Raw genomic sequence first — 55338 nt, 5'->3', positions numbered from 1 at the left:
ACCAAACCGACGAGCAAGGTCATCATCCGCCACACCGACGAACGGCTCACGGCCACAAAACTCACCGAGGACCTGTGGCGCCGGCTCAACCCGCACGCGCCGAGCCAGGCCCAGGCACTGCCGGGCATCGCGAAGATCTCCCCCGACCGGATCCTCAAGCCGCTCGACCGCGACAGCGTGCGGCAGATCAAGGCACAGAAGGCCTGGCAACGCGGCCACACCGCGAAAGGCGTGAAGGTCGCCGTCCTCGACACCGGCGTGGACCAGAACCACCCCGATCTCAAAGGCCGCATCAAGGCCACCAAGGACTTCACCGAGCAGGACGACGTCACCGACGAGCACGGCCACGGCACGCACGTCGCGGGCATCAGCGCGGGCTCGGGGCCGGAGCCGGGCACGGCACCGGACGCGGACCTGTTGATCGGCAAGGTCTGCGGGCCGCACTTCTGCGAGGAGTCCGCGGTCATCGCGGGCCTGCAGTGGGCCGCGGAGCAGGGCGCGCGAGTGGTGAACCTCAGCCTGGGCGGTGACGCGACGGACGGCACCGACGAGCTGAGCCAGCTGCTGAACGCGTTGAGCGCCAAGCACAACATGCTCTTCGTTGCCGCGGCGGGCAACGAAGGGCGGGAACACTCGGTCGCCTCACCGGCGGCCGCGGACGCGGCACTGGCGGTCGCGAGCGTCACCGAGGACAACCAGCTCAGCTACTTCTCCAGCCGCGGCCCGCGCCCCGACGGAACCGTGAAGCCCGAGATCAGCGCGCCCGGACACGCCATCGCGGCGGCACGAGCGCAGGGCACGAGCATGGGCTACCCGATCAGCGACCGGCACACCCTGGCCAGCGGCACGTCGATGGCCACCCCGCACGTCACGGGAGCGGCCGCGATCCTGGCCGGCCAGCACCCCGACTGGTCCCCCGCACGCCTCAAAGCCGCCCTCACGAACACCGCTGACCCGATCGGCGCCACCGTGTTCGAACAGGGCACCGGCGTCGTGAACCTCGACAGGGCGACGAAAACCCGGCTCACCGCCGAACCGGCGACGCTGAAGGACACCGGTACCGTCACCTATCGCAACGACGGCCACCAGCCGGTCAAGCTCACCCTGCACCTGCCCGCCGGCGTGGAAGCCGACCGCACCACCGTCGAGGTTCCGGCCAGTGGCACCGCGACTGCCACGTTCAAAGCCACGAAACCCGGCGTCATCATCGCGCGCGACAACAACAACGTCATCCGCACGGCGATCTCGAACCAGCAGAAAGCCGAGGCCACCGCTCAGATCAAGGTCCAGTCGCGGGACCGCGCCAACGCGCCGAACGGCACCGGCGGCTACGGCTTCCTGGTCGCAATGGCCAACCACACCAACAAGAAGCTCTACGCGGGCGGCATCGGCAACGGCCGTGCGCTCCAGGGTGAGATCCCGCAGGGCCGCTACACCGTCTTCGCCTGGGTCCCGAGCCCGGTCGACGGCCGACCGCCGTGGGAACCGTCGCAAACCCTCGTCAGCAAGGACGTCACGATCGGGCCGGACGGCGCCGAAGTCACCCTGGACGCCAGGCAGGGCCAGCGGGTCGAAGCCACCGTCAACGGCAAGAAGGGCACCGGTTACATCGGCACCAGCCTCGGCACACCGAACGGCTCCGCGTTCGCGAGCCAGGGCCACGAGGTCTACGTGGTGCCGGGCAGCGCGGACAGCATGATCTACACGGCCGTCCAGTTCGTCAGGAACGTCCCCGGCAGCACGACCTGCGGCGGCGAAGCCACCACGTGCGCGATCGCCGTCAGCGAGGAGAACGCGGTCACCGCCACGCTTCCCGGCGTCAGTGACGCGGACCTGGCCAGGTCCACGGCCACGATCGCGGGTCCGGAAGCCATCGGCGAGTGGATCACGTTCGCCGAACACCCGCTGTCCACGCCACCGCCCGGCGACAGCGCGGAGAACGTGCGGTTCCCCGGCAAGCACACGACGTACCACCACTCGACCGGCGACATCGAGTGGTGGGCGGGCCAGCTGCACGACCAGGCCGTCCGGCAGGCACAGACCTGGCGCGGCTACACGAACGGCCGCAGCTACGAGGAGAAGTGGGGTCACGGCGCACTCGGCCCGTCCGTCACGTCGACCCGGCATCACCGCAGCGGCAACGTGATCACCACGAACCTCGCGCTGCTGTCCGACTCGACGCCCGGCCACTACGGCATCGCGGGCGACGCCGGCCTGGCAGGCACCACCGAGCTGCGCCGCGACGGCAAGCTCGTCGACGGCACCCCGCACCCGGACGGCGGCGTCTTCCAGGTGCCACCTGGCAAGGCCAGGTACCGGCTCGAAGCCACCACGGCCGAGGTGCACACCGCCTGGGAGTTCGAGTCGGAGGAGGGCACCGGCCCGCTCCCCCTCACCTCGGTCCGGTTCGACGACCGCAACGGCGGCAACATTCCGTTCCGCCTGGACAAGACGACCACGGCCGGCCGCACCAGGAACCTCACCGTGGACGTGTCCTACGACGACGGGAAGACGTGGCAGCCCGGCTCGTACGTCCTGTTCGGCGACCGCGGAGTTCTGCTCAAAGTGAAACCCGGCCCGGTTTCCCTCAGAACACGTGTGACGGACGTCTACGGCAACTCGGGCGCACAAACCATCATCCGCGCGTTGACATAGATTGGAAATGACAACTCAGGAGGATGAGCGATGGCGACCACCGCGACCCGGCCCCGCATCACGGTACGGCGCGTGGTCTTCACGCTCGTCCTCCTGACGGTCACCACGCTGCTCTTCTGGGTGCCCTTCGAGGGACTGTTCGCGGCGAGCGCCGAATGGCCGGACCCGGTTCGCCCGATCGCCGGCATCGTGTTCGCCGGAGCCGCGATCGCGATGATCGTGCTGTTCACCCAGCGCAACAGCGACCGGGCCGCGCGCATCTCCCAGTTCCTGCTCGGCTTCGTCTGGATCGCGTTCGTCTGGACGCTGATCACCGACGTGCTGCGGCTCGCCCTCGCGATCGGCGGCGTCGAGAACCCGTTCCGCTCCCGCCTGATCGCGGTGCTGCTGGCCGGAATCATCGTCACCGTGACGATCTACGGCGTCTACGAAGCCATGCGCGTGCCGCGGGTCAAGCGCCAGGACGTCACCATCCCGCGCCTCGACCCGGCGTTCGACGGCCTCACCGTCGCGGTCATCACCGACACCCACTACGGCGCCATCAACCGCGCGAAGTGGTCGCGCGGCATGGTCGAGGCGGTCAACGGGCTGGGCGCCGACGTCGCCGTGCACGTCGGTGACATCGCGGACGGCACCGCCGACCAGCGCCTGGAGCAGGCGACCCCGCTCGGCGACGTCGACACCGAGCACCGCTTCTACATCACCGGCAACCACGAGTACTACTCGAACGCGCAGGGCTGGATCGACCTGATGACCCGCCTCGGCTGGAAGGCCCTGCACAACGAGCACGTGGTGCTGGAACGCGGCGACGCCCGGCTGGTGTTCGCGGGCATCGACGACATCACCGCCGACCACTCCGGCGAGCCCGGCCACGCCGCCGACCTCGCCCTCGCCCTGCGCGGCACCAGCGGCAGCGACCCGGTCGTGCTGCTCGCGCACCAGCCGTCCGAGATCCGCAAGGCCGTCGAGGCGGGCGTGGACCTGCAGCTGTCCGGGCACACGCACGGCGGCCAGATCTGGCCTTTCCACTACCTGGTGCGCCTGCAGCAGCCGGTGGTCGCCGGCCTGAGCAGGCACAGCGACCGCACGCAGCTCTACACCAGCCGTGGCGCCGGCTTCTGGGGCCCGCCGATGCGCGTGTTCGCACCGAGTGAGATCACCTTGCTCACGCTCAAAGCGAGCTGAGGTGCCCCCCGGAAAGATGTCCGCTGTCGTTGAACCTGACCAACTGCGGTGACTTGCCCGTCGCGTAGCGGATGACGGTCAGCGCCGCGTTGTCGTGGTTCAGCGACAGCCACCGCTCCGGCGGGGCGTCCAGCGCGTCCCGCACCAGCCAGCCGATCAGGAACGAGTGCGTCACGACCAGCACCGGGCCGTCGCCGGGCCGGGCGAACCGCGTCTCGGCCTCGTGCGCCAGTGCCGGGCCGCGGGTGCGCTCGGACTCGGGGAACCGGGTGAAGAACTCGTCGTGGTCGGGGACGAAGTGCGGCACGTAGTCGTCGGCGGCGGCCTCGACGCGGCAGGGCACCCGCAGGACCTCGGCGATGATCGACGCGGTCTCCGCCGCGCGCGGTAGTGGACCGTGGTGCACCGCCGCGAAACCGAGGCCCCGCAACCGTTCCGCGAGCAGCTCCGACTGCCTGCGGCCGCGTGCGGTCAGCCTCGTCCCGTCCTTCGTCGCCTCGCCGTGCCGGACCAGGTGAAGATCTCGAGTCACGCCGTGCAGTCTGCCTTGATGGCACTCGCGGCGTGATGGGCGTAGGTCGGTCCGGAGTTGTTCCAGTCCTGACCTCGGGTGAGCAGCTGCACGGTGAGGTTTCCGCTGGACTTGAACTTGCCCGCGCTGACCCACTGGCCGCGCTTCTCGACCTGCTTGATCGCGAACGACGCCATCGGGGTGCCGCCGACGCCGTTGCGGTCGTAGACGTAGTACACGGTCGGGTTACCCCCGACCTCCTCCAGGTTGCCGTTCGGGACGTGCACCGAGACTTCGCACGTGCCGGACACGGAGAACGTCCACTGCGCGTAGGCGGAGGGGTCGTCGCGACGCGGGTCGCCGGACATCGGGATCGACACGAACGTCGAGCCGCACTTGCCGTCGCCGTGGTCGACCCAGCCCTTGCGGCCGTCGCGGTACGAGCCGACGCCGGTGTAACCGCCGCAACCGGGCCCCATCGTCAGCGACTTGGCACCGCTGGGCGCGCGGTTGTTGTCGACGGGCGGCGGGGCGGGCTGGGTCGTCGTCGGCGGGATCAGGCCGAGCGCCGAGGACGCGAGCGTCGGGTTCATGCTGTTCGACGGCGCCGACGACGACTCGTCCGGCAACGCTTCCGGCGGCGTGATCAGACCGGGCACGTAGCTGTGCGAGGGCTGCGCCGTGTCCGTGCCGGCGTCGCCGGACCCGCCACCGGACGTCACGGCCACCACTGCGGCGAGGACGAGAAAGGCGGCCACGGCGACGATGACGGCGATGCGTGGCTTGAGCTTGAGCTGACGGCCCGGCGGCTTCTCCTCCGGCGCCGGAAGGTCACCTGCGGCGGCCCAGCGTTCGCGGCCCCTGGCGCGGGCAGCCTCCATCAACGCCGGATCGGGCGCGAGGTGACGCTCGGTGGGTTCCTCGGGGGAGTGGGTCGGCACGGAGCGCAGTGTGCCAGGGACACAGCGCCACTCGAACGCGTGGTTCTTTCACGAACATGTCGTTTGATGTCAATTAACCGCACGCTGTGTAGACCGCTACGCCATTTTGTCCACACTCCGTCACAACCACCGGTCCAGCGCATGTCCGAAAACTGACTCGTGAGTCAAGCTAAGTACCGCCTCACACCTGCGCACACCCGTCCGGAACACGTGCAAAAACCGGATCTTGTCCCGGCTTCTGGGTCACGTTCGGGAAACACCTGCAGCACGCCTTGATCTCACGGCGTTTCCGTGCGCACTTTGCCCGCCGCGACAGGAGGTTTAGGGTGCCCGCCATGTCAGGTGGACAGGTGGTCGTGCTGCTGGCCGTCCTCGTGGCGGGCTGCGGCACGGCAATCCCCGGCAACCCGGTCGCCGCACCGTTACCCGCGGCGTCGTCGCCGCCGACCGTCTCGGTCGTGACCACGACGCCACCTCCGAGCAGCAGCGCCGCGGCTCCGACGCCCGCTCCCCCGCCTCCACCTCCGCCTCCTCCCGCGAAGTTCGGCAACCCGAACGGCTCCGCAGCCGTACCGGCAGCAGCCGCCGCCGAGGACACCTCCGAGCCCACCCGCGTGATCGGCACCGGCACGCCCGCGAGCTGCACGTCGCAGGCCGTGGTCGACGCGGTCGCAGCCGGCGGGGTCATCACGTTCAACTGCGGGCCGAACCCGCACACCGTGCCCCTGGCGGCCACCGCGAAGGTCCGCGCGAAGACCGTCCTCGACGGCGGCGGCCGGATCACCTTGAGCGGCCAGGGACAGCACCGGGTGTTCGACCAGAACGGGCCGCGGCTGGTGGTCCAGAACATCACGCTCGCCGACGGCAACTCGACCGGCGACACGGCCGACGGCGGGGGCGGCGGCGCGATCATGGTGCGCGGTGGTCAGCTCAAGGTCGTGAACTCCCGTTTCGTCAACAACAAGTGCGACGCCAACGGCCCCGACCTCGGCGGTGCCGCGATCCGCGTGACCGACTGGGCCGACAAGGTGCCGGTCTACGTCACCAGCAGCACGTTCGAGGGCGGTGTGTGTTCCAACGGCGGTGCGTTGAGCAGCATCGGCGCGTCGTGGGTGGTGCTCAACAGCCTGATGAAGGGCAACAAGGCCATCGGCCGTGGCGCCAACCCGGCGCGCGCGGGCACGCCGGGCGGCGGCAGCGGTGGCGCGATCTACAACGACGGCAACACGTTCACGCTGCGGATCGCGGGCTCGCTGATCGAGGACAACCACGCCAACGAGGGCGGTGGCGCGGTGTTCTTCGTCAGCAACGACAACTCGGGCTCGATGTCGGTGGAGGGCTCCACGTTGCGCCGCAACCCGAGTGCCGGCTTCGAGACCATCAAGGGGATCTTCTACCTGGGCGTGGGAGAGAAGCCGAAGGTCACGGCCTCGACGATCCAGTGACCCTGCCCGCGACGACCAGCAGGACCAGCCCGAGCGCGACCATCGTCAGGCTGAACCCGTAGATCCAGCGGAAGCCCAGCTGCTGGGACACGCCGGTGAGCGCCCCCGCGATCATGCCGCCGACGATCTGGGTGTTGCTGAACATCGTCGAGGCGTGGCCGGGGCGGCTGGGTTCGAGGCTCTGGAAGTACGTGAGGCCGACACCCATCACGAGCGAGATGACGGTGGCGTGCAGCAGCTGCGCGGCCATCACCTGCCAGACGGCGTCGGTCAGCAGCATCAGGCCGTGGTAGCTCAACCCGATCACGGCACCCAGGATCACGAGCTTGTGCTGGGACATCCGGTTCGCCAGCGACCCGAACCACAGGATCATCGGGATCTCCAGCGCCGCGCACAGCCCCATGGCGAGCCCGGCGTCCCCCGCCGTGCCGCGCAGCTCGGTCGTGACGAACAGCGGCAGGCCGCTCACCGCGAGCCCGACCGAACCCTGCAGGAACACGAACGCCGCGGCGACGACCGACATCCCGCCCCGCGACGGCCCGGCCTCCTCCTCGGTCTTCTCCTCCTCCGGCTGTGCCACGGGGACCGGAAGCGTGAAGGCGAGCACCGCGACGCCGAGCTGCAGCAACGCCGTGGCGGCGAAGAGCCCGATCCACCCGGTCTTGGCGACCATGAGCGCGGCCAGCGGCGGCCCGGCCACCCACGCGACGGAGAGCAGCGTGCGCAGGACGCTGACCATCATCGACGGTCCCCGCGACACCGCGCGGCCATAGGCGAAGATCTGCGGGAGCAACGACGACGTGATCGCCACGAACACCACGGCCGTGCCGAGCAGGAACCAGTAGTCGCGCAACACGGCGAACAAGCTGTACCCGATCGTGCCGGCCACGCCGCCCGCGACGAGCAGGTAGCGGCGCTGCACCCGGCCGTCCGACAGCTTGCCCATGATCGTGCTGGCGACCACGGACGCGAGCGGGCTCGCGATCAGGAACGCGCTCAGCTGCACCGGCGTCACCCTGACCTCGGAGGTCAGGAACAACGAGTGGAACGGCATTGCGAACGCCATCGAGACGCCGGACACGACGCTGATGGCGGAGAGTTGGAGGAAAGTCCGGGAGAGGAGCGGCGAGGAGGATCGCTCGCTGAGTGCCGTCACCACGCCATCGTGCGTGCCGACCGGTGAATCAAGAAACCGGATTTCCCATTATGCGGTCAACATCTCACACGATGACGACGGCGCCGTCCCGGCGGTGATCTCCCCCACCCCTGAGCAGGCCGGATCCGGTCATCTCGACCACCTGGCAGCCGCCGAAGAACATGCTCGGCGCGCGGAAGTACGTGACCGGCAGTTCGGTTTCCGGCCGAATTCCCGGTTCCACGTGGAGGTGGTCTCCGCCGAGGTGCAGCCGGGGCGCGTCGACGGCGTCCTGGGCGGGCATGCCGCGGTCGAGGACGTTCACGAGCACCTGCAGGATCGCGCCGCAGATCCGGCTGGAACCCGCGCTGCCGAGCACGAGCTCGGCCTGCCCGTCGTGGGTGACGACGGTCGGGGACATCATCGACGGCAACCGGTCGCCGGGCGCGTGGCTGAAGAACCCGTCGGGCGACAGGTCCTCCTCCCCCATCATGTTGTTCAGGTGCACGCCCGCGATCGAGATCCCGGAGTTCGCGCCGTTCGTCGTCGTGACCGAGCACGCGGTGCCGTCGGCGTCGAGCACGGAGATCTGCGTGGTGGAGCCGAGCCGGTTCAGGTGTGCCTTCGGGGCCGCCATCGCGCGAATGAGGTCTCGTTGCGACGGGTTGTCCGGCAACGCTTCCAGCATCTGCATCAGCAACGCGCCACCCGCAGCGGGTGGCGGGTTCGTGTGGACGTCACGGCCGCGGTGCCGCGCGTGCAGCGGTTCGCGGGCGATGACCTCGTACGCCGCGAGGTCGGCACGGCTGAGCTCGCCGCCGTTCGCGGTGATCGTGTCGGCGATCGCGGCCGCGATGTCGCCGGTGTAGAACGGGGCGGCGCCGTCCCGGCCGAGCCGTTCGAGTGACTCGGCGAGCTCGGGCTGGACGAGGACCTCGCCTTCCTCGAAAGCGGTCAGGCCCGCGCTGCGGGCGAGGGGCAGCAGCAGTGCGGTGACGTAGGCCTGGTACCGGTTGACGCGGTGGCCTTCGCGGGCGTGTTTCACCGCCGTGGCCACGAGTTCGTCGAGGGGCGCGCGGCCGTAGGTGGCGGCTTTCGCGGCACCGGCGGGCATTCCGTAGGCGGCGACGGACGACGGTCCGACGTGGAACTCCTGCTCGGCGTCACCGAAGTGGACGGTGATGGGGTCGAGCGGCGCCCGTTCGCCCGACGCGGCGCGGCCCGGTGCCTCGGCGGAGAAGTCCAGCAGCACAGGGGTTTCCCCCGCAGGGGCGATGAGCATGTAGCCGGCGGCACCGAGCCCGGTGAGCAGCGGCTCCGTGACGCACGACGTCAGCATCGCCGCGACGGCCGCGTCGACCGCGTTTCCCCCGGCGCGCAGCATCGCCGCGCCCGCCTGTGCGGTGAGCGGGTGGCCCGCCGCGATCGCGCCTCGCACCGTCTACCTCCACGAAGAGAAGGCAGACAACGGTAGACCTTGGTGCCGTGACCGGCAGCCTTGGCCCCGTATTTCGACGGCCAGACGGGTGCATCGTGGCGCGGCGCCCTGCTGAGCGCCGGAAGACGCGGCTGAGGTGCCGGTCACGGCATCATGGATCAGCGGACCACCTGGGCTGGTTCTACTTCTTGGTCGCGCTGTAGTTCCGGAAGTTGATGTAGGTGTCGATGATGTCGGACGAGGCGCTCTTGACCGAGCGGTAGATGCCCCACTTCGGGCGGACGTAGTCGCCCTCGTCGGGGATCCGCACGCCGGAACGCCTGCCCTGCACCGCGATCGGCGCGCTCGCGCCCGTGCCGTTGCGCAGCACGAAGCCGACGGTGCCGCTGGAGCCCGGCGTGATCGTCCACTCGACGGTGACCCACTTGTTGCGCAGCGGGGCCAGGTTGGTGGAGGCGATGTCCGGGGCGCCGGACGTGGCGAACGCGCGCGCCCGGATGGTTTCGGTGCTACCGCTGCGGCTCAACGACAGGGTCGTCCACGGCCCGCCGTTGGTCGACGGTGTCTTGGTCTGGAAGATGTGTGTGAACTTGCTCGTGCCGTGCAGCGAGGACGGCATGTACATCTCGTAGGAGATGACCCACGTCTCGCCGTTCTTCATCTTGATGGCGCTGCCGTTGGTCACCATGCCCTTGGACTCGGTGCGCTGGCGGTCACCGCCACCGGTGGTGTCGCGGTCGTTCTTCCAGATGTTGAACCGGTAGTGGTCGCCCTCGACGACGATGTACCTGCCCTTGCGTTCGGGGAACCTGTTGCCGCGGTCGACCTCGATGCCCTCGAACGCCTTGAGGCCGTCGGTCGCGGGGTTGGGGTGCCACGCGGGCGCGAGAGCCTCCGCGGGGCTGACGGTGACGAGCATCAGGGCGGCCGCTGTGAGAGCTGCCCTGCGGGTGATGCGCGATTCCATCGTTCGGTGCGTCCTTCCTGGCGGCGTACGACAGGCGGGCGGCGGAGAGCGATGTCCTTACGTCAACGAAGGTAGGAGGTCTCGACCGGCGGTGTCAACGAAAGTGCCGCAGGATGACCGAACTTGACAAGATTCATCGGAGCTTGAGCGCCAGCCGGACCGCGTCGGCGCGGGAGAGCCGGCTCCACCGGAGGTTGAGGAGCCGGGCAAAACGGGTAACTCGACAGCCATGGAGTGGATCACGCGGCTGATGGAGGCGTTGGGCTCACCCGGTGCGGGGCTCGCGGTGGCGCTGGAGAACGTGTTCCCACCGGTGCCGAGCGAGGTGATCCTGCCGCTGGCCGGGTTCACCGCCGGCCAGGGCAAGATCTCGCTGATCGCCGCGATCCTGTGGACCACCGCTGGTTCCGTCGTCGGCGCGCTGGTGCTGTACGGCCTGGGTTCGTGGCTCGGACTCAAGCGGATGCGCCGCATCGCCGACAAGCTGCCGTTCGTCACCGTGTCCGATGTGGACAAAGCGGACGAGTGGTTCGACAAGCACGGCACCAAGGCCGTGTTCGTCGGGCGGATGGTGCCGGTCGTGCGGAGCCTGATCTCCATCCCCGCCGGGGTGTCCGGGATGCCGATCGCGAAGTTCACGCTCTACACCGCGGCCGGCAGCCTCGTGTGGAACACCGCGCTGATCCTCGCCGGCTACGCGCTCGGCGAGAACTACGAGCTCGTCGACCGCTACCTGGGGTGGGTCTCGACGGCGGTGCTGGCCGCGCTGGCCATCGCCGTCGTGTGGTTCGTGGTCTCCCGCGTGAAGGCACGCCGTTCGTAGACGACCGAGGCGACCGCGATCGCCAGACCGGCCAGCGACAGAGCCACCCCGACCCACGCCGTGGACGTGTAGCCCCAGCCCGCCGCGATCGCCAGGCCACCGAGCCACGCGCCCGCGCCGTTCGCGACGTTGAGCGACGAGTGGTTCGACGAGGACGCGAGCGACGGCGCGTCCGGTGAGGCGTCCATGAGCCGGATCTGCAGTGCGGCCGCGAGGATCTGCACGACGAAGCCCAGCAGGAACAGGAACACGAACATGAGGAACGGGATCGTCGCGGTCAGCCCGAACAGGACCAGGATCAGGCAGACGGCGACCAGGCCGCCGAACACCGAGCCCATCGAGGAACGGTCCACGAACCGGCCGCCGAACGTCGCACCGAGCGTCATGCCGAGGCCGAACACCGCGAGCATCCACGGCACCGCGCTCGACGGCAGCCCGGCGACCTCGGTCGTGAGCGGGGCGACGTAGGAGTAGACGGCGAACATGCCGCCGAACCCGATCATGCCGGTGAAGATCGCGAACCACACGGTCGGACGCCCGAACGCGCGAACCTCGCCCTTCATCGACGCGCCCTCGGCCTTCGGCACCACCGGCACCCAGGCCGCGATCGCCGCCGCCGTCACCAACGCGATCACCGCGACCGCGAGGTACGCCGTGCGCCAGCCGATCTGCTGACCCGCGGCCGTCGCGAGCGGCACACCCACGAGGTTCGCCACGGTCAGACCGACCATCACGCGCGCAACCGCCGTACCGCGCCGTTCAGGAGCCACGAGCGTCGCCGCCACCACGGCCGCGATGCCGAAGAACGCACCGTGCGGCAGCCCGGCGACGAACCGGGCGACGAGCAGAAGCGTCTTGTCCTGCGCCGCGGCCGACAACCCGTTGCCCAGCGCCACCGCGAGCATCAGCCCGATCAGCATGCCCTTGCGCGGCAGCTTGGCGCCGAGCACCGCGATCAGCGGCGCACCGACGACAACGCCGGCGGCGTAGAGGCTGATGGCGTGACCGGCCTCGTAGTCGGGGATCCGGAAGGTCTCCGCGATCTGCGGCAGCAGCCCCATCGTCGCGAACTCGGTCGTGCCGATGCCGAACCCGCCGAGCGCGAGCGCGGTCATGGCGCGGGTCGTGTTCAAAGGTTCCCCCGGAGTTAGTTAGCTACCGGAACGATTTTACGGTCGTTCTGACGCGCTTCAGAAGACTCCGGGGCCGTGCCACTCCTCACACGCCTCTCCAGCGCGATCGAAACACCCGCCACCACGAGCCCACCGACCGCCAGCAGCGCGCCGATCCAGTTCGGCGCCGTGTAGCCGAGGCCGTTCCCGATCGCGAGCCCGCCGAGCCACGCACCCCCGGCGTTGCCGAGGTTGAACGCCGCGATGTTCGCCGCCGACGCCAGCGCCGGCGCACCCTCGGCCGTCTGCATGACCCGCATCTGCAACGGCGGCACCGTCGCGAACCCGGCCGCGCCGAACAGCACGATGGTGATGGCGGCGAGCGGCATCGAGTGCGCGGTGAACACGAAGGCCGTCAAGATCGCGGCCAGCACGACCAGGATGATGACGATGCTCTTCATGACCGACCGGTCGGCGGCCTTGCCGCCCAGCAGGTTGCCCGCGAACAGCCCCACGCCGAACAGCACCAGCAGCCACGTCACGGCACCCGACGAGAAGCCCGCGACCTCGGTCATCATCGGCGCGATGTAGGTGAACGACGCGAAGACGCCCGCAAACCCGAGCGCGGTCATCAGCAGTGCGAGCCACACCTGCGGGTTGCGGAACACGGCCAGTTCGCCGCGCAGGTTGCCGGCCTGCCGTTCTTGCTGTGGCACCAGGAACAGGACGCCGAGCAGGCCGATCACACCAAGCGCGGTCACCGCCCAGAACGTCGAGCGCCAGCCCAGTTCCTGACCGAGCGCCGTACCCATCGGCACTCCCAGCACGTTGGCCACGGTAAGACCGGTGAACATCAACGCGATAGCGCTCGCCTTGCGTTGCGGCGCAACGAGGTCAGCGGCGACGACCGACCCGACGCCGAAGAATGCGCCGTGTGCCAGTGCCGCGACCACCCGGCCGCTCATCAGCACGCCGTAGGTCTCGGCCACGGCGGAGAGCAGGTTGCCCGCGATGAACAGCACCATCAGCGCCAGGAGCATCTTCTTCCGCGGCAGTCGTCCACCGAGGACGGTCAGCAGCGGTGCGCCGATCACGACGCCGAGTGCGTAACCGGAGATCAGCAGACCGGCCGAGGGGATGGAAACGCCCAGGTCCGTTGCCACTTCCGGGAGGAGGCCCATGATCACGAACTCGGTCGTGCCGATGGCGAAGGCGCTGATCGCCAGGGCGAGCAGAGCGACAGGCATGTCACACAGTCCTTGAAGTCGTAGGTTGCCAGCGTGAGCAATAGTTGCATACGCGGGCAATTGCGAGCGACTCCTGTATCGGTGAAGCTCGTCACGGCAAGGGGCAGCGCGGGTGCGCGTCGGCTTCAGCCCCCCGCCAGGTCAGCGCACGGCGGTCGCCTCACTGCACACGCCACCAGGCCTCACACCTCGCACATCACACAACCCACCGCCCGTCACCCCAGCGCGCACACGTCGCGCCACCACACACGTCATGCCGCTGCGGCACGTCACGCCGGTGCGCACGTCACACCCCACGCCATGCGCGTCCCACCGGCCCCGTCACGCGAAGAAGGCCGGCCCCACAACGGGAACCGGCCTTCTCGACTAGCGGTGGATCAGATGCGCGGGACCTCGACCAGCGTCCGACCGTTCAACGGCTGCGTCGCACGAGCGTTGCCCGCGGTGAACAGACCCTTGAAGCGCGCGATGGTCTCGGCCGTCACGTGCTGCTCGGTCGTGAGGTACCACTCGACACCCTCGGTGAACGGCGCCGTGGTGAGCGAGCCGGTGTAGTGCAGCGTGTGGTGGTTGAGCGGCAGCAACCGGTTGAGGTTGATGGGCTCGATGTCCACCGGGTCGCCGCACTCGGGGGCGAGCTTGGCCAGGACGTCGTCCACGACGGAGTGCGAGCCGACCACCAGCGGAACGCCGACGACGAGCAGCTTGCCCTCCGCGCTGCGGTGCACGAGGTGCATCTCCAGCGGGGTGTTGCGGCCGCCGAACTGGTGCTCGGACGGCGTGTGGAAGTGGAACTGCACCAGGTCGTATCTGGTGCCGGCCACCGTGACGTGCCCTGATCCGGGCCGCACCTCCGCTTCCTCTGTTTCCTCGTGGTCGCGGACCGTGCAGCCGTCTGTCTTGGCCGCATCCTTGCGGATGTACTTCAGTTCCAGCGCGGAGTAGCCGTACGTGACGTCGAGCTTCGGCGCGTGCGGGTCGAACCGGATCGCGTTGGCCGTGACGTTGACGGGACTCCGCTTCGGTGTCCCCGACTCAGCCGTGCCGCCCGCGAAGAAGGACGCGGAGAGCACCAGCGGAAGAAGAGCCGGAAGGGACCGTTTCAAGTTCATTGGCACACTTTTCACCCGATCGAGTGAAAAGAGGAGAGAAGTGTGGCCACGCTCTCACTGTTCCGGAATTAGTTCCGGTCTCAATTGGCGGCGAGCCTCCGCAAAGTCCGGTATGGGCGGAATCCAACCGAGCCGACTGTGCGCCGCAAGGTGCCGGATGCGCAGGTCACGACGCTGATAAACGGGTCGGGACAGCGACGTGGCGCAACAATTTGGTGAACGAGAAGGTTCTCAATCTCGATTGTCCGTTTCGCTCCTGTTTGCCAGATTTGGAATTGGGTGACCTGAATGCCGCAAAGCGGTCACCGCAACACCGGCACGCCAGGCAGGATCGCCTGATGGACCTCAGCGAGCTGATCGCGAAGTACGACGTACCCGGCGCACAGGTCGCCGTGCTGACCGACGGGGAGATCCAGGACCACGCCGCTGGAGTGCTGAGCACGCGCACCCGCGTCGAGACCACGACCGGTTCGGTGTTCAAGATCGGCTCGATCACCAAGGTCTGGACGGCCACGCTGGTCCAGCAGCTGGTGCGCGGAGGCGTGCTGGGCCTCGACCGGCCCGTCCGCGACCACCTGCCCGGCTTCCGGCTGAGCGACCCGGCCGCGACCGGCGCCGTGACCTCCCGCCACCTGCTCACCCACACCAGCGGCATCGCGCCCAACCACTTCACCGACACCGGCGGCAACGACGACGCCATCGAGAAGTTCGTCGCCACCCTCGCCGAGGAGGAGCACCTCCTCCCGCCCGGCACCCTCCTCTCCTACTCCAACACCGGGTTCACGGTGCTCGGCAGGCTCGTGGAAGTGTTGCGCGGCAAGCCTTTCCACGACGTCCTCCGCGAGCGCCTGGTGACACCGCTGGGCCTGGACACCGTCGCCACCACCCCGTACGAGGCGATCCTGCACCGTGCCGCGGTCGGCCACACCGGGACCGTGCCCACGAAGAAGTGGGCGGTCTCCTGCTGCACCGCCCCCAGCGGCTCGCACCTCGCGATGAGCGCCCGCGACCTGCTCGCCTTCGTCCGCCACCACCTCACCGACCCGGCGCTCGCGGCCCTGCGCGAACCCCAGCTCGACGCGGTCCCGGACTTCGGTGACGGCATCGCCGGCTGGGGACTCGGCTGGATGATCTACCCCGGCGGCGTCGTCGGCCACACCGGCGTTTCCAAGGGGCAGAAGGCTTTCCTGCGAGTCGACGCGTCCGCGGGCCTCGCGGTGGCCGTGCTGACCAACAGCACCAACGGCGAGCCGCTGGCCCACGAGATCTTCAACGCGACCGGCATCGAAACGGCACCACCACCCACGCCACCCGCGAACCCCGCACCGATCGACGACTGGATGTGCGGCACCTACCGCAATCCCTTGTACGACATCACGCTGAACGGCACGACGTTGCTCTACCGTCCGCGCAACGAACTGGCTGCTTCCTTCCTCGGCGACCGCAAGGACCCCGTCGATGTCGTCCGGCTCGGTGACAGCACGATCATCACCACGAGCGGCCACGAGGTCATGTCCCTGATCGGTTCCGACGAAGGCGGTCGCGCCAAGTTCCTGCACAACGGCGCCGCGGCGTACAGGATTGCCTGATGGTCACCGTCGCCGACATCCGTGCCGTGGCGCTGTCGCTGCCGCGCACCACCGAACACCTGATCCGGGACCGCGTGAAGTTCCGCGTGGGCCAGATCGTCTACGCCGCGCTGTCCCGCGACGAAACCGTGCTGGGCTTCGGCTATCCGCGCGAGGAACGCGAGGCCCTCGTCGCCAGCGACCCGGTGAAGTTCGCGTTCCCCAGCCAGTCCGACATGCGGTTCCAGTGGGTGCACGCCTCGATGGCCGAGCTGGACGTCGAGGAGATGACCGAGCTCGTCATCGGGGCCTGGACGATGTGCGTACCCAAGAAGGTCATCCGTGCCCACCTCGGGGAGGACTATCTTTAGTCAACACTGAAGCAATCGTGCGAGCTGACCATTCAGCGCACAGGCACCCGACCCCGCGTTCGATCCACTCCCGCCCGGTCCACTCGGGATACCTGCCCACCAGGACTTCCCGCACCTCGGCCACGACGCCGGGAGAGTCCCGCCGCCGCCAGGTCTCGTCCCGCAACTCACGCAGGTAGTCCCTGACGCCGTCCAACACCTCGCGGCCACCCGTCGTGCCGTGCCCAGGCACCACGCTCCGCGGCTCGGCGGCGATGAGCCGGTCCAGCACCCCGATCCCCGACAGCGCACGCACCAGGCGGACGTCGCCTGACCCTCGGCCCGTTCGACACGACGGGCCTGAAAACCCTTGTGCTGCGCCAAGATCCGATCGGCGCGGTCCTGAGACCCGACGATCCGCTCGCCCGGCGCGACCGGCTCACCACCGGCGATCTCGCCGGCCGGGACTGGTTCCAGTTCCAGGAAGGCACCGACGAGATCTGACGGAACCACTGGAACGGCGGCGAACCGCGGCAGGGGCCGGTCGTCCGCGCGGTCCAGAAGTGCGTCCAGCCCGTGCTGTGGAACGGAACCGTCGGCCTGGCCCCGCTCGGTCACGACCTGGGCGAGCTGGCGGTCGTGCCGGTGACGGACCTGCCGCCCAGCCCCGTCGTGATCGCGTGACGGAAGGACGAGCCGCTCGTCAGGAGCTTCGTCGAGGCGGCGGCTCAGGCGTACCGGTGAACCGGTGAACCGAGAAAGACCACTTTACAACTAGCACTCTCTTGTCAAATCGGTTTTACATCTCCTACGGTTTTGTAAAGTCGGTTTGACGGGAGGAACGCGATGACAGGCACTGTCACGCCCGGCTCGACCGAGCAGTGGAAGGACCGCAAGCGGTACCTGTGGCTGATCGGCCTGGTGGTCCCGTCACTGGCCTTCGTGGCGCTGGGACTGCACTCGCTGACCGGGTGGGGTGTGTGGCTGTGGACCGGGCCGGTCGTCGTGCTGGTCATCGTTCCGGCCATCGACCTGATGGCGGGCCTGGACCGGTCGAACCCGCCGGACGAGCTGATCGAGGCGCTGGAGCAGGACAGGTACTACCGGTGGATCACGTTCCTGTTCCTGCCGATCCAGTACGCGGGCTTCGTGGTGGCGTTCTGGGTGATCGCGACCGGTGATCTGTCCGTTGTGGACAAGATCGGCCTCGCGGTGTCGATCGGGTGCATCGGCGGCATCGGCATCAACACCGCGCACGAACTGGGGCACAAGAAGGAGAGCCACGAGCGCTGGTTGTCCAAGATCGCGCTGGCGCAGAGCTTCTACGGCCACTTCTACATCGAGCACAACCGCGGCCACCACGTGCGCGTCGCGACGCCGGAGGACCCCGCCAGCGCGCGGATCGGCGAGAGCTTCTACCGGTTCTGGCCGCGCACCGTCGCCGGGTCCGTGCGCAGCGCCTGGCGCCTGGAGAAGAAGCGGTACGGCCGCCGTGATCGTCACCCGTACCGCATCGGCAACGACGTGCTCAACGCGTGGCTGATGTCGGCGGTGCTGTGGGGTGCGATGCTCTGGTGGCTCGGGCTCGGGATCCTGCCGTACCTGGTGTTGCAGGCCGTGGTCGGCTTCTCGTTGCTGGAGGTCGTGAACTACATGGAGCACTACGGCATGCTGCGGCAGAAGGTCGGGATTCCCGGCCGTGTCAGGTACGAGCGGGTGAACCCCAGCCACAGCTGGAACTCCAACAACATCGCCACGAACGTCCTGCTGTACCACCTGCAGCGGCACAGCGACCACCACGCGAACCCGGTGCGGCGCTACCAGACCCTGCGGGACTTCGAGGAGTCGCCGGTGCTGCCCACCGGCTACGCGGGCATGATCGTCCTCGCGCTGGTGCCCCCGTTGTGGCGCCGTGTCATGGATCCGCGGGTGCTCGCCCATTTCGGCGGCGACGTCAGCCGCGCGAACATCCACCCGCCCGCGCGGGAGAAGGTGCTGGCCCGCTACCCGCTGCCGCAGGCACCGGCGGCGGCACCCGCGCCGGACACGGTCGCGGTGCTCGACCGGGATGCCGAGGGTGGCCGTTGCCCGGGGTGCGGTTACGTTTACGACTCCGCAGTCGGTGCGCCTCGCGAGGGGTTCCCGGCGGGAACGCCGTGGTCGGCGGTGCCGGACTCCTGGTGCTGCCCGGACTGCGGGGTGCGGGAAAAGATCGACTTCGTCTCCATCGGAGCCCCATGACACCACTGCGTGACGCGATCCTGTCGGTCACCGCGAAGCTCATCACCGACCAGGGCTGGCAGGCGGTCACCATGTCCCGCCTGGCCGGCGAGCTGGGCGTGAGCAGGCAGACCGTCTACAACGAGGTGGGCGCCAAACCCCAGCTGGCGGAAGCGGTCGTGCTCGCGGAGCTCGACCGCTTCCTCGCGGTGGTGACCGCCGCGTTCGACGAGCATCCCGGCGACGTCCTCACCGCGATCAACGCCGCCGTGCGGGGCGTGCTGGAATTCGCGCAGGACAACGCCTTGCTGCACGCCGTGGTCTCGGCGACGCACGGCGCGAACACGGAACTGCTGCCGCTGCTCACCACCCACACCGACGGGCTGCTGGACGCGGCGAAGGCCGTGGTGTCGCGCTCCCTGCAGAACTACGAGCTGCCGCTGGAGCAACCCCAGCTCGACATCGCGGTCGACCTGGTCGTCCGGCACGTGCTGAGCCACGTGATGCAGCCTTCCGGCTCGCCCGCCGACACGGCCGCCGCCGTCACGTGGGCGGCCGCGAAGATGCTCGCCTGACCACGCTCAGCAAGGTTGCGCGCGAGTTCCTCTCGAAAACGCGCTAGGCGAGTGCGGCCTCGAGAAGGTCGCCAAGCTGGTCGAGCTGCTCCGCCGACAACCCCGAGAACGAGGACGCGAAGACCGCGTCGACCGCGTCCTGGCCGGCGGCCCGCAGTCGCTCCCCGTCCTCGGTGAGCCGGTGGCGCACCGCCCTTCCCGGCCCGGGAAGGCGCTCGATGAACCCGCGCTCGGCCATGCGCACCGCCAGCGAGCCGAAGGACTGGTCGGTCTGGAAGGTCAGGACCGCGAGGTCGTGCAGGGACGCGTCCGGCTGCCGGTGCAGGTGACGCAGGGTGTCCCACTGCACGAGGGACAACCCGAGCGGGGCGAGCGCCTGGCTCAGCGCGCGGTGGTGGCGGTGCTGCAGGCGTTTCACGGCGAGTGCGACGTCAGCGGGGCGGTGCTTCACGACGGAGATCCTAACCATGTTGCTTATATAAGGAAGCTTATCTAAGGTTCCTTATATGGACACCATGGAACCTCGGACCTACCTGCTGCTGCACGGCGGAGGCGGCGTGCACACGATGACCGCGTTCGGAAACCTGCTGGCCGAACGCACCGGCGCACGCGTGCTGGCGCCCACCCACCCCGGTTTCGGCGGCACTCCCCAGCCCGCGGAACTGACCGGCGTCACCGGCCTCGCCCGGCACTACGTCACGATGCTGGACGAGCTCGGCCTCACCGGCGTGACCGTGCTCGGCAACTCGTTCGGCGGCTGGCTGGCCGCGGAGATCGCCCTGTGCGCGAGCCCCCGCGTCAGCGCTGCCGTGATCGTCAACGGGATCGGCGTCGAGGTCGACGGCCACCCCGTGACCGACATCCGCGGCTTCACCCTCGCCGAGATCCAGGCGCACTCGTGGCACGACCCCGCCAAGGCACCCACGCCGTCCGGCACGGGACCGAGTCCTGACGTGCGGGCGCTCATCGGCTACACCGGCCCGTCGATGTCCGACCCGACCCTGCTCGACCGGCTCGGCGACGTGCGGATTCCCGTGCACGTGCTGTGGGGCGAGAGCGACCGCATCGTCGACGCCGCGTACGGCAAGGCCTACGCCGCCGCGATTCCGGGGTCGACGTTCACCCCGCTGCCCCGCACCGGCCACCTGCCGCAGCTCGAAACGCCGGAAGAACTGCTGGAGGCGCTCCTCGGCTAGAAGTGGTCCTTCTCCGTCAGCTCGTGCTCGATGACGTCGGCACGGGCCACCAGCAGCGCGAGCGGGCGCTCGAACTCCTCCCGCACGCTCAGGTCCTCCAGCGGCACCACGTGCTTGAGCAGCGCGAGGCCGTCCACCACGGCCCCTCCGCCCACCTCCGGCGATCCGGCCAGTTCGAGGAAGCGGCGCAGGTCGACGTCGTCTGCGCGGCCGACGGGCGAGGAGATCTCCACCCACGCCGTGCCGTCCATGTCCGGCAGGTGGTGCACGGCGACCTGCTGCGTCCGCTCCCCCGTCGTGCCGAGCCGGAAGCGCAGCCAATCGTCGGTCTCCTCCAGCACCTCGTGCCGGAGCCGGACATAGTTGATCACTTCGATCCACGACGCCACGCCAGGACCCGCCCCTCACGCCACTTTCGCCGCTCTGCCGGTGACCACCGTAGAGCCAGGAGCCGCGTCAGTGGCGGAGACGCCCCGCCGCGAGCCTGCCGGAGATCAGCACCGGCGGGATGCCGACGCCCGGCGTGGTGCCGCTGCCGGCCAGCACCACGTTGCCGTCGCGGAACGGCAGGTTGCGCGGGCGGAACGGGCCGGTCTGGGTGAACGTGTGGGCCGCGGAGAACGGGGTGCCCGCGGCCTGGCCATCTCCGGCCCAGTCGTCCGGCGTCACCACGGCGAGTGGTTCGGCGTCGACGACGAGCTTGCGCGCCGCCATCTCGGCGACGAGTTCCCCGGCGTAGCGGTGGGCCGTCACGTCCCAGCGGATCGGGGCGCGGTCGAGGTTCGGGCACGGTGCCAGCAGGTACTGCAAATGCCTGCCAGGGGGCGCGAGGGCCGGGTCGGTCAGGGTCGGCGTGGTCAGCAGCAGCGACGGATCGCTCATCAGCTCGCCCCGCCGGATGATCTGGTCGAACGTGCTGTCCCAGGCACCGCCGAACGAGATCGTGTGGTGGGCGAGGCCGTCGGCCACACGGGCGGCGGACAGATGCACCACGACCGCCGACGGCGACCACCGCAGCGACCTGATCCTGCGCGGCTCGCCCCGCAGCAACCGAGTGCTCTGAGCGGGACCACAAGCGAGCACGACCGCGTCGCACGGGAACCGGGTTTCGGCGGTCAGCACGGCGGACACGCGGTGCCCCGGACGTTCGAGCCGCGCCACCTCCACGCCGTACTCGAACCGCACACCCGCGCTCGCCGCCGCGTCGGCGAGCGCCTGCGGTACGGCACGCATTCCGCCGCGCGGGAACCAGACGCCGGCCACGGTGTCCATGTAGGCGATGACGGCGTAGGCGGCGAGTGCGTCTCGCGGTGCGACGCCGGCGTAGAGCGACTGGAAGGTGAAGACGCGCCGCAGCCGTTCGTCGTGCAGGAACCTGCCCACGGCCTTGGCGAGCGAGCCGAACCCGCCCAGCCGGGTCAGCGTGACGAGCTCCGGCCCGAGCAGGTCGAGCGGCGAGTCGAAGCTCGTGCCGATGAACTTCTCGCGTTCGGCCTCGTAGAGCCGGTGCAGCCACGCCCGCAGCTCGCGGTAGCCCCGCGCCTCCCGGCCACCGGCGAAGTCGCGGACCTCCTGCTCCATGCGGGCCGCGTCGGTGTGCACGTCGAGCGCGCTGCCGTCGGCGAACACCGCCCGGTAGGCCGGGTGCAGCGGCAGCAGCTCCAGGTGGTCCTCGCGCCGCGCGCCCACCGCGGCGAACGCCTCGTCCAGCAGCTCCGGCATGGTGAGCACGGTCGGGCCGGTGTCGATCAGATGGCCGGCGACGTCGAGCCTGCCCGCCAGGCCGCCGGGGTGCGGGTGCCGTTCGACCACGGTCACCTCGTGCCCCGCCCCGCGCAGGTGCAACGCGGCCGACAGTCCCGCGAGACCGGCGCCCACGACGACCACGCGGTCCGTGCGGCCTTTCACGACGTGCACCACGGAGATCTCCCGTCGGATCGCTTGGGTCAGGCCGTTCGCGTGACGGCGCGGTTCGCCAGCCGGACCAGCACCCGGCGTGCCTCTTCCTCGATCACCGCGCGCTCCAGCGCGGCGAGGCCGGAGGTCGCGAGCAGGTCGATGTGCTCCTCGACGACGGCGACAGCTCCCAGTTCCACCAGCAGCGCGCGCACGTCGTCGACGGTCCGGTCGCTCACCGGGCCGCTGTCGAGGCAGCGCCGCAGCAGTCTCAGCGCGGCCGGCCTGTCCTGCGCGCGGGACAGCGCTACCGCCATCAGCGGCGTTCGCTTGCCCTCCCTGAGGTCCTCGCCGACGGGTTTGCCCGTGACCGAGGTGTCGCCGAACACGCCGATCAGGTCGTCGCGCAGCTGGAACGCCACCCCGATGTCGTGCCCGAACTCGCGCAGGCACGCCACGACGTCGGGACCCGCCCCGGCGAGCGCGGCACCGAGGTGCAGCGGGCGTTCCACCGTGTACGCGGCGGTCTTCAGCGCGGCCACCCCCACCGCGTGCTCCAGCGACTCGTCCCGCCGGGCGACGGCCAGCAGGTCGAGGTGCTGGCCCACGATCATCTCCGTGCGCATGGCCTGCCATGGTTCCCACGCGCGGTGCAACGCGTCCGCGGACAGCCCGGCGGTCACCAGGGCGTCGTCGGCCCACGCCAGCGCGAGGTCGCCGACCAGCACGGCCGCCGAATCGCCGTACTGGCGAGCGCTTCCGGCCCACCGCTCGCGCCGGTGCCGGGCGGCGTACAGCTCGTGCACCGAGGGCCTGCCGCGACGGGTCGGTGAGCGGTCCATCACGTCGTCGTGGACCAACGCGCAGCACTGCAGCAGTTCTAACGCCACTAAGGCGCGCACCACGGCGTCCGCCCGGTCCGTGCCACCCGCCGCCCGCCATCCCCACCACGCGAACGTCGGCCGGATTCTCTTTCCACCGGCCAGTACCATCCCCCGCAGGTGCGCGGCGAGCTCGGGCGCGTGGTCGAGCCTCGCGTGCAGGTGGTCGTGCAGCGCCTGGTCGAAGAGGACGGCGAATTCGTCCACCTGCGACGTGCGAGCGTCCGCGCTGGTCAGCAGCGACATCGTCGCCCCCTCGGAAGTCGGCCGGGTTCGGTGGTTTCGAGCTAAGCAGCGCCCTGAGCGGTCTGCATGATGAGTGCTGCCGTTGTGCGGACCGCAACTCGCGGACTTAGCGTTGAAGAATGTCGGCTGAGCGCGAACTGAACGCCGCGGGCGTCACCGCACCCGCACTGCGTGAGGCGTACCGGCGGTGCCGTGCGCTCAACGCCGAGCACGGGCGAACTTATTACCTGGCAACGAAGTTGCTCAGTGCGGAGCAACGGCCCGCTGTCCACGCTCTGTACGGGTTCGCCCGCTGGGTGGACGACATCGTCGACAACGTCCACAGTGGACTCACGGAGAAGGCCGCCGCGCTCGACGGCATCGACGCTCGCCTCGGCGCCGCGCTGACGACGGGAACCACGGACGACCCGGTGCTGGCGGCGTTGCTCGACACCGTGCACCGCTACGGCATCCCGGCGGTGCATTTCCACGACTTCATGGCCTCGATGCGGACGGATCTCACGGTCACCGACTACCCCACCTACGCCGACCTCGAACGCTACGTGCACGGGTCCGCCGCCGTCATCGGGCTGCAGGTGCTGCCGGTGCTCGGCACGTGCGCGCCCCGCGAGGAAGCCGAACCCGCCGCCGCGGCGCTCGGCGTCGCCTTCCAGCTGACCAACTTCATCCGCGACGTCGGCGAGGACCTCGACCGGGGCCGGGTCTACCTGCCCGCGGACGAGCTGGCCGCGTTCGGCGTCGACAGGGAACGGCTGCTGCACGCGCGAGCCTCGGGCCGTGCCGACGGCCAAGTCCGTGCGGCGCTGCGTGACCAGGTGCGACGAGCGCGGGATGTGTACGCGAAGGCGTGGCCGGGTATCGCGATGCTCGCGCCGCGCTCCCGGCCGTGCGTGATGACCGCGTACCGGCTGTACGGACGCATCCTCGACCTCGTCGAGAACGCCGACTGCGACGTGCTTTCACGCCGTGTCGTCGTTTCCAACGGCAGGCGGCTCGCCGTCGCACTGCCTGCACTCGCACGGGCGGTTCTCGCCCGCGCGGCTTGAAAGGAAGCTCATGCGCAACCGCATCCCGTTGCGGATCTACTCGAGCCCGCCGTGGCGCGAGCAGCGGCCGACGTGGCAGGACGCGAAGCCCGCGCTCATCGAGGCCGCGCTCAAACGCGCCACCGCCCGCCCGTCCGGCAACTGGTACGTCGCGGGGGCCAGCAGGGACGTGGTGCGCGGCAAGGTGTGCGGCCGCACCATCGCGGGCAGGGAGGTCGTGCTCTGGCGCGGCCCGCACGACGTGCTGATGGCGGGCTCCGGCTCCTGCCCGCACCTCGGCGCGCCGCTGTGCGACGGCGCCGTGGCCGGCGGCGACCTGATCTGCCGCTGGCACGGGCTGGCGTTGAACGGCAAGCGCTTCGGCATGTGGACGCCCTATCCCGCGCACGACGACGGCGTGCTCGTGTGGGTCCGGCTGGACGAGGCGGGCGGCGAGAAGCCGCTGCCCGCGCCGGTGCTGCCCGCACGGCCGCCGGAAGGGTCGATCGACGCGGTCGCCACGCTGATCGGCCGCTGCGATCCCGAGGACGTGGTCGCGAACCGGCTCGACCCCTGGCACGGCGCGTGGTTCCACCCCTACTCGTTCGCCAACCTGCGGGTGCTGGAGACGCCGACCGGGGAACTGGACCGCTTCCTGGTCGAGGTCACCTTCCGCCTGGCCGGACGAGTCGGCGTGCCCGTCGTCGCCGCATTCACGTGCCCCGAGCCGCGAACCGTCGTGATGCACATCGTCGAAGGCGAGGGCGAGGGCAGCGTCGTCGAGACGCACGCGACACCGATTCGCGAGGGCAGGACCGCCGTCGTGGAGGCGACCATCGCGCACTCGGACCGGCCGGGGTTCGCCCTGGCCAGGCCCGTCGCGGGCGCGTTGCGGCCGGTGATGCGGTGGGCGGCGGCCCGCTTGTGGCGCGACGACCTCGCCTACGCCGAACGCAGGTACGCCCTGCGGCGCGACGGCCGATTCCCGGACTGAGCCTGGCCGAGTTGAAACGATTTTGAGTCGATTTTAGGATGGGTCACGTCACCGGGGGTTCCACTCGACGAAGGACGTGAACCATGCCCGAACTGTCCCGTTTGCCACAGCCGGTCACCGAATCGTGGGACTGGCAGCTGTCCGGCCTGTGCCGAGGCATGAACAGCTCCGCCTTCTTCCACACGCCCAACGAACGCGGCGCCGCGCGCGACGCACGGGAAGCGGCGGCGAAGGCCATCTGCCAGCGGTGCCCGGTCATCGCGCAGTGCCGCGCGCACGCGTTCGAGGTGCACGAGACGTTCGGCATCTGGGGTGGACTCGGCGAGAGCGAGCTGCGGGCCATCCTCGCCGAGCGTGCCCGCAAGTCGTGACCTCAGCCGTGTGTTCCGAGCACGGCGCGCGCCGCCCGGCGGCCCGAGTACAACGCGCCCTGGATGGAACTGGTGTCGCGGTGGTCGCCGCACACGTACCGCCGCTCACCCGCGCGAACGGACTGACGCAGCCGATGCGGCGCGTCCATCGCCGGCAACGCTCGTGGAATCTCGTAGTGCCGCAACACTTCCCACCGGCTCGTGTCGGTCCCGTAGAGGCGGTTCAGGTGCGCACGCACGTCCTGCTCGCTGGCGTCACCGAGCACGGAAGCCTGCACCAGCGGCGCGTGCGGCGAGTACGGACGCGACACCTCCGACATCACCGCCGTGTTCACCACCGGGCCACCGCCGGCGTCCACGACCAGGCAGCCGTCGCGCAGCGGTGACCGCGTCGGCCGGAAGTACCAGGTGGTCACGCCGTTCCAGCGGGGTTCCGCCAGCCCCGGCAACAACCTGGCCGCAGTGGTGCCGTCCGTCGCCACCACAACCGCGTCGGCGGCGATCCGCCCGCCGTCCTCCAGATCCACTCCGGTGTCGTGCACAGCCCGCACGGCGGTCTCCAGCTGGACCGTCCCCGCGGGCAGACGTTCCGCCATCGCCTTGGGCAGCTCGCCCATGCCGAGCGCGGGCACGGCCGCGCCACCCCGCGCGAAGCTGCGCCAGACGAGGTGGAAGAACCGCGACGAGGTCCTCCCGCGCGGCTCGAGGAACACCCCGGCGAGGAACGGCCGGAACACCGCGTCCACAGCGCTCTCCGTGACGCCGAGGCGCCGCAGCTCGTCGCGGGTGGGGCGGTCGGGTGCGGCGAGCAACGGCCGCACCGGGCCGAAGGCGTCGCGCGCCGAGAACCCGGACAGGGCGGCCAGGTCACGCGCGCTCAGGACGTGCTGGCGCAGCAGGCCGTCCCACGCGCTGGGCCCGCTGCGCGGATCGGCCAGCAGGTCGTGCCTGCCGTTGTCGTGCACGAACACGCCGGGGCGCAGGTACCGCAACGGGAACGGTTCCAGCGCCAGCCGCTCCAGTTCCGGGTAGGCGGGCAGCAGGATCTGGAAGCCGCGGTCGAACCGGACGCCGTCCACCACGTCCGTGCGCACGCGGCCACCGACCTCGTCGCCCGCCTCCAGCACGGTGACCTCGGCGCCTGCCGCCACGAGTTCGAGCGCGGCGCTCAGGCCTGCCAGACCAGCTCCTACGACGACGATCACGGCTTCCTCCAGCGACACGCCACCGCACACAACAACGGCACGCGTCCCTTGGCCCGCGCACCCACCACGATCACAACGTTCCCCAACGGCGCGCCACCGCACACAGCACCAGCACCCCGCCCCTCACGCCCACCACGATCACAACGTCCTCCAACGCCGCGCCACCGCACGCAGCAGCGGCACCCGCCCCTGCGTAGGCACCGACCACAGATCAACCCCACCGACTCCCCAGCGGCTCAGCAGCTGGTTGGCGGCCGCGAACCCGGTGGTGGCGGCACGTTCCATCAACGCGACCGGCAGATCGACGCGCACCAGGTCACCCGCGACCACGAGGAACTCGTCCGGCGTCCGAACACCGGGCCGATCCGCGTATCCACCCGCCGGAAACAGCGGGCAGTCCTCGCGCAGCTCGTGCCGCTCGTCGACCACACCGGCGCGCTTGGTCTCCGGAAACACCTCGGTGAGCTGCTCCCAGAGCCGCCGCCGCGCGTCCTGCTCGTCCACATCGGACGGAAGGGCGTAACCGTGCAGCTCCACCACGGATCCGCCGGTGCGTGCCGACCACGCACGCGCCTCGTGCTCGTAGTGGTCGAGCACGCTGATGTTGTCGAGCAGGTCGAAACCGCTCGTGCCGACGAATCCCGGCCGGTCCGCGTCGACCGGGCGGTCGAGCCAGTACCGCGAAACGAGGAAGCGCGGCGCGGTCCGCAACGCCGCGACCCGGTCCCGCCACGCCGTGTCGCCGAGTCCTGGTGACGCCTCGACGACACCACGCAGGCCGCGGACGTCCGCGGCGAGCACCACGGCGTCGGCCTCGATCGCGCCGCTGCCGATCGTGACCGAGAACCGCTTCTCCTCGCCCGGCAACACCGACCTGACTTCGGCGCCGAACCGGATCGTCGCGCCCAGCGCGGCGAGATGGCGCCCCAGCGGCTCCCACAGACCGTGCGGGAACGGGTCCGCCGCCACGTCGAACAGCAGTCCCTCGCTGGAACCGAGGAAGTAGATGTGGAACATCACCGCGAGCTCGGCGGCCGACATCCGGCTGGGAGGGGCGAAGAAGCTGCGGGAGAACACCTCGAACGCGAGCGCGTGCGCGGCGCGGGGAAACCGCAGGCTTTCCAGGTAGGTCGCGGCGTCGATGTCGTCGAGCTCCTCGTACACCCGCGGCACCGACACGTCCAGCAGCGACAGCGCGGCGCGGGCGTCGACGTCCGGCAGGTCGCGCCAGCGGAACGTGGGGCTGCGGCGCAGGAACGCCAGCGCGTTGCGGGGCACGGCGGTCGGCAGCCCGGCGAACGAGTCGCGGTGGCCGGAGGCGTGCCACAGCGGGTAGTCCGGCAGGCCGGTCAGCGCGCGGCCGGACGGGTCCACCCGGCGCAGCAAGGCCCGCAGGTTGTAGTACTGCCGGAAGAACGCGTGGAAGCCGCGCGTCATGGTGACTTCGCTGCCGTCCGCGAGCCGGGTGCTCCAGCCGCCGGCACGTCCGCCGAGGTAGTTCTCGCGTTCGCAGAGCACGACGCGTGCCCCGCGTTCGGCGAGCGGTGTCGCCGCGGCGAGACCGGCGATCCCGCCGCCCACCACGACCACGACGGGGGCGTCACCGGAGAACTGCGCTCGGCCGGCGGGCGCGGGAACGCGCACCGCCCTGGGATCTCTCACCGCGGCTGCTCCTGTTCTGGTGCGTGACCGGCGAAGGTGTGCACGACGCCGAGCTGCAGGCCCGGCACCGGTGCACTGCGCACGCCGACGAAACCGTTGCGCCGCAGACGATCTCGCAATGCACCGGCGCCGTCGAAGTCGAGCACGCTGCGCCACAGGTAGGTGTAGAGCGACCGGTCGCCGGTCACGAGCCAGCCGACCGGCACGATCACCCCGCACAGCAGCGTCCACAACGCCGTGCTGAGCCACGAGTCCCGCACCGAGTACTCGTGCAACACCAGTGGTGCACCGGGTTTCAGCAGCTCGCGCACGTGCCGCAGGGTGGCGTCCGGGTCCGGCAGGTTCCGCACCAGGTAGGCCGCGAACACCGCGTCGAACCGGCCTTCGTCCACGTCCTCCGCCCGGCTGTGCACGAACCGCACGTTCGGCGGCCAGCGTTTCAGCCGCGCCCGCGCGAGCATTCCCTCCGACGCGTCCACCGCGACGATCTCCAGGCCTCGCACGGCCGCCACCAGCGCCGCGGTCGAGGCACCGGTGCCGCAGCCGAGGTCGAGCACCCGCATGCCCGGCTGCAGCCCCAGCTCCCGTGCCGACCGGCGCAACGCCTGGTGGTAGCCGGGGTTGAGCCCGACGAGAAGGTCGTAGCCGCGTGCGGCCCGGTCGAACTTCCCCGGCACCTCAAGCTTGTTCACGTGCCGCCCTTCTCCGTTCCCACAGGAGCAACACCGCGGTGATCATGGCGAAGCCGTAGAGGAAGTCCTCGACGGGGATGTCCCAGGGCGCGCGCACTCCGCTGATGGCCCAGTCGGCGTACAGCACGACCGGCGCGTCGAGCTTCGTCAGCCACCCGTCCACGGGCACCTGGAACCCGAGCACGATCACCATCGTGATCCAGTAGGCGGGCCTGCGGAACAGCCCTGTGCGCAGCACGCACAGCTCCAGCAGGACGACGGCGACGGCCGCAGCCGAGGCGGCGAACAGGTACTCCTCAACCATTCGGCAGCCAACGTTCCGAAGGCCCCCGCACCGCCTCGTACGTCAGCAGCGCGCAGAGCGGGATGGCCACGAAGAAGAGGACCTCCTCGATCGGCAGCACGCCGCCGATCGCCACGCCCGTGGTGGCCTCGGGGTGGAAACTCCAGTGCCCGCGCAGGATCGCGACGACGTCCCACACGACGAGCACGACCAGCACCGGCGCGACCGCCCGCACCACGTCCGGCGCCCGCCGGTAGACACCGCGGCCCATCCACTCCAGCGGCATCGTGATGAGCAGGCACACGCCCAGCACCGCCAGGTACTCGTACTGGCTCCGCATCACTCACCTCCTGCAACGACCGTATGGGCGCGGCGGCGGGTCTGCACAACAGCGCGATTCCCGGCCACCCGGACCACAGAGGACTGGGCCGTACGCCTCGCGGACCAATTAGGCGCGAAACTTCTTGCATCGCTTCCCGGTAGGGCCCCGGACTGGTACGACCGGGTGAACAACCCTGCAGCAAGGAGACAACGTGGTTTCCTCGGCTCTTCGCGTCCTGCTCATCTCCGTGCTGGTCGCCGCCGTGTGCACACCCGTGCAAGGATTTGCGGCCCCACCGGGCAACAAGGACGTCACCGTCACCCTGTTCCAATGGCCGTTCGCCCGCGTGGCGTCGGAGTGCACCGGCGTACTGGGCCCCAAGGGCTACGGCTACGTGGAGGTGTCCCCTGCCACCGAACACGTGCAGGGCCCGCAGTGGTGGACCTCGTACCAGCCCGTCAGCTACCGGATCGCGGGCCGCCTCGGCGACGAGACCGCCTTCCGGAACATGATCACGACCTGTCACGGCGCGGGCGTCAAGGTGATCGCCGACGCCGTGATCAACCACATGAGCGCCGGATCCGGCGCGGGCACCGGTGGGTCGAGCTACTCCAAGTACAACTATCCGGGCGTGTACAGCGACTGGGACTTCCACTCGTGCCGCTCGCACATCAACAACTACCAGGACCGCTACAACGTCCAGAACTGCGAGCTCGTCGGGCTGTCCGACCTGGACACCGGCAGCGAGTACGTGCGGGGTGCGATCGCCGGGTACCTCAACCGGCTCATCGCCATGGGCGTGGACGGCTTCCGGATCGACGCGGCCAAGCACATCCCCGCCGCCGACATGAGCGCCATCAAGGCCAAGCTGACCAACCCGAACATCTTCTGGGTGCACGAGGTCATCTACGGCGCCGGCGAAGCGGTTCAGCCCGGTGAGTACACCGGCTCCGGTGACGTGGACGAGTTCCGCTACGCCTACGACCTCAAGCGGATCTTCCAGTACGAGAACCTGGCCTACCTGCGCACGTTCGGCCAGTCGTGGGGCTTCCTGCCCAGCGGCCAGGCTCGGCCGTTCGTCGACAACTGGGACACCGAACGCAACGGTTCCACGCTGTCCTACAAGGACAACTCCACCTACACACTGGCGAACGTGTTCATGCTCGCATGGAACTACGGTGCGCCCCAGGTGTATTCGGGCTACGAGTTCAGCGACAAGGACGCGGGCCCGCCCGGCAGCTCCGTCTGCTTCAGCGGCTGGAAGTGCCAGCACCTGTGGACCCAGATCGCGAACATGGTCGCCTTCCGCAACACCGTCGCCGACACCGGCGTCAACAACTGGTGGGACAACGGCTACGACGCCATCGCGTTCGGCCGCGGTGACAAGGGGTTCGTCGCGATCAACCGCGAGACCTTCCCGGTGACGCACACGTTCCAGACCTCGCTGCCCGCCGGTACGTACTGCAACGTCCAGGAGAACGGCTGCGTGCGCGTCACCGTCGACTCGGCGGGCGGGTTCACCGCCACGCTGGGTGCGGGCACCGCGCTCGCGCTGCACGTCAACGCGAGGGGGTGACCGGGTCTCAGCGCGCTGAGCGGCCGCCGGCGAGTGTGGCGAGCGAGCGCAGGAACAGCTCGCGGTCGGCTTCCGGCAGCCGGGCCAGCACCTCGTCGTAGAGGACGGCCAGCGCGTGCTCGGTGGACGCGACGAGCTCGCGTCCCTCGTCGGTCACCTCGACGACGCGGGCACGACGGTCCTTTTGCGACGGTTTGCGGGTGGCGAGACCGTCCTTCTCGAGCGCGTCGACGGTGTGCACCATCGTGGACTTGTCGAGGCAGGCGAGGTCGGCGATCTCGCCCTGCGTCTTCTCGCTCTCGTCCGCGCACATCAGCACGCTGACCGCCCGCAACGACGTGCCCGTCCCCTCCAGCCGCTGAGCCGCCATCAGGTCGATGTCGCGGCTCAGCAGCTGGAGCTGGACGATCAGCTCGCTCGTGGTTCGGGCGGGGTCCATACCCCGAGCCTACTGGCAGGTTCGGTAGTCCAGGTCGGTGTCGCTGCCGGGCCGGAACGCCCGCACCGTCAGCTCATACCCATGTGCACGGACACCGCGTAGTTCCCGTCCCGGAACTCTTCCCGGTCCCACGTGGCGAACCGCTCGACGAGCCTCAGCCCGGCCAGCGCGCAGTGCTCGTCGTACTCCTCGGCCGTGTACCCGCGATCGAGGCTGAACCCGGCGATCAGCACGCCGCCCACGTGCCGCGCCACGCCCGCGACCAGCTTGTCCTGCGTACCGGGCGCGGTGAACAGCGGCACGTTGCCCGCCATGATCACGACGTCGAACGTGCGCCCCAGGTCGAGTTCGGCCAGGTCGGACCGCACCCACGTGATGCCGGGCGCCGTCTGCCGCGCATGGGCGAGCATCGACTCGTCCAGGTCCGCGCCGACGACCTCGATGCCGTGCCTGGCCAGTTCGATCGCGACCCGCCCGGTGCCGCATCCCGCGTCCAGCACGGTCTTCGGCTCGTAGGCGCGCACGAACTTCGCCTCGCCGTGCACGTCCATCCCCGACTCGGCGAGCGAGTCGAACCTGCGCTGGTACTCAGCCCCGTTCCACACGCGTCCCAGCATAGATCCGAAGATCGGCGGATACCGCACCTGCGAGAGCGCTGCCAAGGTCGAGTGCATGACGCGCTTTCTGCTGGCAGTGGCGTTGTTGGTGGCGGCGGCCTCACCTGCCCAGGCCGCACCGGCCCGATGGGTCGGCACCTGGGCCACCGCACCGTCCTCCGCCGTCCCCGGAACCGAGAACGGCTACCCGAACCACACCATGCGCAACATCGTGCACGTCAGCGCGGGCGGCAAGGAGATCCGCGTCCGCCTCTCCAACGCCTACGGCCGCACGCCGATCCTGTTCGGCCAGGTGACCGTGGCCCGCGCGGCCGGCCCGGACACACCGCTCGCGTTGCCCGGCACCATGCGCACCCTGACGTTCGGCGGCTCCCAGTCGATCACCGCCCCGGCCGGAGCCGACGTGATCAGCGACGGCGTGGCCCTGAACGTCCCGGCCGACTCCGACCTCCTGGTCAGCGTCTACACCCCGTCGCCAGGCGGCCCGGTGACCCACCACCAGCTCACGATGCAGAACTCCTACTTCACCCGCGACGGCAACCACGCGGCCGACGAGTCCGCCGCGGCCTTCCGCGAACGCACCACCAACTGGCACTACGTCTCGGGCGTGGACGTCCGCTCGTCCACCCTGCGCGGCAGCGTCGTGGCGCTCGGCGACTCGATCACCGACGGCGCCAACTCGACCTGGGGCGCCAACCTGCGCTGGCCCGACCAGCTCGCCGACCGCGTCAACACCCGCCTGGGCGTGCTCAACGCGGGCATCAGCGGCAACCGCCTCCTGCGCGACGGCGACTGGGCAGGCCCCAACGCCCTAGCCCGTCTCAACCGCGACGTGCTGACCCAGTCCGGCGTCCGCACGGTCATCGTCCTGGAGGGCATCAACGACATCCAGCAGACCCCGCACGAGACCGACCCCGCCAAGATCATCGCCGCGCTGAAGCAGATCGCGTCCCGTTCCCACGACCGCGGCCTGCGCGTCATCGGCGCCACCATCACGCCGTTCAAGGGCTGGCGCAGCTACACCGAGGAGCTCGAGTCGGTGCGGCAGGCCGTGAACGCGTTCATCCGCACCAGCCCCGACTTCGACGCCGTCGTGGACTTCGACCAGGTCATCCGGGATCCGGCGGACCCGCAGCGGATCCGGCCCGACTACGACCAGGGGGATCACCTGCACCCCGGTGACAAGGGGTTCGAGGCGATGGCGAAGGCGGTCCGGATCGCCACGTTGTGAGCTGGTCGAGCGCGCCCGGCCGATGATCTTCGTGGCCCTCGTCCGCTGACGGGCGAGGGCCACGGCGCCGCGATTCCACGCGGGACAGAATGTGAGTGATCAGCCCTTCATCCAGCGGTACTGCAGGTGCACCTCCCACGGCCTCACGACGCGATCGAGGAACATCAGGCTGTCCATCCGGCAGTTGCAGGCGTTGCCCTCACGAGTGTTCTGCGGGTAGCTGCCCCCGATCTTGATCCCACGCGGATCCGTGGCCGACGCCAGATCCGGCTCCGGCTCACCTGCCAGCTTCCACGGGTCACCCGCCACGACGTACTTGCCCGTCAGCGGCTTTCCGTTGCGGTACAACGCCATCGCGCCCGTGTCGAAGTCGAACGTCGCCGCGAGGAACACCCACTCGTCCTGAGGCAGCAGCTTCTTCCAGTCTTCCGTCGCCGCGAACGTTTGCGACTCACCGCCGTCGATCCGCCGCGCCAGTGCGACGAGCTTCAGTTCGCCGTCGACCCCGATCAGCTCCAGCAGCGCGCGCACCGCGTGGCCGTTGGAGTCGCCGGAGAGCACACCCGCGAGGCCGACAGCGCCGTAGAAGTCGTCCGGGTTGGCCGAGTTGGAGTTCGGGGCCGGGTTCTGGCCCGTCATCTTCACCCAGCCCATGATCGACGCCTGGCGCGTGCCGTTGAACGCCCGCAGGCTCGGCACGCCGGTTTCGTTGTAAAGGCCGGCCTTCCAGTCGTCGTTGCCGGCGGCAGCGGGGTTGATCTGCTTGAGCTGCATCGACGTGCGGCTGTGCCGGAACGCTCCGTCTCGTACGCGCATGCCGGCGCCACCGTTGATCAACGACAGCTGTGTGCCCGAGCGGCCTCTGTCCTGTTCCAGGGCCTTGTCGCCACGCACCGGGTGTTCGAAGTCGTAGTACGACACCAGGTTGCGCGACAGCGTGGGCAGGACGGTGCCGAACGTGGCCTGTGCCGGGGCGGCCAGGCTGACGCAGAACGCGGTGACCAGCCCGGTCACGAACAGTCGCCTCATCGGTCCACTCCGGTTCCTCGCACGCGCAGGTCGCGCAGTCTGCCGATGTTGTCGAACGAGCCGAAGCCGACGCGGCCGGACGAGAACGTCTTGTCCACGGCGGTCATCAGCGGGTAGGGCGAACCGTCCACGTACACGGCGATCTCCCCGGTTCCGCTGCAGTGCTTGACTCGCACGCGATGCCACGCCGTGTCCGACACCGCGGGCGGGGCACCGACGGAACGTGCGGCGTCCCATTGGTGATCGAGGCGCAGCCGGTCCGCGTGGTTGACGACGAAGATCCCGTTGTGCGGGTAGATCTTGTTGTCCGACGACAGATGCGCGTAGTAGAACTCGCTGTCCGAGCGGTGGCCGAACACGATGATCACGTCGCGGTTGAACTCCGACACCGGGGTGTCGAGCCGCACGGACGCGTCGAACTGCACCGACCCGAACGCCGGGCCCTTCTTCAGCACCGCGTACTCGAACGGCCGGCGCGGGCCCGGACGCGCGATTCCCGGTTGTGCCAGCACTACTTCACGGCCGGGGAACTGCCACAGCGCAGGCGTGACCGGCTCCCACCACCGTGCGGACGTGGCACCGGCGACGAAGTCGTGGCCCGCGCGGCAGGAGGCGAAGGTGCGGGCACCCGTCACCTTCCAGATCTTGCCGTTCGCCTTGGCCAGCACGTAGAGCTCGCCGGCCGCGTCCTGGCCGAAGCGGAGGTCGACGCGGTTCGGGTCGTTCACGAGTGCCTTGAGCGTGGTCAGCCGGCCATACGCGTAGACCATCATCTCGCGCGTCGCGGCCATCGGCCGGCCCAGCCGCATCTCGCGTTCCTCGGCGTAGTAGATGAGGCCTTTCACGCCCTCGCCGTAGATGTACTTGCCGCGCAACGAAGGGATCTTGGAGCCGCGGTAGACGAAGCCGCCCATCAACGCGTTTCCGCTGTCCGCGCAGGGCCGCGAGGAGGCGAGCCGGTTGTGGTCGAACGCCGCGACGGGATAGGTGTAGCCGTACTTCGCGTCGTCGGCGGGCAGCGGGAACACACCGCAGGACGGGTCGCCGCGCCGGAACTCCCAGATGCCCTCGCGTTCGCTCCAGCCCAGGTTGGCACCCTTGCGCACCTCGTACACGGAGTCGACGGCCTTCTCGCCGATGTGGCCGAGGAACATCCTGTGCGAGCCGCCCGCGTCCCAGCTGAAGCGGTACGGATCGCGCATGCCGTAGGCGTAGATCTCACCCAGCGCACCGGCACGGGACAGGAACGGGTTCGACCGCGGGATGCTGTACTGACCGTTCACCCCGTTGCGACCGGCCGGGTCGATGCGCAGGATCTTGCCCTGCGGCAGCCCCAGATCCTGCGGCACCGTCGACGACACCCCGATACCGCCGTCACCCGACGCGATGTACAGCAGGCCGTGGTCCTCGTTCCACCAGCGCGCGGTCGGGTTGAAGCCGATCTCCTGGAAGCCGTGGATGAACGTGGCGTAGCCGACGCGCAGGATCTCGCGGCGGGTGCCGGAGAAGACGTCGGCGCGAGGGTCTGACGCGGTCCACTCGGTGATCACGCCGTGCACCTGCATGTCGGCCGGTGAAGGCAGATCCGGCTTCTTCGTCGTCAGCGCGGCACCGGTTTCGGTGTGCACGGTGTAGAACTTGCCGTTGCGCTTGAAGTTCGGGTGGAACGCCGCGAAGCCGAACCCGCTGCCCAGACCGCGATGGGTGTGGAAGTCCGGGCCCACCGCCGCGCCCAGATCGAGGTACGCGTGCTGAACCCCGTTGTCCAGCAGGTAGAGCTTGCCGTTCATGTCGGGCACGAACAGGCGGCCCGAGCCGTCGGGCACCTCGCCGAGGTGGTTGATCCGGTTGTGGCGGCGCAGGCGGGCATCGGTCGGCGGCGGCACGGGCCTGGACTCCGGCAGCTGCGCGACCTCGGTCAGCTCCAGGCCGATGCCCGACGTTCCCGGCGTGGGCAACGGGTCGGCGATCGGCGCGCCGGGCTGGGCCGACGCGATGGGCACGAACAACGCTGAGAGCACGAATGTTGTGACAGCCAAGCGAGACAACCGTCTGGACATCCCCACCACCCTGTGGGCCAGGCCGTGGCAGCACGGCAGCGGAAAGCGCTTTCCAATGCAGCGGCACCCGGAATCTACCCAGCCAGCAGGGTGGTTACAACCCCTCACCTCCGACCTTTGATCACCCACTCGTACTGCGCGCGAACCTCGTCGGCGGTCAGCACGCGGTCCAGGAACAGGAGCCCGTCCAGACGGCAGTTGCAGGCGTTGACCTCGCGGTTGTTCTGCGGGTGACTGCCACCGATCTTGATGCCGCGCGGGTTCGCGGCCGAGGTCGTGTCGGGCTCGGGAGGTCCGATGACCTTCCACGGATCGCCCTTGACCGCGTACGAACCTTCAACCGGCTTGCCGTCGACGTACAGGCCGATCGTGCCGTTGTCGAAGTCGAACGTGCCCGCGAGAAAGACCCACTTCCCTTGGGGCATCAGCGTTTTCCAATCGGCGTTCGACACCCAGAACTGCTTGCCGGAGCCGTCCACCCTGCGCCCCAACGCGATCAGCCGCATCGCGCCGTTGTGGTTCTCCGTCTCCAGCAACGCGCGAGCGGCGTGACCGTCGGAGTCACCCGACAGCACGCCCGCGAACCCGATCGCGCCGTAGAAGTCGCCGGTGCCCGAGCTGTTCGAGTTCCGCGCCGGCGCCTCTCCGGTGATCTTCACCCAGGTCATGATCGACATGCCGCGCGCCTTGCCGAACGCCTTCATCGACGCGACACCGGAAGAGCTGTGCACGCCCGCTTTCCAGTCGTCGTTGCTCTTGCTGTTCGGCCGCACCTGCTTGAGCTGCAACGACGTTTTCGAGCCGGGGAACGCGCCGTCCGCGACCCGCATCGCCGCGCCGCCGTTGACGAGTGAGATCGGCGTGCGCGAGTCGGCGCGGCCGATGTCGTCCTCCTTCTCGGGATCACCGGCCAGCGGGTGTTCGAAGTCGTAGTGGTGCACGATCGCGGCCGCGATGCCGGGGAACACCTCCGAAGGCGGCTGAGCCTGCGCCGGTGCGGTGAGCGCGAGCACCAGGCAGAGTCCCGGCAAAGCTTTCCTCATCACTGTCCCTTCCCGGTGATCCGGAGGTCGGCGACGCGACCGATGTTGTCGAAGGAACCGAAGCCGACCCGCCCGGACCTGAGCACCGTGTTCGTCGCCGTCATCAGCGGCTGCGACGAGCCGTCCACGTACACCGCGATCACGCCCGTGTCCGCGCAGTGGGTGACGCGGACGCGGTGCCACTTCATGTCGGTCACGGCGGGTGGCGCGCCGACCGAGCCGTTCCACTGGTCGTCGATGCGCAGCCGGTCGGCGTTGTCGACGAGGAAGATCCCGTTGTGCGGGTAGATCTTGTTGTCCGACGACAGGTGCACGTAGTAGAAGCGCGTGTCCGACTGGTGGCCGAACACGATCACGACGTCGCGGTCCTTCCGTGAGACCGGCGTGTCCAGCCGCACCTGCGCGTCGATCGTGACGTTGCCGAACGCCGGCCCCTTGGTGACGACGGCGTACTCGTTGGGACGCCGCGGACCGGGCCTCGCCGCGCCCGCCTTGGACAGCACCACTTCGGTGCCGGGGAAACGCCAGCGCGAGGCGGTGACGGGCTTCCAGTCGCTCGCGGCCGTGACACCGCTGACCACGTCACTGCCGGAAGCGCAGGCCTCGAGCGTCTGGACGGTGCCGGTGACCTTCCAGATCTTGCCGTTCGCCTTGGCCAGCACGTAGAGCTCACCCGAGGCGTCCGTGCCGAACCGCAGGTCGACGCGGCTCTTACCGGCCAGTGTCCGCATCGTCGTGCGCTTGCCGGCCGAGTCGTACACCGCGAGCTCGAACGTCTTCGCGATCGAGGCACCGGCCCGCATGTCCTTCTCTTCCGCGAAGTACAGCAGGCCTTTCACGCCCTCGCCGTAGACGTACTTGCCCTGCAACGCCGGAATCGCCGTGCCGCGGTAGACGAACCCGCCGATCAACGCGTTGCCGCTGTCCCCGCAGCCGCCGTTGGGCCTGTTGTGGTCGAATCCCGCGACCGGATACGTGTAGCCGAACTTCGCGTCGTCGGCCGGCAACGGGTAGAGCTGGCACTTGGGATCGTTGCGGCGGTAGGTCAGGTGACCTTCCCGTTGCCCCCAGCCGAGGTTCGCGCCGGGCTTCACCTCGTACACCGACTCGACGACCTTCTCGCCGATGTGCCCGAGGAACATCTTGTGCGTGCCACCGGAGTCCCAGCTGAACCGGTACGGATCGCGCAGGCCGATCGCGTACAGCTCGGCGAGCGCGCCAGGCCTGCCCAGGAACGGGTTCGACGGCGGGATCCCGTACTTCTTGTTGCCGCTGTTGGATCCCGCCGGGTCGATGCGCAGGATCTTGCCCTGCGGCACCTTCACGTCCTGCGGCACATCGGATCGGTAACCGATGCCACCGTCGCCGACGGCCAGGTACAGCAGGCCGTCCGGGCCGAAGCCGATCTCCTGGAACCCGTGCAGGTACATGGCGAACCCGACGCGCAGCAGCTCGCGCCGGGTACCGGCGAACGTCGCGGCCTTCGGGTTGGTGGCGGTCCACTCGGTGATCACGCCGTGCACCACCGCGTCCGAGGGCGACGGAAGATCCGGCTTGCGGTTCTTCAGGGCGTCCTTCGCCTCGGTGTGGGCGGTGTAGAACTTGCCGTTGGCCGCGAACTGCGGGTGGAACGCGGCGAACCCGAACCCGCTGCCGAGTCCCTGGTGGTTGTGGAAGTTCCCGCCGATCGTGGCGCGGACGTCGAGATACGCGCGCTGCCCGCTGCCGTCGCGGTTCAGGGTGTAGAGCTTGCCGTTCATGTCCGGCACGAAGAACCGGCCGGAGCCGTCCGGAATTTCGCCGAGGTAGTTGACCCGGTTGTACTGCTTGAGTCTGCTGTCACCGGCGGCGGGCGTGGTCGACGACTGCGGCAGCCGCGCGATCTCCTGCAGCCTGACACCGATGCCGGACGGTGCGGGCGCCGGCAGCGGGTCCGCGACAGGGCCGGGCTGGGCGGCGGCCTGGGGAACCAGGGAAGCCGCGGTCAGGGCAAACGCGGCGAACACGACCGCGAGCGGTCTCACTGACATCGCACCACCTCGTGGATCAGCTTCGGAAAGCGCTTATCACGCGGCGGCTTGCCAGACTTTACCCACGATTCCCGCTGGATCACAAGAGGACGTGTCAAGTCCTGTCATGTGCCGACGGTGTCACGGCGGCCATGCCGAGCACCTCACGGTCTCCCAGTCGGTGCCCGGCCGCAGGCGCTCGACACCGGTCAATCGTGCCCTGTCGCGGCTCCCAGCAGTTCCCGGATGTGCGCGGTCACCGCCGCGAACTCCGGGCGCGCCATCGTCGCGGAGTAGTCCCGCTCGGACGGCAGGTCCACGTCGATGACCTCCTTGACCACCGCGGGCCGTCGCGTCAGCACGATCACCCGGTTCGCCAGGTACACCGACTCCGCGATCGAGTGCGTCACGAGCAGCACCGTCGTGCCGGTCTCCCGCCACACCCGGTGCAGCTCGACGTTCATCTGCTCGCGCGTCAACGCGTCCAGCGCGCCGAAGGGTTCGTCCATCAGCAGCACCCGCGGCTCATGCAGCAGCGCCCGGCACAACGCCACGCGCTGCTGCATGCCACCGGACAACTCGTGCGGCAAAGCGTTCTCGAACCCCGAGAGCCCGGTCATCTCGATCAGCTCGTCGGCCCGCCTGCCCGCCTCCACCGAGCTCATGCCGCGCATCTCGGCCTGCAGCAGGATGTTGCGCCGCGCGGAACGCCATTCCAGCAACGCCGCCCGCTGGAACACGAACCCGATGTCGTGCCGCGGCCCGCGCACCTGTTCGCCGAGCAGCGTCACCGAGCCCGAGGACGGCTGGAGCAGCCCGGACACCAGCTTCAGCAGCGTCGACTTGCCGCACCCGGACGGTCCGACGATGGACACGAACTCGCCGGGTGCGACGTCGAGCGAGACCCGCTCGATCGCGGTCGTCTCCGCGCGCTTCGACTGGAAGCGCACGGAGACGTCGTCGATCGCGACGGCGGAGGTGGCAATCACACCAGAGCTCATCCCTGTTGTGCTCATCCTTTCGGGGCAACGCTTTCTTCCCAGTAGGCCGACGGCTCCGAGGCCTGCTTGATGATGCCGGTCTGCTGGAACGTGTCGATGGTCTTCTTCCAGTCGTCCACGGTGTTGACGCCCGGCGCCTTGTCCTTCGTGGCATCGGTGTGCAGCAACGTCAGCGTCGTCTTGAACTGCTCCAGCACGACCGTGGGCGACGGCAGCTGCTCCGCGGCGCCCTTCATCGACTCGGCCGCGGCCTCCGGTGCCTTCTCGGCCGCGCTCCAGGCCTCCTGAGTGGCCGCCACCATCTTCTTCACCAGCTCGGGATCCTTCTGCAGCATGGCCTTGCTGGTGAGCAGGCCGTTGCTGAAGTAGTTCAGCCCGAACTCGGAGAACCGGAGGTAGCCCACGTCCTTGCCGGACTTCTCCTTGATCGTCGGCCCCTGGTCGGACGCGAAGCCCAGCAACACGTCCGTACGGCCGGAGATCACCGCGGCCATCTTGCCCGCAGGGTCGATGTTCTGGATGGAGACGTCGGACTCCTGCATGCCGTTGCGCTTGAGGAAGGCGGGGAACGTCTTGGTCAGCGCGTCACCCGCGGTCGTGGCGACCGACCTGCCCTTGAGGTCCTCCGGCTTCTTGATGTTCTTCTCGCTGAAGAACTGCACGGACGCGGGCGTGGTCTGCAGGTACACGCCGACGCTCTTCACCGGCACGCCCTGCTCCACGGCGGTGGCGAGCGCGGACGTGTCGGCCCAGCCGAAGTCGGTCTGCCCCGCACCCGTCGCCTGCACGGTCTTGCCGGAGCCCTGGCCCGCCTGGATCTTCAGCTTGATGCCGTGCTTCTCGAAGATGCCCTGCTTGACTCCGTAGTAGAACGGCGCGTGTTCGCCGTACGGGTACCAGTTGAGGGTGAGTGTGACGTCCTTGGCCTCACCACCGGGCTGCGCCGGGCTGCCGCCGCCACCACCGCAGGCGGCAACCACCAGCATCGCGGGGAGAAGACCTGCGAGCAGTTTCCTCATGTTCCGCCTTTCGCTAGAAGGGTTGTGACGGCGGCGCCACGCCTGCTGGAGTGCCACGGGAGCATCAGCTGTTCGGCGAGGTCGAGCAGGAGGAAGAGCAGGATGCCGACCACCGAGATGACGATCAGGCCTGCGAACAGCATCGGGGTGTCCATGTTGCCGTTGGCCTGCAGGATCACGTACCCGAGGCCTTCGTTGGAACCGACGAACTCGCCGACCACGGCACCGGTGACGGCCAGCGTCACGGCGACCTTCAGGCCGGCGAAGAGGTGCGGCAGCGCGGCCGGGAAGCGGATCTTCACGAACGTCTTGACCGGGCCGCCGCCCATCGTGGCCGCGAGCTCGAGCATCTCGGTGTCGACCGACTTCAGGCCGGTGACTGTGGAGATGACGACCGGGAAGAACGCCATCAGCACGGCGACGATCACCTTGGGCTCGAAGCCGAAGCCGAGCCACACGACGAACAGCGGCGCGACGGCGATCTTCGGGATGACCTGCGCGAACAGCAGGATCGGGTAGGCCGTGCTCTCGATGGTCCGCGAGTACACCATCGCCACGGCCATCAGGACACCGAGTACGCCCGCGATGACGAAGCCGAGGATCGTCTCGTAAGTGGTCACCCACGTGTGACCCCAAAGGTAGGACCACTTGTCCACGAGCAGGTCGAACGTCTTGCCCGGCGACGGCACCAGATAGGCCTCGACGAGGCCGGTGACGGTGATGAGGTGCCAGATCACGAGGCAGGCGGCGAGCAGTGCGGCGGGACGCCACGATCGCTCGGCCACACCACGCCAGCGGTCCCCCGGAACCGGTTTCACGGAGCCCCCTCGGTCGGAAAGCGCTTTCCCGTACGCTATGGCCGCCTCGCTGACCGGTCAAGGTGGAGGATCGATCAAGCTGGACCAGACCACCGACGAATCACGGCACCGGGGCGTAGACGTTGCCCGCGTGGTCCCGGCCGCGCGCGAGATAGATCCGATGATCTTCGGCCTTTAGGAACCGAACGGTTGTCGGCATGTACCGCATGGTGTAGCCGCACCGCCGCAGCGAACTCCGGTTCGGCGGACTGCCGTGCACCAGCATTGCCGAGTGGATGCTGCACGCGCCGCGCTCCAGCTCCACGTCGACGGCGAGCGACTCGTCGACGGAGGTTTCCTGGTTGAAGAAGGAGTCGTCGTTGCCCCGGTGGGAGACGGCCGCGAGGTGGCTGCCGGGGATCACGCGCAGGCAGCCGTTCTCCGCGGTGGACGGGTCGATGGCCAGCCACACCGTGATGGCGTCGCCCGCCGGGTCGATCGTGTCGCGCCAGAAGTGCGCGTCCTGGTGCCACGGCACGGGTTTGCCGTCGCCTGCGGGTTTGCAGATGAAGTGCGACGAGAACAACGCGATGTCCGGGCCGATCAGCGACTCGACGAGATCCAGCACGTCCGGGTCCAGCAGCCACTCGAACAGCGCCGGGTCGGTCAGGTGCGGCACGTCCATGTGCTCGGGCCGCTGACCCTCCGGCAGTGCGGCGAGCTTGGCCTCGAAGTGCCGGGCCAGTCCCTCGAACTTCGAAGGAGTAAGCACGCCGGCGTGCGTCTCGTAGCCGTCGGTCTGGAACATCGGGTCACCTCACGAGTAGGCCGGTCTCCTTGTCATAGCGCAGAACGCGTGCGGGCGGGGCGTCCACGGTCACCGCGGTGCCGATGGCGGGCTCGGCGTCCTCCGGCACGATGTAGCCGATCTGGTCCTCGCCGCAGTCCAGCGTCACCAGCGACGTCACACCGAGGTTCTCCACAATGGACACCGAGCCGGTGAACAATCCCGAGGCTGAGGGCGTCAGGTACTCGGGGCGCACGCCGATGATCTCGGAGCCGCGCGGCACCAGGTTCATCGGCGTCGAGCCGATGAAGTTCGCGACGAACGTGTCCGCGGGGCGCTGGAACACCTCGCGCGGCGTGCCGAGCTGCCGGATCCGGCCGGCGTCCATCACCGCGATCCGGTCGGCCAGCGCCAGCGCCTCTGCCTGGTCGTGCGTCACGAACACCGTCGTCAGCTCCAGCTCACGCTGCAGCTTCTTCAGGAACGTCCGTGCTTCCAGCCGCAGCCGTGCATCCAGATTGGACAGAGGCTCGTCCAGCAGCAGGACCTCGGCGGACGCGGCGACGGCACGAGCCAGTGCAGCTCGTTGCTGCTGGCCACCGGAGAGCTGGCCCGGCCGCCGGTCCAGCAGCGCCCCCAGGCTCAGCCCACCCGCCGTGCGCACCGCGGTCTCCTGCTGCACGGACTTCGCGACACCCCGCACCCGCAGCGGATAGGCGATGTTCTCCGCCACCGTCATGTGCGGGAACAGCGCGTAGTCCTGGAACACCATCGCGACCCGGCGGTCACCTGGCTGCAGCCGGGTGACCTCGCGCGGGCCGATCGACACCGCTCCCTCGGAGGCGCCCTCGAGGCCCGCGATGGTGCGCAGCAACGTGGTCTTGCCGCAGCCCGACGGGCCGAGGAGGGCGAACAGCTCGCCGTCGGAGATCTCCAGATCCAGCTCGTCCACCGCCCGCACCCCGTTGGGGTACACGGTGGACAGACCGGCGATCGTGATGCCCGCCATCAGCTCTTGATGCCTCCGTGGAATCGGAACCCGTACCGCTTGCTCACGAACAGGTACAGCACGACCACCGGGATCGAGTACAGCAACGAGAACACCGGGATCACCGTCAGGTTGGCGCTGCCGCCCTCGTCGTACAGAGTGCGCAGCAACACCGCCGCCGGCTGCTGGCCGACGTCGCGCAGCAGCAGGAACGGCAGCAGGAAGTTGCCCCAGGCGTTGACGAACGCCCAGACGAAGATCGTGGCCACGCCGGGTCGCGCGACGGGCAGCACGACGTGGCTCAGCATCTGGCGGGGCGAGGCGCCGAACACCCGCGCCGACTCCTCGTAGGAGCGCGGCACGGCGTCCATGAAGTCCTTCAGGATGAAGATGGCCGCGGGCAGCATGCCGCCCGCGATCACCAGCGCGGTGCCGAAGTGCGAGTTGATCAAGCCGAGCTGCAGCATCATCACGAAGATCGGCACCATCGCCGCCGTGCCGGTCACCACCGACGACAGCAGCAACAGCAGGTACAGCAACAGATCCCGCCCGGGGATCCGCACCCGCGACAACGCGTAGGCCGCCAGGGCCGCCAGCACCGTCGTCACGACCGTGGCGATCGCGCACAGGATCAACGAGTTCACCAGCGAGGACAACGTGAACGGGTGGTCGAAGGTCGCCGCGACGTTCGACAGCGTCCAGTCCGGCCACCGCAGCCCGAGACCGGGCTTCGAGTCGAACGGCGCCGACGCCAGCCACAGCATCGGCACGGCGAAGAACGCCAGCACCACGGTGATCAGCACGTAGAAGCCGATCCGCCGGACCATCCACAGAGGACTCATGCCCGCCTCCGCAGGAGCCTCAGGTACACCAGCGCGATCGCCAGGTTGCCCAGCAGCAGCAGCAACGACATCGCCGACGCGTAGCCGAGCTGCCCGCTCTCCAGCGCCTGCCGGTAGATCAGCACAGGCAGCACCTCGGACTGGTGGTTCGGGCCGCCGGAGGTCAGCAGGAACGGCGTGAAGTCGTTGGCCGTCCACAGGCTGATCAGCAACGTGTTCGTCAGCACGTGCCCGCGGATGTGCGGGAACACCACGTCCCGCACGGTCTGCCGGCCCGACGCACCCACCAGCCGCGCCGTTTCCAGCTGCGACGGCGGCACCGCGGCCAGGGCCGAGGTGTAGAGCAGCATCGAGAACGCCGTGCCGCGCCAGATGTTGAAGATGATCAGGCTGGTCATCGGGTACTGCACCAGCCACGACGTCTCCGGTGAGCCGAGCAGCAGCCCCAGGGTTCCCGTGTCCCTGCTGAGCACCGCGAACCACAGGAACGCCACGACCGTGCTGGGCAGGATCCACGAGAGCAGCACCAGGCCCTCGATCGTGCGCCGCAGCCACGGGCTGGTCGACCGCAGCAGCCACGCCAGCGCGAAGCCGAGCACGTTCTGCCCGATGACCGCGGAGAACAGCACGAACAACGCCGTCAGCCACACCGAGTTGGTGAACAGCGGGTCGCGCACGGCCTCCACGACGTTGTCCAGCCCGACCACCTGCGGGTTCGCCGACGCGGGCCCGGTGAGCTGGTAGTTCGTGATGCCGATGTAGAGCGTCCACAGCGCGGGGAAGACCAGGAAGATCCCGATCAGCACCAGCGCCGGCGCGACGAACGCCAGACCGCGCCGGACGCCGAGACCGGAGCTATCCAATGTTCTCCTCGCCGACCGCCTTCACCAGCGCCTCGCGGTACGCGCGAGCAGCGTCGTCAGGACTCTTGCCGGACACCACGTCCGCGGTCGCCTGCTGCAGCGCCGCCGACACCCTGGGGTAGTTCGCGAGTCCCGGCCGGTAGCGCGTGATCGGCAGGACCTTCTCCGCGACGAACGACAGCATCGGGTCGCCGGACAGCACCTGGTCGTTGACGTCCTGCCGTTGCGTCAGCTGCGCGGTGCCCGCGAGCGACTCCTTCACCGCCTCGGCGGAGTTGAGGAACTGCATGAACTCCCACGCCTGCTTCGGGAACTTCGTGTTCGGGTTGATCACCCGCACGCCACCGCCGGACATGCTCACGAAGTCCTGCCCGCCCACGCCCGCACCGGCCTGTTTCGCGGGAACGAGTGCCCAGCCCACCGCGGCGTCCCGGTCGGCCATCTTCGCCACGCCGTTCTTCGGCTCCACCACGGAACGCCAGAAGTAGTCGCTCTCCAGCAGGATGCCGATCTTGTTCTCGCTGAACAGCTGGAACGAGCGCTGCCTGCCGTTGGCCTCCTGCTGCAGCACGGGATCGCCGAGCCCGCCGCCGTAGATCTTCTGGTACAGGCCCAGAACGTCCTTGAGCTGAGCAGAGTCCCCTTGCCACTTGCCGTTGTCGTAGACGGGCTTGCCGGTGCCGACGAGTGCGGGCAGCACGCCCTGCATGGTCGTGGCCTCGCCCATCGCGGTGCCGGCGTTGAGCTGGATCGGCGTGACACCGGCCAGCGACTTCAGCTTCGCGCCCGCGTCGAGCACGTCCTGCCACGACCTGGGCTGCCACTCGGCAGGCAGTCCGGCCTGCGCGAACAGCTTCTTGTTGAAGAACAGCACGCGCCCGTCGGTGCCCATCGGCACGCCGTACCGCTTGTTCTCGAACTCGCCGAGCCCTTGCACGGCCTTGGGGATCTGGTTCCAGCCGTCCCAGTCCGTGCTGCCGACCACGTCGTCCAGGGGCTTGATCTGGCCGGCCTGCGCGAACTCGCCGAGCCAGATGCCGTCGATCTCGATGATGTCGCCACCACCGCCGGTCTTCAGGTCGAGCGCGACCTTGGTCTTGTAGTCCTCGTCGCCGGTGCCGTTCTGCTCGAACTTGATCGTGGCGGTGACACCCTTGGCCTTCTGCTGCTCGGTGAACTTCGGGACCACCCAGTTCTGCAGCCAGTTCGCCCCGCGCGCGTTCTTCCCGCCCGCCGCCGCGTTGGCGACGATCGTCAGCGTGATCTCCTTGGCGTCGGCGTTGCGCGCCTGATCACCCTGCTGTGACTGCCCCAGGCAGCCCGCGAGCAACCCGCACGCCGCCAGCAGCCCGAACCCCGTTGTCCGCCGCATCCGTGATCTCCCCACCCAGAGGACCAGCTGGTACGTCAGCACCCAACATGGCACTGGATCATCGCGGCCACAAGCTCTCAGCCCCCTCTCAGCGCGCGCCTGGGAGGCTCACGCGTGAAGGGGGTAGATCAACAATGCAACTGCTTCTGGCGGCCGTCCTGGCTGCCTCCGCACTCGTGACGCCGCAGCTCAGCGGCCCGTTCCCGGTCGGAACGTTTGACGCTCACCTGGTCGATTCCACACGGCTCGACCCGTTCCAACCGTCGAAGAACCGGGAACTGATGGTGACCATCAGCTACCCGGCCAAGCGCACGGGAACACGGGCGCCGTGGCTGAGCCCCGGCTTCGCGGAGGTCATCGACCCGATCATCTCCAGCCCTGCCTACCTCGACATCCCTGCGGGGACGGTCGACTGGGCGGGCACGCCGCGACAGGCCCGTGTGGACGCCGCCGCGGTGCCGGGCACGTGGCCGGTGGTGCTGTTCTCGCCAGGTCTTCAGACGCCGCGCGAGTTCTACGCGGGCGCCGCCGACGATCTGGCGAGCCGCGGCTACGTCGTGGTGACCGTGAGCCACACCCACGAGACGGTGGCCGTGGAGTTCCCGGGCAACCGCGTCGAGCGGGGCCTGATGCAGGACGGCAAGCCCGAAACGATGAAGAAGGCCATCGACGCGCGGGTGGCCGACATGCGGTTCGTGCTGACGCGACTGCCGCGACTGCACAAGTGGGCGGACACGAGCCGAGTCGGGATCGCCGGGCACTCCTACGGCGGCTACACGGCGGGCGAGACGATGGCGCACGACCGCAGGTTCGACGCGGGCATCAACATCGACGGCGCGATGGAGCACACCGGCGAGGGCGGCACCTACGCCCCCGGTGACGTCGTCACCAAGGGTCTGGACCGGCCGTTCCTGCTGTTCGGCGGCGACCTCGGCGAACGGGAACTGTCGCACGTCGACACGAGCCTGACCAGGACGTGGGCCGACTTCTGGCCCAACCAGCGCGGGTGGAAGCGGGACGTGCACCTCGACAACGGCGCGCATCTCGGCTTCAGCGACCTGCAGTGGTCGGTGCCGCAGATCGCGCAGATCTCCCCGGAACGCCGCGCGGGTCTCATCGGCACGATCAACCCCGAGGACGCGCTCAAAGCCCAGCACGACCACGTCGCCGCGTTCTTCGACCTCCACCTCAAGCACCGGAACACGACGCTGTTCGACCGGCCACGCCATCCGGGGATCCGCCTGGTGCAGTGACGCGAAACCCGCTCGGACGACCTCCCGAGATCAAATACCGTGGAGGGGTGACCGCTCGACGCACCCTGCTCAAGACGATGACCCTGCTCCCCCTCGCCGGATGCGCGGCCACCCCGGCCACGCCGACGACGACCGCTTCACCGACGACAACGACCAGCGCGGCGCCCGTCCGGCACGACGCGCTGGTCGAGCTGGAGAAGAAGTACGACGCGCGGCTGGGCGTCTACGCGGCCGGTGTCGGCACGATCGAGCACCGCGCGGACGAGCGGTTCGCGTTCTGCTCGACGTTCAAGGGCCTGGCCGCGGCGGCTGTGCTGCACCGCAACCCGATGACGCATCTGGACAAGGTCGTCACCTACACCGAGGCCGACCTGATGAAGAGCTCGGCCATCACCAAACGGCACGTCCAGACCGGCATGAAGCTGCGCGACCTGTGCGACGCCGCCGTCCGGTTCAGCGACGGCACGGCCGGCAACCTGCTGCTCCGTGAACTCGGCGGCCCTGCCGAGCTCACGAAGTACCTGCGCGAGCTCGGCGACGACGTGACCCGCATGGACCGGATCGAGCCCGCCATCACCGAGGCCACGCCCGGCGACCCGCGCGACACCGCCACTCCGCGCTCACTCGGCACGGACTACCAGCGGCTCGTCCTCGGCAACACTCTTGACCAGGAGAAACGCGGCTTCCTCACGGATCTGCTGGAGCGCTCGGTGACCGGAGCCAAACGAATCCGGGCGGGCGTGCCGCAGGGCAGCAGGGTCGCGAGCAAGACCGGCACCGGCGACTACGGCACGGCCAACGACATCGCCGTCGTGTGGCAGCCGAGCCGGGAGCCGATCCTGATCGCGATCATGTCCAGCAGGTCCACCGCGGACGCCAGATACGACGAGGCGCTCATCGCCGAAGCCGCCGCCTACGTCACCAAGACCCTCACCTGACCGACGACACGTCCGCCCACACGGTCTTCGAGTCCGGGTACCGGTTGTGTCCCCACACCTGCGCCAGACCGTTGACCAGCAACAACCCCCGCTGCCGTCGCCCGAGGAACCCCATCCGTCCCAGCTGCGGGAACCGGCCTGGGGTTCCGTCGTCGACCTCCACCCGCACAACTTCACGTTCCGGCAGGCGGAGAATGCGGGCACGGCGCGGCGGGGCGGCGTGGTGGTAGGCGTTGCTCACGAGCTCCGTGGCCACGACCATCACGTCGACCACGACGTTCTCGTGCATCCCCAGCAGGAGGCGGCGGATCTCCGCCCGCACGTTCGCGAGCGGCAGCATTCCCTCCGGTAGGACGAGGTCCAGGCGTTCGCTGGACCGTCCTGCAATACCCATCAGCATCTCCCCGTGCCCTGTTCACTCAAGGCAGGAGGATCCGTACCCAGGCGTGCGTACATCGAAACCCACCGAACTTCGTTCACAACTCTCGGGGCAGATCCGCCCACACCACGGTGCCGCCGCGAGCACGGTCGACACCCCAGCGATCGGACAGTCGCGCGACCAGAACCAGGCCGTACCCGCGCTGCGGCCGGGAGACCTTCCGCAGCGGCGGATTGGCACGGGCGTCGTGCTCGATCTCGATGCGGATCTTGGACTTCTCCACGACCACTCGCAGGAACGACGGTTCGGACGTGTACCGGTACGCGTTGCTGACCAGTTCGTTCACCACCAGCAGCACGTCGGCGACGCAGTCGGCGTCCTCGCCGGTCAGCTCCACCCGGACCCAGCGCCGGACGGTCGCGAGAGTCGGCCGTTGCCTGCCCAGGGGCAGATGAGCCGGCTCACCCGTCCTCGCTGCCTGGTCGCGCGCCAAACCGCTCCTCGAGGTCTGTTGATCAGTTCTGGCGCGGAGTACCCGACTGCATCAGCCACCAAACCAACTACAGGACGCCCTCCTCGACGTCCGCGTCGAGCGCTTCCGCGACCGCAGCGACGGTAGGTGCGGCGAAGAACGATCGCAAGGAGACGATCGGCCCGTGTTTTCCACGCAGGACCTCGACGAACCTGGTGGCCTTGAGGCTGTCGCCACCAAGTGTGAAGAAGTTCTGGGTACGGCCGATCTCGTCGAGCCCGAGCAGGTCCGCCCACAGTGCGGCGATCTCGGTTTCCAGTTCTCCTTGTGGCGCCGTTGATTCCGTGCGAGGTGTGACGAGTGCCGCAACGGCTTGGCGGTCGACCTTGCCGTTGGCGCTCAACGGGGTCTCGTCGAGCAGTTCGACGTGGTCCGGAATCATGTGTGCGGGCAGGCGTTCGGAGACGATGGCCGCGTCCACTTCGGACCCGGTCACCGCCGCGACGAGCCGTCCCTGCGACACCGCAGCTGCGGTCAGGCGTTTCCGCGGCGTGCCGGAAGAAGTCGGCGTGCAGCGTGCGGTCCGGTATAGGCCCGTCGGTGGCGTTGACCTGTTCGCGCACCTGCCGTTGCGCGGCGGGCAACAGGTCGGGGATCTCCGCCCAGTCACCGGTCGCCAGATGGTCCACAAGGGACAGGTAGGCCGCGAACATGTCGTCCAGAACGCCGTCGGGGAACAGCTCGTCGACCGCGTCCCAGTTCAGCTCGACACCGCCGGCCGACTCGGTGACCTGGTGGTCGAGCCACACCTGCGGGGTCTGCGACACGCCCCGGACCTGCTGGTCGAACAAGGTGCTCGGTTGTTCGACGCCGACGCCCAGGGCGCTGGTGAACACGACCGGTATGCCTTCCGGCAGCGACCGCATGACCCGCGCGGCCGAGACGCCGCGGTGGTCGATGGCCTGCCAGAGCCGTTCGTGCGCGAACTTCGCCCGGTCCAGCCAGGTCTCTCCCTCGCCGCACGCCACCAGCAGCAACGACGTGAAGTCGCCCATCGCGCTGGTGATGTCCGGGTGAACCTCGGCGCGATCGAACAGCGTGACGTTCAGCGTGAGGTCACCGCGCCCGCTCCACCGGCCGAGAACCTCGGCGAACGCGGCCATCAGCACCGCGGACGGCGTCCGCCCGTGCTCGCGTGCCCGCTCCACGACGGATTTCCAGCGGCCGGAGTCGACGTGTGCGGTGCGGCGGCTGAAGACCGGGGTGACGTCGGCGGGGTCCTTGGCCAGCGGCAGTTTCGGTGCCGACGGCAGCTCCAGCGCGTCCCAGTAGTCCTGTGAGGACGGTTCCGGCAGGCTCAGGACGTAATCTCGGAACGACACCCCGATCGGCGGCAGCACGGTGTCCGGGCGGTCGTAGAGCGTGCCCAGCTCGGCGTAGAAGATGAGGATGCTGAGCGCGTCCAGGATGAGGTTGTCGATGCCGATCGCGACCCGGTTGCCGTCGACGGTGACCGGGAACAGCGGCCACTGCTCCGGGTCGAACACCGGCTGCACCGCGATTCCCGCGCCACCGCGGGAGCCTTCGGCGTGGTGTTGTTCGTCGCGGGCATCGGGCTGACGTTCATCCTCGGACCGCTGCTGAGCACCGGGCTCTACGAGGTTGAGCCGGTCGTGCCGGTGATCGCCGCCGCGGTGGCCGCCGCGCTCGCCTTCGGTCTGTCGCTGCGAAAAGTCACGCCGCGCACGCCACAATCGGTGGCGTGAGGCTGTCCGTCGCGATCTGGCCGCCGCCGGAGATCGTCGCGGTGCTCGGTGCGCTCCACCGGGCACCGGGCGTGCGGTGGTCGGCGCCCGAACAGTGGCTCGTCAAGGTGCGGCCGCTCGGCACCGTGCCCGAACGGGTCGTGCCCGGCCTCGTCGAGGCGTTGGCCGAGGAACTCGACGGCGCGCCGGCGGCCAGGTGCGTGCTCGGCCCGCGCACCCGTCCGATCGGGCAATGGCTCGGCGTGCCGGTGTCCGGTCTCGACGAGCTCGCGGCAGCGGTGTTCGGCGCGACCGCGCCCATCGTTCCCGTGACGCATCCTCAGCCGTTCCAGGCCGATGTGGTCGTCGCGCGCGGCCGGGTGCCCGCGTCGGTGGCGGGTGAGGCGATCAGTGGCGAGTGGATCGCCGACGGGATCGCGTTGGTGGCCGATCGAAGCTCACCCGGCAGGCCGCGGTTCGAGGATCTGACTCGCTTCGAGCTGGAACGCCCGGCGTAGCTCGCACAACGCGTAGTGCGTGCGGGACTTCACCGTCCCCGTCGGCACGCCCAGACACACAGCAGCCTCGGTGTAGGTGCGGTCGTTGTAGTAGAGCTCGGTCAGCACGCGACGGTGTTCATACGACAGAGATGCGAGCACCGCCTCCATCAACAACGCGTCGACGACACGCTGAGCGTGATCTGGAACTGGTTCCGGTTCGTGTTCTGCGGTCTCGTGCGGCCGCACCGTCCTCGCCCGCACCCGGTCGATGACGACGTTGCGCGCCACCGTGATCAGCCAGCCGCGAGCGGAGGATCCGTCGGCGAACGACTCGGGATGCCGCCAGGCCCGCAGGAAGGTCTCCTGCACGACGTCCTCGGCGGCCGCGCGGTCTCCGGTCAGCCGGGTCGCGAAGTTCAGCAGACAGTGGTGATGATCCTCGTAGAGCACGCGTAGGAAGTCGTGCATGCGGGTCAGTGAAATCGACCCCCGCCCGACGGACAACGAACCTGTCTAATCCGATAGGGAACCCCGTACAGCAAGTGTGCCATTACGCTGCGCACGTGAGGCGTTACTTCAGCGCGCTCGTGCTGGCACTGCTCGCCGCGACGGTTGTGGCCGTCCCCGCGCAGGCCCACGCCGAGCTCAAGAGCAGCAATCCGGCGTCCGGCGCGGCACTCGACGCGCCGCCCCAGCAGATCGAGCTGACGTTCAGCGACGTCATCAGCCTGCCCGACGGTGACGCGGTCACCGTGACAGGGCCCGACGGTGCCAAGTGGCCCGTCACGCAGACCCACGCCGCCGACAGGACGATCACGGCGAAGGTCGACGCCGCCGCGGCGAAAGCGGGTGCTCACACGCTCGAGTGGCGAGCCACGGCCGACGACGGTGACGTCATCAGCGGCAAGTTCACCTTCACGCTGAACGTGGCCGCGCCGACCTCCGGAGCGCCGACGTCGTCCGTGACGATGAGCGCACCGGTGTCGAACGCTCCCCCGGCGACCACGCCGGCCGAGTCAGGTGGCGTGCCCGCCTGGCTGTGGGTCGTGGTCGGGCTGATCGCGGTCGTCGGCGCGATCCTGCTGGTCCGCCGTCGCAAGACCTAGTCGTCGCGAGATGAGGTCGCGTTCGGCCGGGTGCTCCGCCCGTTCGAGCGCGGCCTTCAGCGCCGCAGACGGGTCTTCGCCGAGCCGTTTCAGCAGATCAGCGCGGACGGCGTGGAACAGGTGGTAGCGGTCGAGGTCGAGCGCGTCGACTTCTTGCAAGGCTGCGGCCGGTCCCTCGACCTCGGCGAGGGCGACGGCGCGATGCAGGGCCACGACCGGGCTGGGCATGATCGCCAGCAACTGGTCGTAGAGCGCCAAGACCTGATGCCAGTCGGTCGGCGGATCGCTGTGCACGGCGTTGATGGCGGCCTGGATCTGGTACGGCCCCGGCCGGTTCCAGCGCAGGCAGCGCCGCACGATGTCCTGGCCCTCCGCTATCAGCTCCGCGTCCCACCGCGACCGGTCCTGGTCCTCGAGCAGCACCAGCGAACCGTCCACGACGCGAGCCTCCTGGCGTGAGGCGACGAGCAGCATCAACGCGAGCAGCCCCCACACCTCTGGTTCGTCCGGCATGAGCTGGGCCAGCACGCGCCCGAGCCGCATCGCCTCCCCTGTGAGCTCGGCCTTGTCGAGGTAGCCTTCGTTGAAGATCAGGTAGATGACCGCGAGCACTGCCTTCAGGCGTTCGGGCAGGTCGGCGTCACGCGGCACCCGGTACGGGATGCGGGCCGCGCGGATCTTGCCCTTCGCGCGCACGATCCGTTGCGCCATCGTGGGTTCGGGCACCAGGAACGCCCTGGCGATCTCCGCCGTGGTGAGACCGCCGAGCAGCTTCAGCGTCAGCGCGACCTGGGCCTGCAGCGCGAGCGACGGGTGGCAACAGGTGAAGATCAGCCGCAGGCGGTCGTCCGGCACGTCTCCCACCTCCTCCTCCGGTTCGTGCTGCAGCAGCGCTGCCTGCGCGTGCTTCTCGCGGCCCTTGGTCTCGCGGCGCAGCCTGTCGATGGCGCGGTTGCGGGCGGTGGTGATGATCCAGCCCGCTGGTGCCGGCGGGACGCCCTTGACCGGCCACTGTTCGGCGGCCGTGGCGAAGGCGTCCTGCACCGCCTCCTCGGCGAGGTCGAGGTCGCCGAGGACGCGGGTCAGGACGGACACGGCGCGGCCGTACTCCGCACGGAAGATCTGCTCGATCATCAGTAGGCGATGGGCCTGACCTCGATCGACAGCGGGGCCAGCACGGTGGCGAGCTTGCGGCCCCACTCCAGTGCCTCGTCG

Annotated in this window: 58 protein-coding genes and 1 pseudogene (2 of these 59 only partly in view); 20 read left to right on the top strand and 39 right to left on the bottom strand. The window is 69.2% G+C overall.

Going from position 1 to position 55338, the window contains the following annotated elements:
• Both ABFX45_RS15360 and ABFX45_RS15355 read left to right on the top strand, forming a co-directional pair.
• A protein-coding gene (locus tag ABFX45_RS15360) for a S8 family serine peptidase (protein WP_346130503.1) crosses the window boundary here: on the top strand, positions 1-2655 show its 3' portion. The gene continues 174 nt to the left of window position 1, outside the view; only the last 2655 of its 2829 coding nucleotides appear in the window; the start codon falls outside the window, past its left edge; it ends in the stop codon at positions 2653-2655.
• A gap of 30 nt (positions 2656-2685) precedes the next feature.
• The gene (locus ABFX45_RS15355; RefSeq protein ID WP_346130501.1) at positions 2686-3840 is read left to right on the top strand and encodes a metallophosphoesterase; all 1155 of its coding nucleotides are present in this window, start codon (positions 2686-2688) and stop codon (positions 3838-3840) included.
• Here the strand turns inward: ABFX45_RS15355 and ABFX45_RS15350 are convergent.
• Positions 3827-4372, bottom strand: a complete 546-nt coding sequence (locus ABFX45_RS15350) for a histidine phosphatase family protein (RefSeq protein ID WP_211337277.1) — start codon at positions 4370-4372, stop codon at positions 3827-3829. The two genes, ABFX45_RS15355 and ABFX45_RS15350, sit on opposite strands and share 14 nt — an antisense overlap.
• Positions 4369-5292, bottom strand: a complete 924-nt coding sequence (locus ABFX45_RS15345) for a hypothetical protein (RefSeq protein WP_109636199.1) — start codon at positions 5290-5292, stop codon at positions 4369-4371. Before ABFX45_RS15345 ends, ABFX45_RS15350 begins: the two co-directional genes overlap by 4 nt.
• A 335-nt stretch (positions 5293-5627) precedes the next feature.
• On the opposite strand from ABFX45_RS15345, the gene ABFX45_RS15340 reads away from it, so the two are divergent.
• Entirely contained in the window at positions 5628-6737 is a 1110-nt protein-coding gene (locus ABFX45_RS15340; protein ID WP_346130498.1) for a hypothetical protein, read from the top strand.
• Here ABFX45_RS15340 and ABFX45_RS15335 read toward each other — a convergent pair.
• From ABFX45_RS15335 to ABFX45_RS15325, 3 genes are all read right to left on the bottom strand, one after another.
• Positions 6715-7893, bottom strand: coding sequence for an MFS transporter (locus tag ABFX45_RS15335; protein ID WP_146231509.1), 1179 nt, complete (start codon positions 7891-7893; stop codon positions 6715-6717). The two genes, ABFX45_RS15340 and ABFX45_RS15335, sit on opposite strands and share 23 nt — an antisense overlap.
• Before the next feature lie 64 nt (positions 7894-7957).
• Positions 7958-9310, bottom strand: a complete 1353-nt coding sequence (locus ABFX45_RS15330; protein WP_346130496.1) for a gamma-glutamyltransferase — start codon at positions 9308-9310, stop codon at positions 7958-7960.
• Positions 9311-9491: 181 nt separating this feature from the next.
• Entirely contained in the window at positions 9492-10277 is a 786-nt protein-coding gene (locus ABFX45_RS15325) for a hypothetical protein (RefSeq protein WP_346130494.1), read from the bottom strand.
• A gap of 229 nt (positions 10278-10506) precedes the next feature.
• Between ABFX45_RS15325 and ABFX45_RS15320 the strand changes: the two genes are divergently transcribed.
• Positions 10507-11100, top strand: coding sequence for a DedA family protein (locus ABFX45_RS15320; protein WP_346130492.1), 594 nt, complete (start codon positions 10507-10509; stop codon positions 11098-11100).
• On the opposite strand, the gene ABFX45_RS15315 is transcribed toward ABFX45_RS15320, so the two are convergent.
• The 3 genes from ABFX45_RS15315 to ABFX45_RS15305 form a co-directional block, all read right to left on the bottom strand.
• Positions 11007-12215 (bottom strand): MFS transporter, encoded by a 1209-nt coding sequence (locus ABFX45_RS15315; protein ID WP_346130490.1) that lies wholly within the window; start codon positions 12213-12215, stop codon positions 11007-11009. The genes ABFX45_RS15320 and ABFX45_RS15315 overlap by 94 nt on opposite strands.
• Before the next feature lie 32 nt (positions 12216-12247).
• Positions 12248-13459, bottom strand: a complete 1212-nt coding sequence (locus ABFX45_RS15310) for an MFS transporter (protein WP_346130487.1) — start codon at positions 13457-13459, stop codon at positions 12248-12250.
• 377 nt (positions 13460-13836) lie between these two features.
• Positions 13837-14571 (bottom strand): carbonic anhydrase family protein, encoded by a 735-nt coding sequence (locus tag ABFX45_RS15305; protein WP_346130485.1) that lies wholly within the window; start codon positions 14569-14571, stop codon positions 13837-13839.
• Between the two features lie 338 nt (positions 14572-14909).
• Here ABFX45_RS15305 and ABFX45_RS15300 point away from each other — a divergent pair, with 338 nt between their 5' ends.
• Together ABFX45_RS15300 and ABFX45_RS15295 are read left to right on the top strand one after the other, a co-directional pair.
• Positions 14910-16160 carry a serine hydrolase domain-containing protein gene (locus ABFX45_RS15300; RefSeq protein WP_346130483.1) on the top strand — a complete coding sequence of 417 codons (1251 nt, stop codon included), beginning with the start codon at positions 14910-14912 and terminating at the stop codon, positions 16158-16160.
• Positions 16160-16510: an MmcQ/YjbR family DNA-binding protein gene (locus tag ABFX45_RS15295; RefSeq protein WP_109636178.1), complete on the top strand. Its 351-nt coding sequence runs from the start codon at positions 16160-16162 to the stop codon at positions 16508-16510. The genes ABFX45_RS15300 and ABFX45_RS15295 overlap by 1 nt, the downstream gene beginning before the upstream one ends.
• On the opposite strand, the gene ABFX45_RS15290 is transcribed toward ABFX45_RS15295, so the two are convergent.
• On the bottom strand, positions 16476-16805 hold the full coding sequence (locus tag ABFX45_RS15290; protein ID WP_346130481.1) for a hypothetical protein: 330 nt from the start codon (positions 16803-16805) through the stop codon (positions 16476-16478). The genes ABFX45_RS15295 and ABFX45_RS15290 overlap by 35 nt on opposite strands.
• Positions 16806-16819: 14 nt before the next feature.
• On the opposite strand from ABFX45_RS15290, the gene ABFX45_RS15285 reads away from it, so the two are divergent.
• From ABFX45_RS15285 to ABFX45_RS15275, 3 genes are all read left to right on the top strand, one after another.
• Positions 16820-16993, top strand: a complete 174-nt coding sequence (locus ABFX45_RS15285; protein ID WP_346130639.1) for a LysR substrate-binding domain-containing protein — start codon at positions 16820-16822, stop codon at positions 16991-16993.
• 342 nt (positions 16994-17335) lie between these two features.
• Positions 17336-18730, top strand: coding sequence for a fatty acid desaturase (locus tag ABFX45_RS15280; protein ID WP_112225925.1), 1395 nt, complete (start codon positions 17336-17338; stop codon positions 18728-18730).
• Positions 18727-19284 carry a TetR/AcrR family transcriptional regulator gene (locus tag ABFX45_RS15275; RefSeq protein WP_346130478.1) on the top strand — a complete coding sequence of 186 codons (558 nt, stop codon included), beginning with the start codon at positions 18727-18729 and terminating at the stop codon, positions 19282-19284. The genes ABFX45_RS15280 and ABFX45_RS15275 overlap by 4 nt, the downstream gene beginning before the upstream one ends.
• Positions 19285-19327: 43 nt before the next feature.
• Here the strand turns inward: ABFX45_RS15275 and ABFX45_RS15270 are convergent, their stop codons facing one another.
• A complete protein-coding gene (locus ABFX45_RS15270; RefSeq protein ID WP_109636170.1) occupies positions 19328-19735 on the bottom strand; it encodes a MarR family winged helix-turn-helix transcriptional regulator in 408 nt (135 codons plus the stop codon).
• A gap of 55 nt (positions 19736-19790) precedes the next feature.
• Between ABFX45_RS15270 and ABFX45_RS15265 the strand changes: the two genes are divergently transcribed.
• Positions 19791-20480 (top strand): alpha/beta fold hydrolase, encoded by a 690-nt coding sequence (locus tag ABFX45_RS15265; protein ID WP_346130476.1) that lies wholly within the window; start codon positions 19791-19793, stop codon positions 20478-20480.
• Here ABFX45_RS15265 and ABFX45_RS15260 read toward each other — a convergent pair.
• The 3 genes from ABFX45_RS15260 to ABFX45_RS15250 form a co-directional block, all read right to left on the bottom strand.
• The gene (locus tag ABFX45_RS15260) at positions 20477-20869 is read right to left on the bottom strand and encodes a hypothetical protein (RefSeq protein WP_346130474.1); all 393 of its coding nucleotides are present in this window, start codon (positions 20867-20869) and stop codon (positions 20477-20479) included. The two genes, ABFX45_RS15265 and ABFX45_RS15260, sit on opposite strands and share 4 nt — an antisense overlap.
• Positions 20870-20936: 67 nt before the next feature.
• A complete protein-coding gene (gene crtI, locus ABFX45_RS15255) occupies positions 20937-22397 on the bottom strand; it encodes a phytoene desaturase family protein (RefSeq protein ID WP_346130637.1) in 1461 nt (486 codons plus the stop codon).
• 29 nt (positions 22398-22426) lie between these two features.
• Complete coding sequence (locus ABFX45_RS15250; protein ID WP_346130472.1) at positions 22427-23503, bottom strand: polyprenyl synthetase family protein; 1077 nt, start codon at positions 23501-23503, stop codon at positions 22427-22429.
• A 119-nt stretch (positions 23504-23622) separates the two neighbouring features.
• Between ABFX45_RS15250 and ABFX45_RS15245 the strand changes: the two genes are divergently transcribed.
• The 3 genes from ABFX45_RS15245 to ABFX45_RS15235 all read left to right on the top strand — a co-directional run bounded on the left by ABFX45_RS15245 (position 23623) and on the right by ABFX45_RS15235 (position 25893).
• On the top strand, positions 23623-24549 hold the full coding sequence (locus ABFX45_RS15245) for a phytoene/squalene synthase family protein (RefSeq protein ID WP_346130470.1): 927 nt from the start codon (positions 23623-23625) through the stop codon (positions 24547-24549).
• A gap of 10 nt (positions 24550-24559) precedes the next feature.
• Positions 24560-25522 carry a Rieske (2Fe-2S) protein gene (locus ABFX45_RS15240; protein WP_346130468.1) on the top strand — a complete coding sequence of 321 codons (963 nt, stop codon included), beginning with the start codon at positions 24560-24562 and terminating at the stop codon, positions 25520-25522.
• 83 nt (positions 25523-25605) lie between these two features.
• Positions 25606-25893, top strand: a complete 288-nt coding sequence (locus tag ABFX45_RS15235) for a WhiB family transcriptional regulator (RefSeq protein WP_109636158.1) — start codon at positions 25606-25608, stop codon at positions 25891-25893.
• 2 nt (positions 25894-25895) lie between these two features.
• On the opposite strand, the gene ABFX45_RS15230 is transcribed toward ABFX45_RS15235, so the two are convergent.
• The 5 genes from ABFX45_RS15230 to ABFX45_RS15210 form a co-directional block, all read right to left on the bottom strand.
• Positions 25896-27116: an NAD(P)/FAD-dependent oxidoreductase gene (locus ABFX45_RS15230; protein WP_346130466.1), complete on the bottom strand. Its 1221-nt coding sequence runs from the start codon at positions 27114-27116 to the stop codon at positions 25896-25898.
• A gap of 120 nt (positions 27117-27236) precedes the next feature.
• Positions 27237-28760 (bottom strand): FAD-dependent oxidoreductase, encoded by a 1524-nt coding sequence (locus ABFX45_RS15225; protein ID WP_109636155.1) that lies wholly within the window; start codon positions 28758-28760, stop codon positions 27237-27239.
• Entirely contained in the window at positions 28757-29452 is a 696-nt protein-coding gene (locus tag ABFX45_RS15220) for a class I SAM-dependent methyltransferase (RefSeq protein ID WP_109636153.1), read from the bottom strand. The genes ABFX45_RS15225 and ABFX45_RS15220 overlap by 4 nt, the downstream gene beginning before the upstream one ends.
• Positions 29439-29756, bottom strand: a complete 318-nt coding sequence (locus ABFX45_RS15215) for a lycopene cyclase domain-containing protein (RefSeq protein ID WP_109636150.1) — start codon at positions 29754-29756, stop codon at positions 29439-29441. Before ABFX45_RS15215 ends, ABFX45_RS15220 begins: the two co-directional genes overlap by 14 nt.
• Positions 29749-30075 (bottom strand): lycopene cyclase domain-containing protein, encoded by a 327-nt coding sequence (locus tag ABFX45_RS15210; RefSeq protein WP_109636148.1) that lies wholly within the window; start codon positions 30073-30075, stop codon positions 29749-29751. Before ABFX45_RS15210 ends, ABFX45_RS15215 begins: the two co-directional genes overlap by 8 nt.
• A 193-nt stretch (positions 30076-30268) precedes the next feature.
• Between ABFX45_RS15210 and ABFX45_RS15205 the strand changes: the two genes are divergently transcribed.
• Positions 30269-31633: an alpha-amylase gene (locus ABFX45_RS15205; RefSeq protein WP_346130462.1), complete on the top strand. Its 1365-nt coding sequence runs from the start codon at positions 30269-30271 to the stop codon at positions 31631-31633.
• A 7-nt stretch (positions 31634-31640) separates the two neighbouring features.
• On the opposite strand, the gene ABFX45_RS15200 is transcribed toward ABFX45_RS15205, so the two are convergent.
• Positions 31641-32072 carry a MarR family winged helix-turn-helix transcriptional regulator gene (locus tag ABFX45_RS15200; protein WP_346130460.1) on the bottom strand — a complete coding sequence of 144 codons (432 nt, stop codon included), beginning with the start codon at positions 32070-32072 and terminating at the stop codon, positions 31641-31643.
• 68 nt (positions 32073-32140) lie between these two features.
• Positions 32141-32677, bottom strand: a complete 537-nt coding sequence (locus tag ABFX45_RS15195) for a class I SAM-dependent methyltransferase (protein ID WP_346130458.1) — start codon at positions 32675-32677, stop codon at positions 32141-32143.
• A gap of 67 nt (positions 32678-32744) precedes the next feature.
• Here ABFX45_RS15195 and ABFX45_RS15190 point away from each other — a divergent pair, with 67 nt between their 5' ends.
• Positions 32745-33920 (top strand): SGNH/GDSL hydrolase family protein, encoded by a 1176-nt coding sequence (locus ABFX45_RS15190; protein ID WP_346130456.1) that lies wholly within the window; start codon positions 32745-32747, stop codon positions 33918-33920.
• 99 nt (positions 33921-34019) lie between these two features.
• On the opposite strand, the gene ABFX45_RS15185 is transcribed toward ABFX45_RS15190, so the two are convergent.
• The 12 genes from ABFX45_RS15185 to ABFX45_RS15130 all read right to left on the bottom strand — a co-directional run bounded on the left by ABFX45_RS15185 (position 34020) and on the right by ABFX45_RS15130 (position 47730).
• Positions 34020-34949 carry a hypothetical protein gene (locus tag ABFX45_RS15185; RefSeq protein ID WP_346130454.1) on the bottom strand — a complete coding sequence of 310 codons (930 nt, stop codon included), beginning with the start codon at positions 34947-34949 and terminating at the stop codon, positions 34020-34022.
• Positions 34946-36988, bottom strand: coding sequence for a PQQ-dependent sugar dehydrogenase (locus ABFX45_RS15180; RefSeq protein WP_346130452.1), 2043 nt, complete (start codon positions 36986-36988; stop codon positions 34946-34948). Before ABFX45_RS15180 ends, ABFX45_RS15185 begins: the two co-directional genes overlap by 4 nt.
• A 125-nt stretch (positions 36989-37113) precedes the next feature.
• Positions 37114-38052 (bottom strand): LamG-like jellyroll fold domain-containing protein, encoded by a 939-nt coding sequence (locus tag ABFX45_RS15175; RefSeq protein ID WP_346130450.1) that lies wholly within the window; start codon positions 38050-38052, stop codon positions 37114-37116.
• The gene (locus ABFX45_RS15170) at positions 38052-40082 is read right to left on the bottom strand and encodes a PQQ-dependent sugar dehydrogenase (RefSeq protein ID WP_109636120.1); all 2031 of its coding nucleotides are present in this window, start codon (positions 40080-40082) and stop codon (positions 38052-38054) included. The genes ABFX45_RS15175 and ABFX45_RS15170 overlap by 1 nt, the downstream gene beginning before the upstream one ends.
• A gap of 188 nt (positions 40083-40270) precedes the next feature.
• On the bottom strand, positions 40271-41050 hold the full coding sequence (locus tag ABFX45_RS15165; RefSeq protein WP_233439454.1) for an ABC transporter ATP-binding protein: 780 nt from the start codon (positions 41048-41050) through the stop codon (positions 40271-40273).
• A 23-nt stretch (positions 41051-41073) separates the two neighbouring features.
• A complete protein-coding gene (locus ABFX45_RS15160; RefSeq protein ID WP_346130447.1) occupies positions 41074-42081 on the bottom strand; it encodes an ABC transporter substrate-binding protein in 1008 nt (335 codons plus the stop codon).
• Positions 42078-42899: an ABC transporter permease gene (locus ABFX45_RS15155; RefSeq protein WP_233441940.1), complete on the bottom strand. Its 822-nt coding sequence runs from the start codon at positions 42897-42899 to the stop codon at positions 42078-42080. Before ABFX45_RS15155 ends, ABFX45_RS15160 begins: the two co-directional genes overlap by 4 nt.
• Before the next feature lie 100 nt (positions 42900-42999).
• A complete protein-coding gene (locus tag ABFX45_RS15150) occupies positions 43000-43686 on the bottom strand; it encodes a phytanoyl-CoA dioxygenase family protein (protein WP_346130444.1) in 687 nt (228 codons plus the stop codon).
• A 4-nt stretch (positions 43687-43690) separates the two neighbouring features.
• Positions 43691-44674, bottom strand: a complete 984-nt coding sequence (locus ABFX45_RS15145; protein WP_112225945.1) for an ABC transporter ATP-binding protein — start codon at positions 44672-44674, stop codon at positions 43691-43693.
• Positions 44674-45495 carry a carbohydrate ABC transporter permease gene (locus tag ABFX45_RS15140; protein WP_109636105.1) on the bottom strand — a complete coding sequence of 274 codons (822 nt, stop codon included), beginning with the start codon at positions 45493-45495 and terminating at the stop codon, positions 44674-44676. The genes ABFX45_RS15145 and ABFX45_RS15140 overlap by 1 nt, the downstream gene beginning before the upstream one ends.
• The gene (locus tag ABFX45_RS15135) at positions 45492-46358 is read right to left on the bottom strand and encodes a carbohydrate ABC transporter permease (protein WP_346130441.1); all 867 of its coding nucleotides are present in this window, start codon (positions 46356-46358) and stop codon (positions 45492-45494) included. Before ABFX45_RS15135 ends, ABFX45_RS15140 begins: the two co-directional genes overlap by 4 nt.
• Positions 46351-47730 carry an extracellular solute-binding protein gene (locus ABFX45_RS15130; RefSeq protein WP_346130439.1) on the bottom strand — a complete coding sequence of 460 codons (1380 nt, stop codon included), beginning with the start codon at positions 47728-47730 and terminating at the stop codon, positions 46351-46353. Before ABFX45_RS15130 ends, ABFX45_RS15135 begins: the two co-directional genes overlap by 8 nt.
• 134 nt (positions 47731-47864) lie before the next feature.
• On the opposite strand from ABFX45_RS15130, the gene ABFX45_RS15125 reads away from it, so the two are divergent.
• Together ABFX45_RS15125 and bla are read left to right on the top strand one after the other, a co-directional pair.
• A complete protein-coding gene (locus ABFX45_RS15125; protein ID WP_346130437.1) occupies positions 47865-48983 on the top strand; it encodes an alpha/beta hydrolase family protein in 1119 nt (372 codons plus the stop codon).
• Between the two features lie 77 nt (positions 48984-49060).
• Positions 49061-49921: a class A beta-lactamase gene (bla, locus tag ABFX45_RS15120; RefSeq protein ID WP_109636474.1), complete on the top strand. Its 861-nt coding sequence runs from the start codon at positions 49061-49063 to the stop codon at positions 49919-49921.
• On the opposite strand, the gene ABFX45_RS15115 is transcribed toward bla, so the two are convergent.
• From ABFX45_RS15115 to ABFX45_RS46450, 4 genes and pseudogenes are all read right to left on the bottom strand, one after another.
• Positions 49914-50315, bottom strand: a complete 402-nt coding sequence (locus ABFX45_RS15115) for an ATP-binding protein (protein WP_146771643.1) — start codon at positions 50313-50315, stop codon at positions 49914-49916. The two genes, bla and ABFX45_RS15115, sit on opposite strands and share 8 nt — an antisense overlap.
• An 82-nt stretch (positions 50316-50397) precedes the next feature.
• On the bottom strand, positions 50398-50697 hold the full coding sequence (locus tag ABFX45_RS15110; RefSeq protein WP_346130434.1) for an ATP-binding protein: 300 nt from the start codon (positions 50695-50697) through the stop codon (positions 50398-50400).
• A gap of 163 nt (positions 50698-50860) precedes the next feature.
• Positions 50861-51214, bottom strand: coding sequence for a phosphopantetheine-binding protein (locus ABFX45_RS46455; protein ID WP_428834151.1), 354 nt, complete (start codon positions 51212-51214; stop codon positions 50861-50863).
• A 484-nt stretch (positions 51215-51698) separates the two neighbouring features.
• Positions 51699-52319 (bottom strand): annotated as a pseudogene (locus ABFX45_RS46450) (condensation domain-containing protein); the annotation flags it as partial.
• 42 nt (positions 52320-52361) lie between these two features.
• On the opposite strand from ABFX45_RS46450, the gene ABFX45_RS15100 reads away from it, so the two are divergent.
• Together ABFX45_RS15100 and ABFX45_RS15095 are read left to right on the top strand one after the other, a co-directional pair.
• The gene (locus ABFX45_RS15100; RefSeq protein WP_346130430.1) at positions 52362-52538 is read left to right on the top strand and encodes a hypothetical protein; all 177 of its coding nucleotides are present in this window, start codon (positions 52362-52364) and stop codon (positions 52536-52538) included.
• Entirely contained in the window at positions 52535-53035 is a 501-nt protein-coding gene (locus ABFX45_RS15095) for a 2'-5' RNA ligase family protein (RefSeq protein ID WP_346130428.1), read from the top strand. The genes ABFX45_RS15100 and ABFX45_RS15095 overlap by 4 nt, the downstream gene beginning before the upstream one ends.
• Here ABFX45_RS15095 and ABFX45_RS15090 read toward each other — a convergent pair.
• Entirely contained in the window at positions 52976-53485 is a 510-nt protein-coding gene (locus ABFX45_RS15090) for a sigma-70 family RNA polymerase sigma factor (RefSeq protein WP_109636086.1), read from the bottom strand. The two genes, ABFX45_RS15095 and ABFX45_RS15090, sit on opposite strands and share 60 nt — an antisense overlap.
• Positions 53486-53580: 95 nt before the next feature.
• Here ABFX45_RS15090 and ABFX45_RS15085 point away from each other — a divergent pair, with 95 nt between their 5' ends.
• A complete protein-coding gene (locus ABFX45_RS15085) occupies positions 53581-54123 on the top strand; it encodes a copper resistance CopC family protein (RefSeq protein ID WP_346130426.1) in 543 nt (180 codons plus the stop codon).
• Here the strand turns inward: ABFX45_RS15085 and ABFX45_RS15080 are convergent.
• Positions 54034-55257, bottom strand: coding sequence for an RNA polymerase sigma factor (locus tag ABFX45_RS15080; RefSeq protein ID WP_109636080.1), 1224 nt, complete (start codon positions 55255-55257; stop codon positions 54034-54036). The genes ABFX45_RS15085 and ABFX45_RS15080 overlap by 90 nt on opposite strands.
• Positions 55257-55338, bottom strand: partial view of a YciI family protein gene (locus tag ABFX45_RS15075; protein WP_109636473.1) — the final stretch only. The gene runs 266 nt beyond the window's last position; only the last 82 of its 348 coding nucleotides appear in the window; its start codon lies beyond the right edge, outside the window — the gene reads right to left on this strand; the stop codon is at positions 55257-55259. The genes ABFX45_RS15080 and ABFX45_RS15075 overlap by 1 nt, the downstream gene beginning before the upstream one ends.

It is taken from the genome of Lentzea roselyniae, from assembly GCF_039537795.1.
In the GTDB taxonomy this organism is placed as follows: domain Bacteria; phylum Actinomycetota; class Actinomycetes; order Mycobacteriales; family Pseudonocardiaceae; genus Lentzea; species Lentzea atacamensis.
The sequence above is the reverse complement of the archived record's forward strand: the minus strand, read 5'-3'. Positions and strand labels throughout refer to the sequence as shown.

Excerpts from the sequence above, each read along its gene's own strand:
- ABFX45_RS15235 (WP_109636158.1), top strand. The coding sequence starts at position 25,606 with ATGCCCGAACTGTCCCGTTTGCCACAGCCGGTCACCGAATCGTGGGAC.
- ABFX45_RS15310 (WP_346130487.1), bottom strand. The coding sequence starts at position 13,459 with ATGCCTGTCGCTCTGCTCGCCCTGGCGATCAGCGCCTTCGCCATCGGC.
- ABFX45_RS15305 (WP_346130485.1), bottom strand. The coding sequence starts at position 14,571 with ATGAACTTGAAACGGTCCCTTCCGGCTCTTCTTCCGCTGGTGCTCTCC.
- ABFX45_RS15160 (WP_346130447.1), bottom strand. The coding sequence starts at position 42,081 with ATGAGGAAACTGCTCGCAGGTCTTCTCCCCGCGATGCTGGTGGTTGCC.
- ABFX45_RS15140 (WP_109636105.1), bottom strand. The coding sequence starts at position 45,495 with ATGAGTCCTCTGTGGATGGTCCGGCGGATCGGCTTCTACGTGCTGATC.
- ABFX45_RS15080 (WP_109636080.1), bottom strand. The coding sequence starts at position 55,257 with ATGATCGAGCAGATCTTCCGTGCGGAGTACGGCCGCGCCGTGTCCGTC.
- ABFX45_RS15190 (WP_346130456.1), top strand. The coding sequence starts at position 32,745 with ATGACGCGCTTTCTGCTGGCAGTGGCGTTGTTGGTGGCGGCGGCCTCA.
- ABFX45_RS15175 (WP_346130450.1), bottom strand. The coding sequence starts at position 38,052 with ATGAGGAAAGCTTTGCCGGGACTCTGCCTGGTGCTCGCGCTCACCGCA.
- ABFX45_RS15245 (WP_346130470.1), top strand. The coding sequence starts at position 23,623 with ATGTCGGCTGAGCGCGAACTGAACGCCGCGGGCGTCACCGCACCCGCA.
- ABFX45_RS15325 (WP_346130494.1), bottom strand. The coding sequence starts at position 10,277 with ATGGAATCGCGCATCACCCGCAGGGCAGCTCTCACAGCGGCCGCCCTG.
- ABFX45_RS15115 (WP_146771643.1), bottom strand. The coding sequence starts at position 50,315 with ATGGGTATTGCAGGACGGTCCAGCGAACGCCTGGACCTCGTCCTACCG.
- ABFX45_RS15125 (WP_346130437.1), top strand. The coding sequence starts at position 47,865 with ATGCAACTGCTTCTGGCGGCCGTCCTGGCTGCCTCCGCACTCGTGACG.
- ABFX45_RS15130 (WP_346130439.1), bottom strand. The coding sequence starts at position 47,730 with ATGCGGCGGACAACGGGGTTCGGGCTGCTGGCGGCGTGCGGGTTGCTC.
- ABFX45_RS15250 (WP_346130472.1), bottom strand. The coding sequence starts at position 23,503 with ATGTCGCTGCTGACCAGCGCGGACGCTCGCACGTCGCAGGTGGACGAA.
- ABFX45_RS15090 (WP_109636086.1), bottom strand. The coding sequence starts at position 53,485 with ATGCACGACTTCCTACGCGTGCTCTACGAGGATCATCACCACTGTCTG.
- ABFX45_RS15340 (WP_346130498.1), top strand. The coding sequence starts at position 5,628 with ATGTCAGGTGGACAGGTGGTCGTGCTGCTGGCCGTCCTCGTGGCGGGC.
- ABFX45_RS15320 (WP_346130492.1), top strand. The coding sequence starts at position 10,507 with ATGGAGTGGATCACGCGGCTGATGGAGGCGTTGGGCTCACCCGGTGCG.
- ABFX45_RS15280 (WP_112225925.1), top strand. The coding sequence starts at position 17,336 with ATGACAGGCACTGTCACGCCCGGCTCGACCGAGCAGTGGAAGGACCGC.
- bla (WP_109636474.1), top strand. The coding sequence starts at position 49,061 with ATGACCCTGCTCCCCCTCGCCGGATGCGCGGCCACCCCGGCCACGCCG.
- ABFX45_RS15185 (WP_346130454.1), bottom strand. The coding sequence starts at position 34,949 with ATGAGGCGACTGTTCGTGACCGGGCTGGTCACCGCGTTCTGCGTCAGC.
- ABFX45_RS15150 (WP_346130444.1), bottom strand. The coding sequence starts at position 43,686 with ATGTTCCAGACCGACGGCTACGAGACGCACGCCGGCGTGCTTACTCCT.
- ABFX45_RS15215 (WP_109636150.1), bottom strand. The coding sequence starts at position 29,756 with ATGGTTGAGGAGTACCTGTTCGCCGCCTCGGCTGCGGCCGTCGCCGTC.
- ABFX45_RS15170 (WP_109636120.1), bottom strand. The coding sequence starts at position 40,082 with ATGTCAGTGAGACCGCTCGCGGTCGTGTTCGCCGCGTTTGCCCTGACC.
- ABFX45_RS15210 (WP_109636148.1), bottom strand. The coding sequence starts at position 30,075 with ATGCGGAGCCAGTACGAGTACCTGGCGGTGCTGGGCGTGTGCCTGCTC.
- ABFX45_RS15295 (WP_109636178.1), top strand. The coding sequence starts at position 16,160 with ATGGTCACCGTCGCCGACATCCGTGCCGTGGCGCTGTCGCTGCCGCGC.
- ABFX45_RS15240 (WP_346130468.1), top strand. The coding sequence starts at position 24,560 with ATGCGCAACCGCATCCCGTTGCGGATCTACTCGAGCCCGCCGTGGCGC.
- ABFX45_RS15300 (WP_346130483.1), top strand. The coding sequence starts at position 14,910 with ATGGACCTCAGCGAGCTGATCGCGAAGTACGACGTACCCGGCGCACAG.
- ABFX45_RS15200 (WP_346130460.1), bottom strand. The coding sequence starts at position 32,072 with ATGGACCCCGCCCGAACCACGAGCGAGCTGATCGTCCAGCTCCAGCTG.
- ABFX45_RS15355 (WP_346130501.1), top strand. The coding sequence starts at position 2,686 with ATGGCGACCACCGCGACCCGGCCCCGCATCACGGTACGGCGCGTGGTC.
- ABFX45_RS15315 (WP_346130490.1), bottom strand. The coding sequence starts at position 12,215 with ATGACCGCGCTCGCGCTCGGCGGGTTCGGCATCGGCACGACCGAGTTC.
- ABFX45_RS15265 (WP_346130476.1), top strand. The coding sequence starts at position 19,791 with ATGGACACCATGGAACCTCGGACCTACCTGCTGCTGCACGGCGGAGGC.
- ABFX45_RS15275 (WP_346130478.1), top strand. The coding sequence starts at position 18,727 with ATGACACCACTGCGTGACGCGATCCTGTCGGTCACCGCGAAGCTCATC.
- ABFX45_RS15145 (WP_112225945.1), bottom strand. The coding sequence starts at position 44,674 with ATGGCGGGCATCACGATCGCCGGTCTGTCCACCGTGTACCCCAACGGG.
- ABFX45_RS46455 (WP_428834151.1), bottom strand. The coding sequence starts at position 51,214 with ATGATTCCGGACCACGTCGAACTGCTCGACGAGACCCCGTTGAGCGCC.